The organism is Halomicrobium urmianum (assembly GCF_020217425.1).
Taxonomy (GTDB): Archaea; Halobacteriota; Halobacteria; order Halobacteriales; family Haloarculaceae; genus Halomicrobium; species Halomicrobium urmianum.
Genome location: NZ_CP084090.1, coordinates 668,274 through 721,576 on the forward strand (window position 1 = coordinate 668,274; position 53,303 = coordinate 721,576).

Consider the following 53,303-nt stretch of genomic DNA (forward strand, 5'->3'; position numbering starts at 1 on the left):
ACTGGAGACCCTCGCGGGCAAACTGGAGCGCTTCGCGGAGGCCGACCGCGGGCCCGACCACGGCTCACTGGCCCGCGTCGAGAACGCGCTGGACGAACTGGAGGCGGCGGCCGACGACGACGTCACCGCGGACATCCGCGAGGCCCACGAGTACGTCACGGAGTACCGATCGGGCGTCGAGGGCGTCTAGACGGTCGCTCTTTGACGACTCAGTCCGGAGCCTACCGGAGCCGCCGGAAGACCCGGAGCGCGATCGATACGAGCGTGCCCAGGCCGGGGACCCGACTGGACAGCGCCGCCGCCCCGAGCAAGAGTGCGCCGCTCTTCGGCCGTCCCCGGGCGAAGGCGATCGCCGCGTCGACGAGCGTCGCGAGGGTGCTGAGGTTCCTGGCCGACCCGCCGAGACCGCGCGCTGCGGCTGTATGCGGTGCTGACATCGTTCCCCGTAGGCGCTGTCCGCAGATACGCTGTCCCCTTGCACTCGCCGGGATCGACCCGCGGCGCGACGGACCGTCTGGGCATCAAAGTAATACGTCAGCGGCAACTAATCTGTGGCATGTCGACCGATATCGAGGGCGGAAACGAGGCCGAGGAAGGGGCGGTCGAGGACCGGAGCGAGGCCACTGACGCGGACATGGACCCGGCCGAGCGCCGGTGTGCTATCTCGCTGAACGACCACCCCGACGAGTAGGCCGGCGCGGAGCGGTTTCTCACCTAACAGTCGGACTCGTCGACCAACTGCTCGGCCAGCAGCGGGACGAAGGTGCCGATGTCGGTGACCATCCCGACCGCCTGCGCGGAGCCGCGGTCCAGTAGCTGGGTCACGGTGGCGGGGTTGATGTCGACGCAGACGACCCGCGTCGTGGAGGGGAGGCAGTTCCCCACCGCGACGGAGTGCAGCAGCGTCGAGAGCATCAGCACCATGTCGGCCTCGTGGGCCTGCTCGCGGATGGCGTTCTGGGCCTCGACGGCGTCGGTGATGGTGTCCGGGAGGGGCCCGTCGTCGCGGATCGACCCCGCGAGGACGTACGGGCGGTCGTTGGTGACGCACTCGTACATCACGCCGGACTCCAGCGTGCCGGACTCGACGGCCGCCTCGATGCCGCCCTCGCGGATGATCTCGCTGATGGCGTAGATGTGGTGCTTGTGCCCGTGGCGGGCGTGGTCGAGGCTCTCGGTGTCCATGCCCAGCGAGGTGCCGTACAGGTCCCGCTCGATGTCGTGGACGGCGAAGCCGTTGCCGGCCGAGAGCATGTCGACGTAGCCCTCGCGGACGAGGCGGGCGAGGTCCTCGCGGGCGCCGGAGTGGATCAGCGCGGGACCGCAGACGGCCAGCACCGTGCCGCCCTCCGCTTTCGTCTCGGCGATGGCCTCGGCGATCTCCCGGATCGTCGATTCGGAGGGCCGCTCGGAGGAGATGCCGCCCTGCATGAAGCCGAACGCGCCCTGCTCGCCGCGGGGGCGCTCGGGGGGCTCGACCTTGATGCCGGTCTCTCCGGTGACGATCAGGTCGCCCTCCTCGACGGCGTTGAGGACCTTGGTGTACGCTCGCGGTTCGTCTCGCGGCTCCTCGTCGTCCCCGCTCGACCTGTCCGAGGCGCTACGCGCCTCGTGCTCACCGTCCTCCACGACCACGGCGCAGTCCATCTCGATGTTCTCCACCTCCAGCCACTCGCCCTCGTAGCGGACGTAGGTCGGGTGGTTCGTCGTCGAGTAGAAGCCGTTCGGGACGACCTGGTCGGCGGGGGCGGGATCGAGCGTCGCGTCCTTCGGGTCGATCGGGTTGACGCCGTTCTGGTGCAGTTCGTGGATGATCGACTCCAGGTGGTCGACGTCGTCTGCCTCCACGATCAGGCGGGCGTAGGACTCGTCGTTCTCGTGGCGCCCGACCTCGAACTCTTCGACGGAGAAGGACCCACCCATGTCCATGGTGGTCACCATACAGGTCTGCATCATCCCGGAGTCGATGATGTGCCCCTCCAGTTCCACCTCGCGCGAGACGGTCATGGAGGAGCGAACGAGAGGCGGCGACAAGACGGTTTTGGACCCGCGCGCTACCGTCGCACGGACCGGCCGGCGGCCGCGGTCGCTAGCCGTCGGCCGGGACCGTCAGTCGGCGTCCGTCCGGCACTCGACGGTCCACTCGTAGCCGCTGCGCTCGGCGAGTCGCTCGTAAAACCGCCGGAGGCCGTCGGATTCGGTGGCGGGCAGCACGTGCAGGCGGACGGCGCCGTCGCGGACCGAGACGCGGAACACGTCGCCGCAACCGTCGTCCCGAACCAGCCACAGCGCCATCGGCAGTTCGAGGAAGTCGCCGGCGCGGTACGGGCCCGCCGCCAGTACCGACTCGACGAGGCGCTCCAGCCCGTCGTCGTCACGGTCGACCGCGGGTTCGAGGTGGAACACGGTCGACCCGTCGTACTCGAGGCCGCCGCCGGCGGGGTAGCGGCGGTCGGGCCGGGCCGGGATGGTGAACGACGGCTCGGTCATCCACTCGCGAGTACGTCGCGATCCGATTTAAGTCCGCGGGCGTTCACGCCGTCGCGGACCCTCGACGTGGGTACGTGCGGCCGCTACGGCCTGTTCGCCCCGTCCGGGGAGAGCGGTGTCGTCGAGTCGTTCGCCGTCGTGACCACCGAGCCCAGCGGCGACGTCGCCGACCTCCACCACCGGATGGCCGTGACCCTCGAACCGGGAGAAGATGAGACCTGGCTGCGTGGCGATCCGGCGGCGCGTCGGGAACTGCTCCGTCCCTCTCCGGGTGACCTCTCGGTGCGGCCCGTCTCGCGAGCGGTCACCGACCCGGGTAACGACTCGCCGGCAGTGCTCGCGACGCCGGAGTGAGAGCTCTGCGGGGCAGGGAAGCGCTACTCGGAGGGGTTCCGGACCCGCTCGAACTGGTGGACCATCTCCCACATCGCGTCCTCGGTGTCGCGTCCGTTGGTCGCGTCCTCGAGTTTGCGGTACAGGCTTTCCGACACCGTTATTTCTGGCATCAGTGACACGTATGCGGTGGTCCATCATAAAATCTCGCGGACTCGGAAGCGAGTTAATCGTATACAGCGGGCCCCTACTGCCGGTTCCACGGCGTCGCGAGAGTCGACGCGCTTTACTGGCGGCTGGCCGACGTGGGCGACGTGATCGAGATCGACGGCTCGGACGGCGGCGGGCAGCTCCTGCGGTCGGCGGTCGCGATGGCGGCCGTGACCGGACGGAGCGTCCGCGTCGAGGACGTCCGCGGGGACCGGCCCGATCCCGGGATCAAACACCAGCACCGCGCAGCCGTCGCGGCCGTGGCGGCCTGCTGCGACGCCGACGTCGAGGGATACGAGCTGGACAGCGAGGTCCTCTCGTTCGACCCGGGCCCGGTCACGGGCGGCGACGTCGCGGTCGAGATCCCGACCGCGGGCAGCGTGACGCTGGTCTTCGACGCCGTCCTGCCGCTGGCGGTCGCGCTGGACGAGCCGCTGCGGGTGACGGCGACCGGCGGCACCGACGTCAGGTGGTCGCCGGCCAGCCCGTTCTACCGCCGGGTCAAACTCCCGCTGCTCGCCCGGCACGGAGTCGTGGTCCGGGCCGACCTGTCTCGGTACGGCTTCTACCCCGAGGGCGGCGGCGAAGCGACGCTCTCGCTCGCCCCTGCCACACCGGCGCGACTGGACCTGGCCGACCGCGGCGAACGACGCGGCGTACACGTCGTCTCCGTCTGTACACACGATCTGGCCGAGAGTGACGTCGCCCGGCGGCAGGCGACGGCGGCCGTCGAGCGACTGCGAGCAGGCAGTTGCGAGATCCTGTCCGAAACTGTGCGCCGCGTCGACGCCCCGTCACCCGGTTCCGTCGCGCTCGTCCGGGCGGAGTTCGAGGGGTCACTGGCCGGGTTCAGCGCCCTGGGTGAACCGGGACGGCCGGCGGAGGACGTCGGCGAGACGGCCGCGGACGACGCGCTCGCCTTCCTCGACGGCCCCGGCGCGGTCGACCGGCACCTCGCCGATCAGCTCCTCCCCTTCCTCGCGCTGGCCGGCGGCGCCGTCCGGATCCCCCGCGTCACCGACCACGTCGAGAGCCACCTGTCGCTCCTGCGGGCGTTCGGCTTCGAGATCGAGTGCGAGGAGCGGGCCGAGGGCGCGGTCGTTCGTGCACCGGGGAAGTGACGCCGGCTACTCGTCGAGGTACGACCGGATCCGCTCGACGGTGTAGTCGGCCTCGTCGTCGGTCAGGCACATCGGATTCACCGTGACGCGGCCGGCGTCGATGCCGTCCGCGCCCACGAACAGGCGGGGTCGCTCCTGCCGCAGTTCCCGGGCCAGTTCGGTCGCGGTGATGCCCGCGTCGTCGGGGTCGACGGCGACGACCACCTCTGGCGCGACCGAGACGGCGTCGTCGCTGGTGATCTCCGTGGCGACACCGGGCGCGTCGCCGAGCCCGTCGGCCACGCGCATCGCGCGGGCGGTCCACTCCTCCTGCTTCGCTTCCTGGTCCTCCTCGATGAACAGCTGGAGGGCCCGGATGATGCCGACCAGTTCCTCCTTGCCGACTTTGAGGCCGCGGCCGATGCCCTGGCGCGGGACGCCGCCGAGGTCGTCGACGTCGACGAGGTCCTCGGGCGGGACGTAGGCGTCTTCGTGGGCGTGCATGTCGAGGTGCTGGGCGGCGGCCGAGCGGACGTACTCCTCGCGGCCGGCGAGGATGCCGGTCGACTGCGGGCCGCGGATGGCCTTGCCGCCGCTGAAGGCGACCATGTCCGCGCCGTCGTCGATAAAGCGCTCCAGGTTCGAGGCGGGCGGGAGCTCGGCGGCGGCGTCTACGACGACCGGGACGTCGTGGTCGTGAGCGATCTCGGCGACCGCCTCCAGCGGGGGCCCGGTGTACTCCTTCTGGACGTAGCCGACGGCGGCCGTGTCCTCGTCGATCGCGTCGGCGATCTCCCAGGGCTCGACGTTGCGCGACCCCGTCCCGAGGTGGCGGTCGTTGGCGCCGACGTCGACCACGGTCGCGCCGGCGGCGCGCAGCGCGTGATCGTAGCCGGTGCGGTGGGTCCGGGGCATCACGATCTCGTCGGCCAGGCCCTCGGTGTCGGGGAGGCGAGCCATCGCGCCGAGGTCGTCGCCCGCGATGGCCGCTGCGGCGGCCAGCGTCATCGTCGCGGCGGCCCCGCTGGCGACGTAGCCGGCCTCCGCGCCGGTCGCGTCGCTGATCAGGTCGCTCGCACGGGACTGCAGGTCGGAGATGCGGGCGAAGGAGTTCGCCGCCTCGCGCATGGCGTCGGCCGCCTCGGGGCGGATGAGGCTGCCGCCGATGCGGGTCTTCGTCCCGGTGGCGTTGACGACCGTCGGCACGTCGAGTTCGTCGTAGATCGCGGCGTGGTCGGGCATGCGGATGCAGTTCAGCGGCGAGGCATTAAGCGTTGCCACGGGAGTTCGACTTCTGTCAGTTCACTGGGTAGCGGCGGCGTAAGGTCGCCTTACGCCCGTTAATTCCTTCGTACTACAACTAGGAATATAACCGCGTGTCGACAACGGGGCGACGATGGATACGGAGGAGCGCGCGTCGACGGTGGAGCTCACGTTCGAGGTGCGCGACGACCGATCGTTCTTCGTCGCCGCGTCGGAAGCCCTGTCCTGCCGGGTCGTCGGCGAGGAGGCGATCCATCGCCGGGACGGCGACTACCTGGAGTACCTCACCGTCGAGGCGCCGGCCGACGAGACGCTCACGTTCGCCCGGTCGTGGTCGGGCGCCGAACACGCCCGCGTCGTCCGGGCGGACGACGGAGAGTGCATACTCGAACTCGTCCTCGACGGGGCGGGCTGCGTGGTCGGGACGCTCGCGAACACGCACGCGCTGGTGTCGGAGGCCTACGCCGAGGACGGGGTCGGCATCGTCGTCGCCGAGGCCCCCGAACATGCCGACGCGCGGGCCATCGTCGAGGAGTTGCGGGACCACCACGAGGCGACGTCGCTGCTCTCGAAGCGCCACCGCGACGAGGCGGGACTGAGTCCGGTCACCAGCCGCAGCGGCGCGGAGCGGTACCTCTCGAAGCTGACGACGAAGCAGCGCGACGCGGTGCGGGCCGCCGTCCGCTGCGGCTACCTCGCCTGGCCCCGTCGCAGCACGGCCAGCGAGTGCGCGGAAGCGCTGGGCGTCTCCCAGCCCACGTTCAGCCAGCACCTGTATCGCGGCCTGGAGATCCTGCTCACCGCGCTGTTCGAGGAGGTCGCCGACGAGACGGATCAGGTGCCCGCCGAGCCGTAGTGCATCGACGTTCCCGCGGGACCAATCGCGATAGGCAGCACGTTCAGGGTGACCTCCGTCGTTGTCGGTAGTAGTTACTGGCCGGGTCGACGGCCGACAGCACTACCATGATCGACACAGCGACAGGGGCGCCAGAGGCGTCCACAGAGGCAGAATCGGTACCGAGCGAGGACATCGTCCAGGCAGTCGCCGTCCGCGAGGGCGCCGACCCCGTGACGCTGGACCCGCTGTATGAGGCGATCGATCCCGACGCCCTCGACGCGGTGGTCGACAGCGGGGCCGTGGTCTCCTTCGAGTACGAGGGCTACGAGATCACGGTTGACGAGGGGACGATCACGATCGAGTAGCGTTCGCGTCGCCGTTCTCTACCGCCGACCGTCGTCTCGAAGCGGGACGGTCAGTTCGTCGTCGTGATCTCGACGACGTCGCGGTGTTCCAGCACCGTGTCAGCGCCGATCTGACGCCCGGAGCGGACGTCGTGGGCGTGCAGGAAGCCGTCGCCGATGTCAGTGTGCAGGAAGTACGCGAAGTCCTCGGCAGTCGCGCCCCCCTTGAGGACGAAGCAGTCCTGCAGGAAGCGTTCCTCGTCCTCGGGCTGACGCGCGCCGGGGAAGACGGCGATGGCGCCCAGTTCCTCGAACAGGGACGTCTCCAGCGCTCGCTGGACGCCCGTCCCGCCGTACTCGGTGACGAACTCGCGGATCTGCTCGATGCCCGCCGCCTTCGCCTCGGGCAGGTCGCCGGTGACCTCGAAGTCGGCGTCGCCGGGGGTGTACTCGAGGACGCCCTGCTCGTCGCCGTTCTTGAGCGCCTTCTCGGCGTGGGCGCTCGTCGGGACGAACGTGAGGTGGTCGTAGTCGGGGTCGTCGACGATCTCGGCGTAGTTCGCCTGAGCGGCCCGCGTGTCCATCTTGTTCGCCGCGATCACCATCGGCTTGGTCCGCTTGCGGATCTCGCGAGCGAGTTCCTCCCTATCGACCTCGTCCCACGCGTCCGGATCGAGTTCCAGGTCCAGCGAGAGGATGGTCTGCTTGATCTCGTGCTCGCTCGTGCGGAAGGCGCTCATCTGCTCGGCCAGGTCTTCCTCGACGTCGGCCTCCTCGCCGTGGTAGCCCGAGCGGTAGCGCTCGATGCCCTTCTCGAGGACGTCGAGGTACCACATGTCGAGTTCGTCCTCGAGGAAGTCGATGTCCTCGCGGGGGTCGTGGTCCTCCGTGGGTTCGCCCTCGATGTCCGTCTCGCCGGAGAAGTCGACGACGTGGATCAGCACGTCCGCCTCGTTGAGGTCGCTCAGGAACTGGTTACCCAGGCCGCGGCCCTCGTGCGCGCCGGGCACGAGGCCCGCCACGTCGACGAGGCGGACCGGGACGAACCGCGTCCCGTCGTCGCAGTAGCCCTGGTTCGGCGTGCAGGAATGGTCGAACTCCGGACCGGCGCAGTCGACGCGGACGTACGCCTCGCCGACGCTGGGATCGATGGTCGTGAACGGGTAGGCCCCCTCGGGCACGTCGTTCATCGTCGCCGCGTTGAAGAAAGTGGACTTACCGACGGAGGGTTTGCCGACGAGTCCGACGTCGAAGCTCATTGTCACTCCGAAAGCGGATGAGCGGCTTAAGGGCTGTCAAAGGAGGTGACGGCGGTTGTGAGTGGCACACACGGTAGCGGGCGCGGGTAGTCGCGCCAGCACCGCGCCGCCTCCTACAGCGACTTCTCGTAGACGTTCACGGCCTTCTCCTCGCCACCGAAGTCCACCGTTCGCTGCCCCGCCTCCTCGAAGTGCTCGCGGTAGAACGCGTTGCCGACGCCGTTCTCGACCAGCACCTCGTCGCGGATGGTCATGGTCCCGACGTCGCGGAGGTGCTGCTCGCCCCGTTCGAGCAGGGCGGTGCCGATTCCCTCGCCCCAGTGGTCGGGGTGGACGTAGATGTCCAGGTCGCCGATGCTCGCGGGTTCGGTCATGCCGCAACTGGCGTAGCCGACGACGTCGCCGTCGCGCGTCGCGACGAAGAAGCCGACCTCGTCGAGGTCGATCATCCGCTCCAGGACGTCCTCGTCGTACGCCTCGTCGACCATCGCCGCGACCGCCGCATCGCCGAAGATCCCGTCGTACACCTCGTGCCACGCGGCTCGCGCAACCCGCCGGATCCCGGGAACGTCGTCCCACTCCGCCGGACGGACGGACGCCTTCGAGGTCATAGCCGGCGATACGCGGGCCTCGACCATAGTAGTATGGCAGTGAATACCACAATGCTCGCCACCCCGCCGTCGTCCCGCAGTTTTCGCGGCTGATAGCCGGTCGGTAGCGATAAATAGGGGGCCACGCGAGAGGAACGCAACTCACGATGCAATCGAGACGCGGCTCCCCGTCGACGTCGTCCGAGTCCCCTACCGAACGGACGGTGACGACGGCGTGAACGTCGCTCGAACGCTCGCCGTCGTCGTGGTCGGCGCGCTCCTGACGACGACGACCGTCGCCGCCGTGGCGACGGCCGGCGCACACGGGACGGTTCTGGACCCCGACTTCGTCACCGAGACGGTCGCCGAGGAGGAGGGCTACGCGGTCGTCCGGAACGCGACGCTGTCGGCCGTCGAGGACAGCGTCCCGGAGTCGGCGGGGGCCGCCGGGATCGACACCGGTGCCGTCGTCGCCGAGGCGGTGGACCGCCGGTACGTGCGAAACCAGACCGACGCGAACGTCGACCGGCTGTACGCCTACCTCCACGGGCAGCGGGCGGAGCCCGACCTGACCGTCGACACGCGCCCGGTGAAAGCGGAGGCGTCGGCGGCCGTCGCGAGCGAGGTGGCCGACGCCAGTCTCACCACGCTGGTCGCGGAGAGCGACGTCGAACTCCGCGACCCCGTCAACGCGACGCTTCTGGAGCGGATGACCAGCGGCCCCGCCGGGTACCAGTCCGCCCGGGCGACCGTCCGCGACGAGGCCCGGGAGCGCGTCCTCGACGCGGCCGTCGACCGGGCGTACGGCGAGGCCAGCGACGACCGGCTCCTGTCGCTCGTGATCGACGACTACGACCCCGACGACTACTCCGAGGCCGAGAAGGAGCGGCTGATCGATGAGCACGAGGGCGAGATCCGGACCGCGCTGCGCCGGTACATCAGCGAGGAGCGCGGCGACGAGATAGACAGCCGCGTCGACGAGGAACTGGACGCCGTCCGCGAGCAGTACGCCGGCCGGACCGCCGACGACACCGACGAGCAAAGCTCGTCGAGTCCTCGTTCGTCTTCGACTCACGAGGACCCGGTCGAGAACGCCACCCTCGCCGTCCAGGCCACCGTCGCGACCGGTCTCACCACCGACGTGGACTACGGGACCTTCCGCGACCGCCTCGACGCCGACAGGGAACGGCTGGGCGAGGCGGCCGGCGACCGCGCCCGACAGCGCCTCGACCGGGAGCTGCCCGACCGGCTCGACCTGACCCAGGAGCTGGGCGACGGGACGACCCAGCGGCTCGAAGGCGCGCGGACGGTCGTCCAGTGGTTCGACCGCCTGCCGTTCGTCCTGCCCGCCGTCGGCGCCCTGCTGATCGGACTGCTGTACTACGCCACCCGATCGCTCCCGACGGTCCTCGGGACGACCGGGGCCGCACTGGTCGCCGGGAGCCTGCCGCCGTACCTCGCACTGGGGGTCCTCCGGGACCGGGCCGCCGCGGCGCTGGGCGGCGGCGACGCGATCAGCGGGTTCGCGGTCGGGTTCGTCGAGCGGACGCTCGCGCACGTCGGCGCCGTCTCGCTCGCCGTCGCGACCGTCGGCGTCCTGCTGGTGGCCGCGTGGCTGGCGCTGCGCTACGACCTGCTCGAGAAGCTCCGCGGCGGCGGGTCGAACGAGCCGCGGATCGCCTGAATCGTGCTGCCGGAGCTCCCGACCGCTACTCGACGCGCTCGCGCGCCGCAGCGACGACGAGCGGGAACGTGATGGTGGCGTCGGCGTAGACGGAGACGTTGCGCGCGTCCGTCTCCAGTTTCCCCCACGAGCGGGCCTCCTCCAGCGTCGCGCCCGAGAGCCCGCCGGTCTGGGGCGGGTCCATCGTCAGCTGGACGGCGTAGTCGTAGGCGTCCGGCGAGACCAGCATCGTCTGGAGGACGTAGTTCTTCGGGACGCCGCCGCCGACGACGAGCGCGCCGGCCTCGTCGGCCTCGTAGGCGATGTCCGTGATCTGGGTCATGTCCGCCAGCGCGTCCAGCGTGAAGTCGCTGGTCTGGGAGTACATCCACGACTGGAGACCGAGCACCGAGTCCTGGACGGCGGGGCAGTAGATCGGGACGTCGTTCTCGTAGGCCGCGGCGGCGACGCCGGGGTCCTCCGCGACGTCCTCGCGCTCGTTGACCTCGCTGTTGGCCCGGCCCAGTTCCTCGGTGAGCCGCTGGATGGAGACGCCGCCGTCGTCCGACTCCTCGGCGAGGACGGGGAACACCTCGTCGCGGAGGTGGGACTCGAACAGCGCGAAGTGCTCCTGTGGCAGGTAGACGTTGTAGATGCGGTCGACGCCCTCGTCGCGCAGCTGCTCGTCGTGCTCGCGCTCGGTCATACCCTCGGCGTGGGTCTCGCCGTGATGGTGCTTCCCGCCGATGGCCTCGATGGAGTCGTGGGTGAGGTTCGCGCCGGTCGTGACGAGCGCGTCGACGTGGCCGTCCCGGATCAGGTCGCTGACGATGCGGCGCATGCCCGTCGGGACCATCGCCCCGGCCAGCCCGAGGAAGGTGGTCACGTCGTCCCGCAGCATCTCGGCGGTGACGTCGACCGCCTCGTGGACGGTGGCCGCGCCGACGCCGGCGTCGCCGTACTCGTCGGCCAGTTCGCCGACCGTCATCCCCGCCCGGGCCTCGCTGTGGCCGACGGGGTCGTGGTCGAACGCCTCTCGGTCGTCGCTCATACCCCTCCTCGCGGCGGCGCGGGCTTCAAGGCCGCGCTTCGCGGTCGCGGCAAGCGGGCAGCGCGGCATTGCTCCCCGATAGGAGAAATTGAAACTATTCACACATCGAGGGGCACCCCGGGTGCCCATCGAGTGTGTCAGTGCGTTCAATTTCTCCTATAGTCGTCGGCCGCCGTCCCGTCGGCGGCGTCGGCCTCGACTGCGGCCACGTCGTCGGTAGCCCCGTCGCCCTCGCCGTGCGATTCTCGCTCGATCGGCGCCTCGCAGCAGTTCGATCGGTACTGCTCGTACTCTCGGACGAGTTTGCACTCGCGGTACCGGTGTGCGGTCACCCCGCCGCAGTCGGTACACCGGAAGGTCCACTTCGGGTCGGCGAAGGTGCGGCAGTGGACCTCGGTGTCGAGCGCCTCGGCGCGCTCGCGGAAGGCCGCGCCGTGACCGGTGGTCCCGTAGCGCTGGAACTGCTCGACGTGGATCAGCTCGTGCCGGAGCGTCGACTGCCACTCCGCGCGGTCGAACGCCTCGAAGGCCGTCCAGGTGAGCGACACGGTGCACTCCGGAGGCCGGCCGTCGGGGCCCGGGTTCGCCTCCCAGTCCATCGGCTCGCCCACCGTCGCGCCGTCGATCACCGGCCGCTTGACCGCCGCGGCGCGGCGCTTGGCGCGCGTCGAGACCTCCCATTCGACGAGGTCGAAGCGCGTGTCGAGCCCCCACTCCCGCCTCGCGTCCCGCGCGTACGAACGGGACCACGCGATCAGCTCCTCGTGATCGGAGATCGTCTCGAACGGCGGCGCCTCGTCCATTGCGTTCCCCTGTGTGACGGACGGGTTTAGGCGTCCCGGCCGCGGATCGGGGACGCGCCCGCCGATGTCCGTCAGATACCCTCTCTTGCCCTAGATGTCATTCCCAAAACCTGTGTGATGGTAGTCAGTAAGCGCGATCACTAGTCCAGTAACTCCGATCAAATACTCGGAGAGCGCTCAGTAGCGTCTGTATGGGACTCTGAACGGTTCTTCTGTACTAAGGTACTTCTCGCCCTCGTCGGATATTGCAGCGGAGCTGACTCCTCATGACAAGCGACAGCACAAAGACCCGCCTCGCCGCCGTCGCCCTCGCCCTCGCAGTGATCACTGTCGGGGGCGTCGCGACGATGGGCGTCACGGCACAGGACACCGACAACGAGACGACAGACAACGAGACCGAGGTCGGTCTCACAGACAACGAGACGACGGACAACGAGACGGACGTCGGTCTCACAGACAACGAGACGACGGACAACGAGACGGACGTCGGCCTCACCGACAACGAGACGATGGAGATGCCGACGGCGACCCTGACCGTCGAAGACCAGATGAGTAACGGCAGTGCGATCAACGTCTCGTCCGTGAATCTCTCCGAGGGCGGGTTCCTCGTGGCGTACAACGCCACCCTGGCGGAACCGCTCGGGTCCGTGAACGCCACGGACGCCGGTCAGAACGAGACGATGGCCGTCGGCGACAACGCGACCGATAACGCCACGGACAACGCCACCGACAACGAGACGCTGAGCGTCACCGACAACGAGACGATGGCCGACGGCCAGAACGTCACTCTGACGCTCGACGAGACGCTCGACGAGAACCAGACCATCGTGGTCGTCGCGTTCCAGGACACGAACGACAACGGCGAGTTCGACCTCGGTACCGACGAGGTCTACATGAACGAGAACGGGTCGATCGCGTCCGACTCCGCGATGGTGAACGTCACTGACACCGCGGACGACGAGACGGAGATGGACGAGACCGACGAGGAGGACGACGAGGCTGACGTCGGCCTCACCGACGACGAAACCACCGACAACGAGACCGCCGACAACGGAGCCGAGGACACCCCTGAAGGAGACGAGGACGGCGACGGGCTAGTCGAGCCCGGGTTCCTCGACGACGACGACAACGAGACTGACGACAACATGACCGACGGCAACGAGTCCTAGATCGGTAACCGCAACCCGTCGACTGATTTCTGACGGGGCCGCCGTCGCCGCGGCCCTCGTCGCCCTTTCACTCCCGATCGAGCAGTCCGAGGTCCTCCGCGGCGCGGTCGAGCAGGTGTTCCGCGACCTCCGGATCCAGACGCGCGACCTCCTCGCCGTCGTGAAGCTGGTCGTTGTGTCGATCGATGGCCGCCTCCAGGTTGTCGAAGGGGACCTCCGTGCGCGTGTCGCACTCCGGACAGACCACCGGGACGTCCGGCAGTTCGCTCTCACCCGACATACCCGAAAGGCGCGCGCATCGCAGCAAAAGCGTTCGGGTAGCCGCCGGGGAAGCACTCGAAACCTACTCTGTCGACGAGCCGACGCGGCGGAGACGGTCCCTGGCGGGAGCCCAGCGGCGTCAGAGCCCGGTCGGGAAGTCGAGGAACGTCGTCTCGACGCCCCAGCCGTCGAGCAGGTCAGCCAGCGACCGCACGCCGAAGGTCTCCGTCGCGTAGTGGCCGGCCAGCACCACGGTCAGGCCGGCCTCGCGGGCCTCGTGGTAGGCCTGCTGCTTCCCCTCGCCGGTGATCAGCGCGTCCGCCCCCGCCGCGGCGGCCTCGTCGATCCAATCGACGCCGCTACCGGTGACAACGGCCACGTCCTCGATCCGCTCCGGGCCGAAGTCGAGCACCTGGACGGGCCGGGCGCCGGTGTCGAGCGACTCCTCGAGCGTCGAGCGCAGCTCGTCGGCGGTGTACCCCTCGGGCGCTCGCCCGCGCTGGCCGATGTACTCCGGCCCCACCTCGCCGAACGGCTCGCGGTCGGTCAGGTCGAGCAGGTCCGCCACGCCCGCGGCGTTGCCCAGTTCCTGGTGACCGTCCAGCGGGAGGTGCGAGACGTACAGCGCCACGTCGTTCTCGATCAGCGGGGCGGCGCGCCGGTAGTACGTCCCGGTCAGCCGCTCCATGCCGCCGAAGACGACGCCGTGGTGGGTCACCAGCAGGTCGGCGCCCGCCTCGACGGCGGCCTCGGCGGTCGCCTCCGCGGCGTCGACCGCGACCGCCGCCGTCTCGATTTCGGCGCTCTCGGGCCCGACCTGGAGCCCGTTCGGGCTCGGATCCACGTCGGCGTAGGCCGCGGTGTCCAGCCGGTCGTCGAGCCGCTCCGTAATCTCCTGCAGGTCCATGTCCGGTCCGTCGGTCGGCCCCGCCGTATGCCTTCGGACTCCGGCGTGAGCTCACCGGGCGATCAGGCCGGTGCCGACGTCGGATCGTCCGGGAGCGTCAGAAGCAGTCGCCGCGTCAGTCGGCCTGCACCAGCTGGCCGTTCCGCTCGTCGATCAGGTCGTGCTCGACGGCGGCGTCGATGATGCGCTCGAACTCGTCGTCGCTGATCTTGTAGGCGTTGGTGGCCACGGCCCTGATCTCCGCCCGGTCGACGGGGAACTCGCGGTTCTGGAGCAGGCGCATGACCTTGTTGTACTCCAGTCGGGTGAGCGAGGGCTCCCCGTCCGTCGGTCCGCCGGTGCCCTCGTCGGCGTCCTCGTGAGGCGAAGCCGAGCGAGGGCTCGACGAGCTTTGCTCGTCGGCGTCCTCCGGAGTATCAGCGACGGAGGGCTCGCTAGAGCTTGCTCCAGCGGCGTCCTCGTGAGGCGAAGCCGAGCGATGGCTCGACGAGCTTTGCTCGTCGGCGTCCTGACGAGCCTGCGATCCGGGGCTCGTGGAACCCTGTTCCACGGCGTCGCCCGCCTCCGAGCGATCGTTCGCGACGTCGGCGGCGCTCCGGCCGTCGGCGTAGTTGCCCCCGTCCCCGGTCGACCCGGAGCGACCGCCGTTGGGCCGGCCCGTCGGCGCATCCGAGTTGCCGTCGCCGGCGCCGGCCGACCCGTTCCGCCGCCGTCGTGGCGTCGCCGACCCGTCGTCACCGCTCGCACCGCCGAGGAGCCCCTCGTCGCCCGCTGCGTCTCCGCGAGGCGAAGCCGAGCGGGAGCTCGTGGAACCCTGTTCCACGGCGTCCTCTGCTGACATCCAACCGACGTCCCCGCCGTCGGCGTCGCCCTCGACGGCCCCGTCTGCGTCGACCTGTCGCCGCTCGGAATCGCCGTCCGTGCCGGACCGACCGTCCATCGCGCCGACGACCGTCTCGACCACCTGGCCGAGTTTCCGCCGGCAGGTCGGGCACAGCACGACCGTCTGCTGCTGGTCGTCGTCGGGGTGCAGTTCGGCGGGCACGATCGGATACTCCGAGAGGGAGGCGTCCAGCGCCGCCCCGCAGAAGTAACACGAGGAGAGTCGATCCATGCGGCCACGTGTGTCGGCCGCTGTCTTAAATTATCCGCCGCCGTGACGGGGCGAAGGGGTCGTGCCGCTGACGGCGATGCAGCCGTCCGTGTGCAAAGTCGCTGACGGCAATTCAGCCGTCGGCGTGCAAAGCCGCTGACGGCAATTCAGCCGTCAGCGTGGGCGTAGACGAACGCGCGCAGGAGCTTCGCGGCGAGAACGGCGGCCTGGCCCTCGTCCCGGTCGTTGACCTCGACGACGTCGAAGCCGACGGCACGGGGCGCGACGGCGCGGACCGCCTCGTGCATCGTCGACGGGTCGAGGCCGAACGGCTCCATAGTCCCGGTGCCGGGGGCGTAGCCGGGGTCGGCGGCGTCGATGTCGACCGAGAGGTAGGCGTCGCCGTCGAGGTCCGGTTCCCAGTCGGCGACCGCCTGTGGCGGGACGACGGTGACGTCGTCGGCCCCGGCGCGCTCCCACTCGGCCTCGCTGCCGGTGCGCGCCCCGAGGATCACCGCGCGGTCGGCGACGTCGAGGGCGTGGTTGGCGACGGTCGCGTGGCTCAGCGGGTTGCCGGCGTACGATTCGCGGAGGTCGAGGTGGGCGTCGAGACAGACGAAGACGTCGGGGTCGAGGGCGCGGACGCCCGCGACGGTGACGGTGTGCTCGCCGCCGACCAGCAGCGGCAATCGGCCCTCCTCGGCGTGGTCGGCGAGCGTCCCGCGGAGGAAGGTCAGGTACTCGTCGACGTCGTCGGTCGGGCCGACGTCGCCGTGGTCCGCGACGGCGAGGTCCGTGAAGCGCTGCTCCGTGTACTGGTCGTAGTCGTCGAACGACTCGGCGAAATGGCGGACGCGGCGCGGACCGAACCGAGCGCCTGGCTGAAACGTCGTCGAGGCGTCGAGCGGTGCGCCGACGACGACGTACTCTGCCGACGCGGGGTCGGCCGACGCGCCGGGGAACATCCTAGACGATCTTGCGCTGGTCCTCGTACTCGAGGTACTCGATCTCGTCGTCAGGGTTGAGGTCCTCGCCCTCGGGGATGCGCATCGTGAACGTGTCGTAGGTCTCCAGGTCCATCACCTGGGCGTCGTCGCCCGTGACGGAGACGACCTGACCCTGCTTGCGGTCGATGATCGGGACCCAGACCTTGGCGTCGACGGGCTGGGAGAGCGAGCGCTTCTTCCCGTCGAAGACGCCCTCGGCCTCGACGCGGGCTTTGGCGCTGCCGTGCTTGCCCGGCTTGGCCGTGCTGTAGGAGTTGATTTCGCAGGGCGTGTCGTCGATCATCACGTAGCTTCCCTCGTCGAGGTCTCGAACCTCGTTCTGCTGTCGCGGCATACCGCGGGATTGTCGATGTGCCTGTATAAACGGTTTGGATTGCGAGAGCGCCTGTTCGGAACGAGTCTCGGCGGGAGGCCGATGAGCCGTTGCCCGCCCCATCACTCCAGTTCGTCGGGCCCGTAGGCCCGCGCGTAGCCGCTGCTCTCCTCATCCTCCTGGCCCTCCCGGAGGTTCTGGCGCGTGAACTGCGGCTCGGCCCTGATGCCGCCGGAGCGCCGGAAGGAGTACAGCAGCAGCACCGCCATCAGGGCCGTCCCGACGCCGGCGACGACCGTCGCCACGTCCGTCGCGTTGGCGTAGAGGTAGGCGGTGCTGAAGGTCCCGCTGGCGACGATCATCCCAAGGACCAGCCGCCGGGTCATCTGGCGGACGACGCCGTCCGAGTCCTCGATGTCGGCCCGCACGTGGAAGTCCTCGCGGTCGACCCGGTCCAGCGCCGACTCCAGTTTCGGGGGCACGCGGACGCTGGACTCGACGGCGTCGCGGGCCTCACGCGCCCGGTCCTCGACGAACTCGCGGGCGCCGGCGGCGATGTACCCCTCCTCGCGGAGGTAGCTCGTGGCGACCTCGATGAAGTCGAAGTCCGGGTCCAGCGTCACGCAGACGCCCTCGACGACAGTCGCGACGCGGAGCACGAGCGCGAGGTCCGGCGGCAGGCGCAGCGGGAACTCGTACATGGTGTCCTCGACCTGCTGGACGATCTGCTGGACGCGGTACTGCTCGATGTCCTCGCCGCGGGCGTCCGCGATGGCCAGTTCCATCACGTCGCCCATCAACTGCCGGTCGGCGTCGGGACTCAGGGTCCCCATCTCGACGAGCGCGTCGAGGATGGCGTCGATGTCCTGATCGGCCACCGCCGCGTAGAAGTCGACGATCTTGTCCTGCAGGAACGGGTCGACGCGGCCGGACATCCCGAAGTCGTAGAAGACGAGCGTGCCGTCGTCCTGAACGGCCAGGTTGCCGGGGTGGGGATCGGCGTGGAACACGCCGTCGTCGATGATCATCTGGAGGTAGCTCCGCTGGAGCGTCTCCGCGAGCGCCGTGCGGTCGACGCCCAGCTCGTCCAGCTCGTTGACGTCGTTGATCTTCGTCCCCGGGACGTACTCCATCGTGAGCACGCGCGGCGTCGAGTGGCTCTCGATCACGCTGGGGATCCGGACGCGCTCCTCGTCGGCGAAGTTGTCCCTGATCTCGGTGAGCATCCGCGCCTCGCGCTCGTAGCTCATCTCCTGGCGGATCGTGCGGCTGAACTCGTCGGCCAGCGTCTCCAGCGAGAACGAGCGGGTCTCGTCGGTGAAGTACAGCAGGACCGGCAGCGTCCACCGGATGGCGCGCAGGTCCGCCTCGACGAGGTCCTCGACGCCGGGCCGTCGGACCTTGATGGCGACGGGCTCGTCGTCGACGCTGGCCCGGTACACCTGCCCGAGGCTCGCGCCGCTGATGGCCTCGCGCTCGAAGTCGTCGAACGCCTCGTCGACCGGCCCCAGTTCCTCCTCGAGGACGACCCTGGCCTCCTCCCAGGGCGCCGGCGGCACCCGGTCCTGGAGCTTCGAGAACTCGTCGATGTACTGCGGCGGGAGGACGTCCGGCCGCGTCGACAGCAACTGGCCGAGTTTGATGAACGTCGGACCGAGGGTCAAAAGCGACTCCAGCAGCGTGGCGGCCCGCTCGCGGCGCTGCTCGCTCGTGACCCGCCGCGAGCGCCCGAACAGGATGAACCGGTGCCTGTCGCGGGCGTAGGCGAGCGCGAGCGGCAGGAACTGCCGGACGACGACCAGAAACCGCCAGTAGGCGCGAAGGTTCACCAGCCAGCCACCCCGTCCTCAGGCGTCCTCGACGGGAATCGTCGTGCCCCGACCACTCGTCGCCTTCGGAATGCGAAGCTCGAGGACCCCACCCTCGATCGTCCCCTCCGCGTCGGTCCCCGTGGCGTCCGGCGGCAGCGGGAGCTCGACGTCGAGGAACAGCGAGCGCTCCTCGCTGACGAACCGGAACTCCCCGGGGACGTCCTTCTCGCGCTGTGCCTCGATCGTGAGTCGGCCGCCCGTCACGCGCACGTCCAGCGTGTCGGCGGTCACTCCCGGCAGGTCGAGCACGAGCAGGTACTCCTCGTCGGACTCGTGTGCGTCGGCGAACACCGCGTCCGGCAGGTCCCGCATGGCGTCACGGAGCGCTGACATGGGCGGCAATTGGGGGCGCGCACTCCTAAAGCCCGCGGTCGGTTCACACGGCAGCGCTGGCCGCCAGTGCGAGCGCGGCGAGGCCGACGGCCACCCCCAGTAGCGGCCGCTTGGCCATCCGCCAGGCCGTGGCCCGTTCGGGGGCGTCGGAGACGACGAACGCCGGCGCTCGATCGCCGTTCCTGATCACGGCGTTGACCACGCCGGAGCCCCACTCCCGCGACGCCTCCTCGAACGCCTGCCCGTAGACGTAGGCCGTCTCGTCGACGTCGAGGCGGCGCTCGACGAACCGCTGCTCGTTGCCGAGGTTCAACTCGACGACCCGCAGGTCGAGCGTCCGGTCCTGGGGGTCGACCTCGTCGCTCTCGGCGAGGTACTCCGCGATGCGCCCGGGCGGCTTTTCGCCGGGGTCGACCCGGACGACGTGTGACTCGAGGTGCAGTTCGGCCCCGGCCGGCTCGACCCGAGCCTTCCCGGACCCGTCGTCGACCAGGAACGGGACGGCGGCCCCGCCCGAGTCAAGCGTCTCCCAGTGGCTGTGCTTGCCCGACGACCGGAGCTCCTCGGCCTCGTACTCGTAGGCCAGACACTCCCGGCCGGAGAAGGGCGCGGTGACGGTGGCTCCGTCGAGTCGCGCCTCGCCCTCGACCTCCACCGGGCCCGAGTGGTTCGGCAGGCGGTAGACGTCGACGGGGTCGTTCCGGAGGGCGTGGACGACCGATCGCAGCCGATGGAGGCTGTACGAGAGGACGGCAAGGCCGGCGGCCGCGAACGCGAGGGTGAGTGGACCGGAGACCATGCCCGTGCGAGCACGCTCAGCGCGTATAAATTTCGGGGGTCACGAGCGGCGGACGCGACGCTCAGTGCAGCTCGTCCAGCCGCTGTATCCGATGATCCCCGAGCACGCAGTGGCCGCGCTCGTCGGGGTCGTGGCGCTCGACGTGGACGGCGTCGAGGCCGGCGTTCCAGGCGGCGCCGACGTCGTCGGGGTCGTCGCCCACGAGGGCGCCGACGTGGCCGTTGTAGCCGACGCCCAGATCGGTCATCGCCAGTTCGACCGGGCCGGCGTCGGGCTTCCAGCCGACCTCGTCGTCGCAGCAGACCACCGCGTCGAACCAGTCGCCGATGTCGAGGTGGTCGAGCACGGGGTCGGTGAGGTACTGCTGGCAGTGCGTGACGAGGCCCACCGGCCCGTCGACGGACCCGAGGAACGCCTCGGCGTCGTCGTAGAGGTAGGTCGCCTCGGCGCGGGCGATGGGATCCTCGACCTCGTGGAAGGTCTCCCAGAACCGCTCCGGGTCGACGCCCCGGCGGTCGAGGACCCGGTCGCGGACGCCGCCCATGCCGTACCACAGGTGCTCCGCGTCCCGGTCGGTGAACCCGACGCCGAGGCGGTCACCGACGTCACCGATCACGTCGCGGGGATACTCGGGGTCGACGTCCACGAGCGTCCCGTCGAGGTCGCACAACCAGAAGTCGTACTCGTCAACCATGCGGGATCGTTAGTGTAGGGCGTGCAACAGTAAGTAGCTTCTGCCGTTGCGCGATACCGTGACACGGTGCTGCTGCCGGGATCACCGGTGCGTCACTCTACCCGGATCGAACTACCGAGGTACTTCGAGAGCGCCTCGGAGACGTCGTCGGCGTTGAACTCCTCGAGATTCGTCGCCATCTCCTCTTTCAGCGCCGCCAGGTACGCCTCGTCGGTCCGCAGTTCCCGGAAGGAGACGTCCGCGACGGGCGCGGACAGCGCCTCCTCGGTCAGCCGCCGGAAGTGTCCCTCGTCGGCGAGTTCGCCACGCCAGAGGTTGTCCCGGAAGAACAGCCAGCCGTCCTCGCCGGGCGGGTCGGCCGCTCGCTCCATCACCGTCTCGAACGTCGCCGGGTCGACGCTGACTTCCGGTGGTCCCGGATCGAGGCGAACGGCGACGCGGAAGACGTAGGCCGCCTCGCCCGGGACGGGGTCGCCGTCCACGTCGTCGCGCTCGCCGCCCGTCACTCGTAGAGGTCGTCGAACCGCGCGGCGAGCTCGGTGTCGTTCTCCGTGATCCCGCCCGCGTCGTGGGTGGTCAGCCGCACCTCCACTTCCCGCCAGCCGATGGTGATCTCCGGGTGGTGGAACGCCTCCTGGGCCAGCCCGCCGACGGCCGACGCGAACCCGACGCCGTCGAGGTACGCGTCGAACTCGTAGGTGCGGGCGATCTCGTCGTCCTCGCGCTCCCAGTCCTCGGGTAGCTGTTCCGCTATCTCGTCGTCGGAGAGTAGCTCGGCCATGTGCGAGGCGTCGAACGGAGTCGGGAAAACTGTTGGCCCGCTGTCGATCAGTCGTCGCCGAGCTGTTCCAGCACGGCGGCAGGGATCTCCTCGTGCACACCCTCGGGGACCTCGTCGGCGGAGTCGGCCTGCGCGACGGCTGGTGAGGCGTCGCCGTCCTCACCGTCGGGCCCGAAGTCCGGATCGAACAGCTGGAGCGCCGTGTTGATGGTCGACCAGTCGTCCTCCTCGGCGGCGTCCCGCAGGCTTCGGGTCGGGGCGGCCAGCAGCTGGGAGACGATGGCGTCGGCCATCGACTCGACGACCTCCTGCTGGTCCTCGTCGAGGTCCATCTTCGAGAGGGCCGTCCGCAGTTCGCTGGCCTTGACCTGCTCGGCGCTCTCGTACATGGCCGAGATGACCCGGTCGGCCCGCTTGCGCTTGTACTGGGTCAGCAGGTGGTCGAACTCCTCGTCGATCATGGCCGCGACGCGCTCGGCGGCGCGGCGACGCCGGTCGCGCGTCTCCTCGGTGATCGTCTCGAGGTCGTCCAGATCGCAGACGGTCACCTCCGAGAGGCCGTCCGCGGCCGGCGGGACGTCCCGGGGCTGGGCGATGTCGACGACGAACGTCTCGCCGCCGGCCGCCAGCTCAGCGGCGTCGAACACGTAGTCCGGGCTGCCCGTCGCGGAGACGACGACTGCGGCCTCCTCGGCCGCCGCCTCGACGGCGTCGAGCGCGACCGCGCTGGCCTCGACCTCCGCCGTGGTAGCCACGTGCTCGGCGTGCGGGACGGTCCGGTTGGCCACGAGCAGACGGTCGACCCGCTCGGCGAGGGCCGTGGCCGCCTGCGTGCCCATCTCGCCGGCGCCCACGACGAGGCCGGTCTCGCCGTCGAGGTCGACCTCGTCGGCCGCCAGTCGGACCGCCGCGGAGGCCAGCGAGACGACGCCCTCGTTGATGGCCGTCTCGGTACGGGCGCGCTCGCCCACGTGGACGGCCTTCATGACGCCGTCCTCGAGGACGTCCCCGATGCCGCCGACCGAACGGGCGTCCTCGTAGGCGTCGCGCACCTGACCGAGGATCTGGTCCTCACCGAGGACGATCGACTCCAGCCCGGCGGCCACCCGCATGAGGTGGCGCAGGCTCTCCTCGTGGTCCATCTCGACGGCGGCCTCGGCGGCCACGGGCTCGACGTACCGCTCAAGCGCGTCCGTCGGCCCGCTCCGGGTGACGACGTAGGCTTCGACGCGGTTGCACGTCTGGAGGACCAGCGCCTCCTCGACCCCGGGCGCCGCGAGCAGCGACTCGACTTCGGCCCGCTGGCTGTCCACTGCGATCGCCTCCAGGTCGTCGACGCTGGCGTTGCTGTGGGAGACGCTTACGCCGGAGATTTCACCCATCCCTTGTCTCACGTTGGATCACCGGTGACGTCGGCGACGACGTCGGCTGCTTTCTGCCGTGCATTGGACGCCCCACTATCTAAAGCCTTCCAAACCGCGTCAGATCTCGCGACGGCCCGCACCGCGGCGCGCCGGTCCTCTGGTGAGGCTCCGTCCGCTTTCAGCTCCCGCCGCAGGTCGGCTGTCAGCTCGGCCATCGCGCCCGCGCCGTCGATCTCGTCCTCGATGCGCTCCCGGAGGTGCTTCGAGAGCGCCGGGCTCCGCCCGCCGGTCGCCACCGCGACGGTGACCGGATCGTCCCGCACCGTCGCCGGGACGACGACGCTCCCCGGGTCCCGCTCGCCCTGGACGTCCGTGCGGTTGACCAGCACCCCGCGCTCGGTGGCGGCCGTCTCGACGGCGGCGTTCAGGTCGTCGTCGTCAGTCGCGGCCACGACCAGCGCCGGATCGGCGCGATCGAGCCAACCGGCGATCCCGTCGGCGTCGACGGCCTCGCGGACCCGCTCCGCGCCGCCGAAGTCGGCGTCCGCGAAGTCCGGGCTCACGACGACGACCTCGGCCTCGCGGGCGAACCGCCGGGCCTTCCGCGCGCCGACGCTCCCGCCGCCGAAGACGAGGACCGTCTCGCCGGAGAAGTCGTGCAGTAAGGGGATCACGTGTCGGGGGTCTCCGCGTCGACGACGTTCGCCTCGGCCCGCTCCTCGATGCGGATGCCCGTCTTCTTGAGGATCTCCGTCGAGAACAGCGTGTCCCAGTCGTCGTCGCCGACGTCCCAGTGCTCGCTCATCCGGTCGCGGACCTGCTCGATGCGCCGCTGGCTCTCGGCCTCGTCGCGGCCGTGGGTCATCGCGAAGACGTTGTACGGCCACACGCCCTCGTGGCGCGGGCGCTCGTAGCAGTGGGTGACGAAGTCGAAGGCGGCCACGTCCCGGCCCACCTCTTCGACCACCTCGCCGGGCACGTCCCAGACGGTCATCCCGTTCTCGGAGTAGCCCAGCGCGTAGTGGTTCGGCACCGCGCCGACCCGCCGGACCTTGCCTTCCTCGTTAAATCGTTTGATCGTCTCGACGACCCACTCGGTGTCCGCGCCGACGGTCTCGGCCACGTCGGCGTAGGGCGTCGCCGATATCGGCAGGCCGTCCTGGATCTCGACGACGAGGTCGAGTTCGTCGGGCGTCAGCCCCTCGCGGTCGGTGGGTTCGACGTCCGGGCCCAGATCAGACAGGTCGATGCCCTCCTCGGAGAGGGGGCCGTCGACCGGGAACTTCGCCTCGACGCGGAACTCCCGCTGCTTGGGCAGGTTGTACGTCTCCTGGCCCGTCTCGGACTCGATCTCCGCGAGGACCTCCTCGACGCGGTCCTCGTCGGCGACGGACACGACGAACCACATGTTGAGGTGCGGGTGCTCGCGGGCGTAGTTGTGGGCCACCTCGGGGAAGCCGTTGACCGTCTCGGCCACCTCGTCGAAGCGCTCCTCCGGCGCGTGCATCGCCACGAGCGTCGCCGTCCCGCCGATTGCCTCAGCGTCGATCAGCGCGCCGAAGCGGGTCAGCGTGCCCGCCTCGTCCATCGCCCGGACTCGCTCGACCAGTTCCGACTCGGTCACGTCGATCCCTCGTTCCCGGAGCGCCTCCGCGGCCGGCCCGAAGGGCCGCTCCGTTACCGGGAAGCCGCCCTGGAAGGCGTTGAGGACCGCGCGGTCGACGCGGTCCAGGTCCCCTGTCATGTACGAATCTGCGTACCGGGCGGGCTTAAGCCCCGCGACGGGCACGTTACTACTAAACACACGGGATCGAGACGTCCGAGAATCGTGCGCGCGGTCGGATTTAATTACTCATATAGGGTCTGCAAAACTATTGGGGGTCGCAGGTACATCCCGTCGTATGGGTGGGCGAGTACTCCTCGACGTGTTCCTGGGGGATCCAGTACACTGGCGGAGACGATACTCCATCGCCGTCGCAGGTATCACGCTCATAGTCCGGGATGTCGGGAGCGTCGGTGGCCTCGGATCGTGGCTCGCCTCACACGTCTGGTACGCGGCGCTCGTCGGGAGTGCGATCGGCGTCCTCGCCGGGTGGGACGACCAGGGACTCGTCAGCGGGTACGTCGGGACGCTGGTGTACGTCGTCGTCCTGCTGGTGAGTTTCACCCGTTTCGAGTCGACGATCGCCTGGTCGGTTCCCCCCATGGTACAGCGAGCAGTGGTGACGGTCGGTATAGCGACGGCGATGACGTGTCTACCGGGTTATCTCCTCGGCGTTTGCACCCGATTCGTAGCCACCCGATGGGCCGTGGATGCGAGCCGCAGTTGAGACCGAACAGCGCTCTCCTTGCCGAGCCCGGCCGAGGCGCTTCCCGAACGAGAGCCGGGGGAAAGCGAAGCAGAAGCACAGAACGCCACCAACGGTTTTGCCGCGGGAACCGTACCCGCGGTATGGTATCCCGGGTCGAACTCGCGATCCGGATCGGCGTCTTCCTCCTGGTGCTGGTAGGGGCACCGCTGTTCTTCGTCCTGCTCTTCCGGGCGCTCGACTACATGGCGATGGACGACCTCGTCGAGGAGTACCGCGAGGGGTCGCGAGCCACGGACGTCGGGCAGTTGAACGCCCGCTACGCGGAGGCCGAGGACGGCGTGCTCTGTCCGCGCTGCGGCGCGGCCAACGGCGAGGACTTCCGGTACTGCCACACCTGCCAGGCGGACCTCGACGCGGTGGAGTATAGTAGAAATTGAACGCACTGACACACTCGAGGGGCACCCCGGGTACCCCTCGATGTGTGAATAGTTTCAATGGCTACTATAGTCGCCACGGGGATTTATCGCCGACCTGGTCGTCCGCTCCGGCGATGGACTGGTTCAACGAGCCGACGGAGTGGTCGGAGGCGGACGGCGTCCTCTCATTCGAGGTCGAACCCGACACCGACTGCTGGCGGATCACGGACCACGGCTTCGTAAAGGACGACGCCCACGCGTCCCTGCGGACGGTCGAGGGTGACTTCACCGCCACCGCGGCCGTGCGGGGCGACTACGGCGACCAGTACGACCAGGCTGGGCTGCTGGTCAGGGAGTCGCCGGCGACGTGGCTGAAGTGCGGCGTCGAACTGGTCGACGGCGAGCAGTACGCCAGCGCCGTGGTCACGCGCGGGGAGTCCGACTGGTCGGTCGTTCCCCTCGACGGCGACCCGCCGGTCCTGTGGATCCGCGTCGAGCGGCGGGACGCGACCGTCGAGGTGTCATACTCGCTGGACGGCGAGTCGTTCACGATGATCCGGAAGGCGACGCTGAGCGACGCGGGCGAACTGCGCGTGGGTCCGATGGGTGCCGCGCCGGAGGGCGACGGGTTCACCGTGACAGTGGAGTCGTTCTCCGTCGAGTAGCGCTCCTGACGCCCGACCGGGGCGTTGGAGCGGCCTGCCGGGGCCGCGACCCGCTAGCTCCGGATCGCTTCCACGGGCCGCTCGTTGGCGGCCTTCCAGGCGGGGTAGATCCCGCTGAGGAGGCTGGCGACGGCACCGAACGCGAAGCCGACGAAGACGTATCGGAGCGCTGCCCACCGGAGGACGAGCGTCGGGTCCTCGTACAGCCTGTCGTAGAGGAGTGCGCCGATCCCCAGCGAGAGGGCGGCACCGACTGCTCCGCCGAGGACGCCCAGCAGCGTCGCCTCGGTGAGGATCATCCGCAACACCTCGGTCCGGCGGACGCCGACCGCCCGGAGGACGCCGATCTCGCTGCGGCGTTCGATGGTGCTCATGAGCATCACGTTGAGGATGCTCACGCCGGCCACCAGCAGCGAGATGGAGCCGATCCCCAGCAGGATCAGGTTGACTGTGCTGAAGAAGTCCCCGACGCGGTTGTTCAGGCCCGCCCGCGTGTCGACGCGGACGACCTCCTCGTCGGGGGCGTTCATGCGGTCCCGCGTCGCGTTGGCGAGGTCCTGCGCCATGTCCCCGTCCTCGGCGACGATGGTGACTGCCAGGTACCCCCGGTCGGCGATGGCCGGCGGCGAGACGACGACCTCGGCGCGGCGGTAGCCGATGCCGCCCTCGCTGATGATCGCGCGCACCCTGTGGGAGTCGTCGCCGACGATCACCCGGTCGCCGATGGTGGCGTTGAGGCGGGCGGCCGTCTCGTTGTTCAGCAGGACCCCGGTCCGGAACGGCTCGGGAATCTTGCCCCGCTGGGCGGTGTACAGCTCCTTCGGGTGGGTCACCTCCTCGACGGAGGCGTGTACCTCCTGCCGGTAGGAGGCAACCCGGACCCCCTTGGACTTGATCGGGATCACCGTCGCGTTCGCGTCGCCGACGGCCTCGCGGATCGTCAGCACCTGCGACTCCGTGAGGTGGCGCCGATCGGCGTCCTCGCCGGGCTGAACGGTCGCCTGGTTCGTCAGGTCCTGGAACTGCTGGGTCGTCCCGTAGCGCAGCGCCGACCCGGTGATCCCGAGACCGGCGATGGCGACCACGCCGATGACGATGCCCAGCGCGGCCAGGATCGTCCGGAGCCTGTTGCGCCACAGGTTCCGCCAGGCCATCAGGACGCTGGGCAGCCAGCCCCGGAGTCGGCTCACTGTATCACCCCGTCGATCAGTTCCACCGAGCGGTCGGCGTACTCGGTCAGTTGCGTGTCGTGCGTGACGGCGGCGATGGCGACGTCCTCCTCGTCCTTGATGCGCGAGAGCTCGTCGAGGATCGTCGCGCCGGTGTCCTGATCGAGGTTCCCCGTCGGCTCGTCGGCGAGCACGATGTGTGGTTCGTTGACCAGCGCCCGCGCGATGGCGACCCGCTGCTTCTGGCCGCCCGAGAGCTGGTGTGGCGTGTGGTCGAGGCGGTCGCCGAGGCCGACCCGCTTCAGGAGGTCCCGGGCGCGGTCCCGGCGGTCGACCGACCGGTCCCACATCGACGGGACCGCGACGTTCTCGACGGCGGACAGGATCGGCAGCAGGTGATAGCTCTGGAAGATGAAGCCGATGCTGTTGCGGCGGTGGTTCGTCCGCTCGTCCGCTCCCAGATCAGTCACCTCCTGGCCGTCGAGGACGATCCGGCCCTCGGTCGGCGTGTCCAGCAGCCCGATCATGTTCAGCAGCGTCGACTTGCCGGACCCGGAGGGACCGATGATCGCCACCATCTCGCCCCGGTCGAGCGAGAAGTCGACTTCCTTCAGCGCCTCGATCTCCTCACCGCCGTTGTCGTAGCGCTTCACCACGTCATCGAGTTCGATGACGCTCATCGTCGCTTCCAGAGGACGTACCCGCCCCCGAGCAGGCCGGCGACGAGGGCGAGCGGAACGGCCAGCGAGCCGATCCCCCCCAGCAGCCCGGTCGAGCGGTCCCGCGAGGGCGTCTGCATTCGCTCCTCTTCGAACCCGCCCGTGCGCTCGGGCTCGCGGCCGACGTCCGACGCCGCCCCGCCGTCGGAGTCGACGGGGATCTGCTGGGTCTTCGTCTTCCGCTCGCCGTCGACGAGGTACTCTATCTCGACGGGGATCGTACTCGCGTTGCCCTCGACTTCGGCGATCAGCTCGAACGTGTCGAAGTCGCTGGCGTTGAGTCCGCCGACGAAGTGCTCGCCGGAGGCGCTCATCGGCGTGACAGACTCGGTCTCCCGGACGCGCAGCAGCACGGACTCGACCCTGCTCCCGCCGACGTTGGCCGCCTCGCCCTGGACCGTGACGACGCCGCTGCCCCGGGTCTCGACGCCGACGAGCCCGACCTCGCCCGCGACCTCGTCCTCGCCGTCGGTCGACTCGTTGACCACGTCGACGGTCGAGGACTCGCTGACCGTCCGGGTGACGCCCTGAGCGGTCGTGTAGGTCACCGTCGCCGACAGCTCGTGGGTCCCCGTCTCGGGGAACGTCACGTTGTAGCCGAACCCTCGGTCGCTGGCGGCCCCGATCGATCCAGTGACGCGCTCGGGGCTGTCGACGGTTCCATCGCCCTCGAGCGAGACCGACACGCCCGAGATCGCGCCCGGGGCCCCATTCGCGACGGTGACGTTGACCGGCGTCTCCTCGCCGACGGTCGCCTCCGAGGCAGGCACCGATACCAGAACGTCGTCCGGTTCGGCGACGGTCACGTACAGCGGGTACTCGAGGCTCCTGTACTCGCCGCCCGGCGTCTGCACCGTGGCGTGGACTCGCAGGTTCTTCGTCCCCGTCTCCTCGAACGAGAGCGTGAACGGGACGGACAGCGACCCGCCCGCGGGGATCGATCCCGGGTTCTCGACGCGGGTGTACTCCTCGAGGTCGTCGTTTGCACGCACGTAGATGTCCGTGACCCTCGCGCTCCCGTCGCTGCTGGCGAGGTTCGAGACGTTCACCGTCACGTCGAACTCCTCGCCCGGCGCCGGCTCCTCCGGGGTGACGCTCACGCCGGAGATGGCGACGTCCGCGTCCTGCGCCGCGGCGACGCCCGCCACTGCAGCCATCGACTGGACGGCGACGACGGCGGCCAGCGCGACGGCCAGTAGTCGGTCCCGTCTCATCGGCGTCCCGCTCCGCCTGACGTTCCGCCTGTGGTCGTCGGTCGGTTCGAAGCGAAACGCGACCGGACGACCCGGCCGCGTCTGGAGGGCTGTGATGCTATCATGTCGATCGACAGACCAGAGGTCCCCCTATCGAGATATATTTCTTCTGCTTACCGACAGTAACCATACCAGTTCAAGCTAGCGGGCAGGTCACAGCCAAAAGTTGCCTACGAACGTTCCACTAGCTGCCGGAGTATCAGTTCCCCTGCGTCAGGACTGGAACGACGCCGCAGGGACGCCGCGAAGCGTGCCGTCAGAGCCGGATCGACGGTCCGGGGCGTAGCGGTTCGCCATCAGATGTGGGGTCGAACGGCCTGGACTACCCTTCGACGCCGGTGACCTCGTAGCCGGCCTCGCGCAGGTCGTCGAGGATGGCCTCGTGGTCGGCGCTGGCCTCGTAGTAGAAGACGACGTCGAAGGCGCCGTCGCGCAGTAGCTGCTGGCACTCCCAGACGAACTCCTCGTCGTCGATGGTGAGTCCCTGGTGCTGGTTCGAGGAGAACTCGGGGTCGTCGTTGCCCGAATACACGTATGTGTCGGCGGGGTCGTGGCCGGCGTGCTCGGCGATCACGTCGCCGGCCTCGACGCTGGCCTCCATCATCTCGATGTCCTGCTGCCCGGCGAACTCGGTGTGGAGGATGACCCCGTTCAGTTCGATGTCGCCGGGCTCCAGCAGCGCCTTGGTCCGGCGGTACAGCTCGCGGTCGAGGGCGTCGCGCTCGCCGGCGTCGACGTCGTCCTCGTCCGCGGCGTTCCCGGTGCGTCCCTCGGCGTCAGCGTCGGCGTCCATAGTGGTCACTCCCGGGCCGCGCCTAATACGCCTCACGATTCGCGTGGCGGCGGCTATCAGTGCAGCGCTCGAAGAATTGAACGGGATCGTCCCGTAGTTACAGACGCGTCAGGTTCTCGGCGCGCGGACCCTTGTCCGCTTCGACGATGTCGAACTCGACCTCCTGACCTTCCTCCAGGTCGGGGCCGCCGACGTCCTCCATGTGGAAGAACACGTCCTCGTCAGCGTCGTCTGTCTCGATGAAACCGTAGCCGCCGGTGTCGTTGAAGAAGTCGACAGTGCCTTGCGCCATCGTTAGAGACGCTCCAGGTTTTCCGCCCGCGGACCCTTGTCCGCTTGCACGATGTCGAACTCGACCTCCTGACCTTCCTCCAGGTCGGGGCCGCCGACGTCCTCCATGTGGAAGAACACGTCCTCCTCGGAGTCCTCGGTCTCGATGAATCCGTAACCGCCAGTGTCGTTGAAGAAGTCAACCGTACCGGTCGCCATTGCAACTCTTCAGAGGGGACTGCGGTATTAAAACCCTGCGGTTAGGCAGGGGGTACCACCCGCCGCGTCCGCGTTCGGAACACAAAACTCATATCGGCTGCCTGAAATACGAGAAACGATGCTACGGTGGGTTCGGTCACTCGCCCGGGACGCCTACGAGCAGTTGCTACGCCGGGAGTTGTCGGGCGTGCCCGATCACGTGGCCGTCATTCAGGACGGGAACCGTCGGTACGCACGCGAACAGGGAGAGGAGCCGAGCGAGGGCCACCGCGAGGGTGCCCAGACCACGGAAGCGCTCCTGCGATGGTGCGAGGAACTCGGCGTCGAGGAGGTGACGCTGTACACGTTCTCGACGGAGAACTTCGACCGTCCGGAGGACCAGCGCGAGCACCTCTTCGACCTGATCGAGCGCAAGCTCCGGGAGTTCGCCGACGCAGACCGCGTCCACGAGAACGGGGTCCACATCCGCGCCATCGGCGAGACCGACATGCTCCCCGATCGCGTGCGCGACGCCATCGAGTACGCCGAGTCGCGGACGGCGAGCTACGACCGGCTGAACCTGAACGTCGCACTGGCCTACGGCGGCCGGGCCGAGATGCTCGGCGCCGCGCGCGACGTCGCGGAGGAAGTCGCCGGCGGCGACCTCGATCCCGGAGGCGTCGACGTCGAGACCGTCGAGGAGCGGCTCTACGACGGACCGACCCGCGACGTCGATCTCATCGTCCGCACCGGCGGCGACGAGCGAATCTCGAACTTCCTGCCGTGGTACGTCAACGGCAACGAGGCCGCCGCGTACTTCTGTGCGCCCTACTGGCCCGAGTTCCGGAAGATCGACTTCCTCCGGGCGATCCGCACCTACGAGAACCGCACCCAGTCCTGGCGGCGTACCCGCGCGAAGCGCGCGCTCGCACTCGTCCGCGCCGTCGGCGCCGCCGAGGCCCCGAAGGCCCGGCGCGTGCTGGGCCGGTTCGAGGACGCCCTCCCCAGCGGGGAGCGCGAGGCCCTCGAGGAAGAGGTCGACGCCGAACCGGCCGCGGACTGAGCCGGCGCCGTCCGGGCCGTTCGCCCGCTCGTCGACCGACTTCCGAGCGACTCACTCCGTTCGTCTCTCGACGTTCGGACGGTTCCCGTTAGTCACCGTCCGAACCTCCGCTGACGCTCCTGATAATCCCGCAGCGCGCGGAGGTAGTCCCGGTCGCGGAAGTTCTGCCAGTTCACGTCGGTGAAGTACAGTTCGGAGTAGACGGACTGCCAGATCATGAAATCGGAGAGCCGTTCGGCACCGGTCTTGATGACGAGGTCGGGGGCAGTCGGGAAGACGAGTCGGCCCTCGATGGCGTCCTCGTCGACGTCCTCGGGGTCCAGATCGCCGGCGGCCACCTCCTCGGCGATGCCGCGGACGGCGATGGCGAACTCGTGCTTGCCGCCGAGACCGATCGAGATCTGGATCGGCGCGTCGGCGGGTTCGTCGTCCTCGGGGACGCGGACGGCGACGTCTCTGGGTGCCCGGAGGTCCTGGAACTCCGACTCCAGGGTGGGGACGGCGCTCTCGTCGAGGACGCTGACGTAGACCACGACCCGGTCGGCGCCGAAGCGGAAGGCCAGGTCGAGAAAGCGCTCCAGCGTCCCGTACGCGCCGCCGGAGAGCAGGTCGCGTTCGGTGATCACGAGCGCCACCGTCTCGGGGAGGGCGGCGTCGCTCAGTTGCACCCTGCTCGCCAGGTACCGGTCGTAGAGAGCCACGGGAACGGATTGCGTGTCGGTCAGCCTAAATCTCACGGTGGCGCTCCGGAAAGGGTAAGTGCCTCTCCACGGAATCCGGGGCACGTGACATCGACGGTTCGCCGGGCAGCGGCCTTCGCGTTCGTGGGATCGCTGTCATTGGTGGTCCCGGCGCTGTCCGTCGTCCGGTCGCTCCCGGCGGTGGCCCCGGTGTGGACGGCCGCCACGGAGACGGTCGCCGCGACGGCGCCGTTCGTCCTCATCGCCGTCCTCGCGCTGACGGTGATCGACGAGGGGCTACTGTTCGACCTGTTCGAGCGCCCCGGGGACCGCCAGGAGGGGAAGCTCTACGGGCTGGCCGGGTTCGCGCTGGCCGTCGCCGGCCTCGCGCTGCTGTCCGTCCAGTTCGGCCTGCCGGTCTGGGCGTTCGTCGGGAGCGTCTTCGCGCTCTCCTGGGGGAACGTCGGCGAGCGGGCCGTCGACGCGGTGACCGACGAGCGGGTCGTGGCGACCAGCGGGTTCGTCGCGGCCGGGTTCCTGGCGGCGACGCTCGGCAGCGCCGTCGCGGCCACGCTGGTCGGCCGGACGCTGACCGGGGAGTTCGTCGCCCTGCTGGCTTTCCTCGGGGCGAGCGCCGGGCTGCTCGGCGCGCTGCTTCGCTCCGTGCTCTTCGAGCGCGACGACCCGCTCGTGCTGCTGTCGATCGGAATCGTCCTGTGGCTGTTCGCGGACCTGCCCATCGACACGACGGCGACGCGGGTGGCCGTCGCGCTGGGCGTCACGGCGGGGCTCGGCTACGTCTCCTACGCGCTCGACACCGCCTCGCTGCCGGGGATGCTCACCGGGGTCTTCCTCGGCCTGCTGACGATCGTCCTCGGGGACTTCCGGTGGTTCGCCATGCTGATCACCTTCTTCGGCCTGGGCGGACTCTCGACGAAGTTCCACTACGACGAGAAGCTGGACCGGGGCATCGCCGAGGAGAACGAGGGCGCGCGCGGCAGCGGGAACGTGCTGGCCAACTCCCTTGTCGCGCTGGTGGCCGTGCTCGCCGCCGCGGCCAGCCCCAGCCACACCGGCGTCGACCCCGTGCTCCTGCTGTTTGCCTTCTCGGGCTCGGTCTCCGCGGCGATGAGCGACACCTTCTCCAGCGAGTTCGGCGGGCTCTACGACAATCCGCGGCTGATCACGACGCTGGAGCGGGTCGAGCCCGGCACCGACGGCGGCGTCACCTGGCAGGGCGGGGTCGCCGGGGCCGTCGGCGCGGCGCTGATCGCGGGCATCGCCGCCGGCCTGTTCGGTCGGGTGGGCCTCGTCGGCGGTGCGGTGATCATGGCCGCCGGCGTCGCCGGCATGCTCGTCGACAGCCTGTTCGGCGCGACCATCGAGGGCCAGTGGGTCGGCAACCAGGGCGTCAACTTCCTGGCGACGCTGGCGGCCGCCGTCGTCGCGGCCGCGCTGGCCATCGCCGTCGTCCCCCTATGATCCGCGAGGGCCGCCCCGGGGACCTGCCGGCGCTGCGCGCCGTCCAGTCGACGACGCTGGCCGAGCCCTGGCCGGACCTGCTGGAGACGGCCATCGACGGCCCGCCGCTCGTGCTCGTCTGCGACCGGGACGGGCCCGTCGGATACGCGCTGGCCGTCGTGGACGCGCCGGTCACCTACGTCGCCGAAGTGGCCGTCGCGCCCGACCGCCAGGGCGAGGGCGTCGGTACGGAACTCGTGATGGCGCTGTTCGACCGCCTTCGCGAGCGCGGCGTCGAGCGCGTCCGGCTCACCGCCCGTACGGTGGACGAGGGCGTCCACGACTTCTACGAGCGGCTGGGTTTCGAGGTCGTCGACCGGGTCCACGACCACTACGAGAGCGGCGACGGGCTCGTGTTCGAGCGGTCGCTGTAGGCCGTCGTCGTCGAAAAAGCGGCAGCGCGTCACTCCAGCACGTCGTCGGCGGTCAGCACCCGGACGGCCGTCGGCCGCTTGACGAACTTGCCCTCCTCGGCGCCGACGACTCGCTCGACGCCGCGCTGGGCGGCCAGGTCGAGCAGACGCTGGGTAACCGGGCCGTCCACGACCACTGTCGCCGGCACCGATTCGGCGTCTTCCAGGCGGTCGAAGGCGTCGCCGGCCGGCCCGGCCTCGAGCACCGCGGCGTCGGCGTCCAGCAGTCGGACGCCGTCGCCGTCGCCGCCGACCACCTCGCGGACGTGGGCGGCCACCGTCGCCGGCCCCCGGTCGGACGCCGCCGCGTCGCTATCGTCGGCCGCGTCCGCGCCGCTTTCGTCGGCCGCCTCGCTCGCGGTACCTCGCTCGACCGCCTCGCCGTCGCCGATCGTCGCCGTACCGGCCGCTTCGACCGCTCCCGGGGCGTTCGTCCCGCCGGCGGCCTCGACGTCGTCGGCGGCCTCGGTCTCGCCCGCCGCGTCGGCTCTGACGCCGGGCTCCCCGACCTCCGCCTCGGGTCCCGCCCCCGCCGACGGAGCGGCGTCCGTCGGATCGGTCGACTCAGGGACGGTGGTCTGGCCGCCGTCGGTCGGCGTCGCCGCGTCCTCGCCGCCGGCCAGCGCCGCGACCCGGCCCTCCTCGACCGCCTCGAAGGGAACCTTGTCCCGGAGCGCCTCCATGACCTGCCGGCGCGAGAGGTCCTCGACGGACTCGCCGGACGGCGCGAAGGCGACGTAGTCGATGTTGCCGACCTGCGCGAGCTCCTTCAGGACGAGTTCGCCGCCGCGGTCGCCGTCGAGGAAGGCCGTCGTCGTCCGGCCCCGCGTGAGGTCGGCGACGGCCTCGGGGACGTCGGTCCCCTCGACGGCGACGGCGTTCTTGATGCCGTACTGCAGCAACTGGAGGACGTCGGCCCGGCCCTCGACGACCACCACGGCGTCGCTGTCGGGCACTCGCGGCCCCGCCGGGTACCCCTCGTAGTCGGTGACGGTCTCCACGCGGACGCGCTTGCGGACCTCCTCGACGATGTCGCTCGAGCTCATCGCGTCGGCCTCGAACTCGGCGAGCAGTTCGGTCGCCCGCTCGACGACCTCGCGGCGCTTCGCGCTGCGAACGTCCTCGAGTTCGGTGACCGTCACGGACGACCGGCAGGGGCCGACGCGCTCGATGGTCTCCAGCGACGCCGCCAGGATCGCCGTCTCGACGCGGTCCAACCGACTGGCGATGGTGATCTCGCCGAACGACTGCCCGCCCTCGGACTCGACGTCGACCTCCACGCGGCCCACCTGCGACCCCTCCTGTAGCTCCCGGAGGTCCAGGTCGTCGCCGAGCAGGCCCTCCGTCTGCCCGAAGACGGCGCCGACGACGTCGCTGCGCTCGACGACGCCGTTGGCCGTGAAGTCCGCGTGGATGAGGTACTTGGCGGAGTCCTGCATTGTGTCCTCGCTCGCGACGGGTCAGTGGTACTCCGTCACAAGCTAATCAGTCGTGACTTTGGCTGCGCGGCTGAAATACCTGCCGACTGCGAGGCGACGGACGCCGCCGCTGGCTGCGAGGCGATAGCCGTGCCACTCGGCGGTCGCGGGGATCAGGCGTGCTCGTCGAGCACGTCGGCGCCGCGCTGCAGCGACGTCGCAGGGTCGTCGGGCTCGTCGTTCTCGAAGACGGCCCACTCGGCGTCGACGTCGCGGGCCGCCTCGGCCGCGGCGGCGACGTCGAGTTCGCCCTCTCCGATGGCCGGCTCGCCGTCCTCGTCGGGCGCGACGTCCTTGAAATGGACGTGGGTGATCCGGTCGCCGTACCGCCGGATCAGTTCGCCCGGGTCGGCGCCGCCGGCCAGCGCCCAGCCCGCGTCGACCTCGAGAAAGAGGTCGTCGTCGGTCCGGTCGGCGAGCACGTGGTAGGCGACGCCCTCGTCGGTCTCGACGAACTCCTGGTCGTGGTTGTGGTAGTGCAGCCGCAGCCCCTCGTCGGCGAGCTTCTCCGCCAGCCCGTTCAGGCGGTCGGCGGTCTCCTCCACGGCCTCGACCGTCTCGAAGTGCTCGGGGTCGAGCCACGGGACGACCACGTCGTCGTACCCGAGCGTCTCGGCCGTCTCGACGACCCCCTCGAAGTCGTCCTCGATGGCGTCGATGCCGACGTGGGCCGACGAGGCGACGAGGCCGTTCTCGTCCAGGCGGTCGCGGACGTCCGCAGCGGGGGCCTCGTCGACGCGATAGGCGAACTCCACGCCGTCGAAAGTGGTCTCCCCGACCGCGTCGAGAATCTCCAGAATCGAGCCGTCGTAGTTCCGCAGCGTGTATAGCTGGATGGCCGTCTGCATAGCACCGCGTTCGACTGGGGGCGGGAAATAACTGCCCCCGCCTGTCAATCGCCCGTGACGTGCGGCCGGATGCCCGTCGCCGCGCTACGACTCGTCGCTCTCGGAGCCGTCGTCTGACCCGTCGCTCCCCTCGCCGCTCTGGGTCTCCTCGTGGCCCTCCACGTCGGTCTCGTCCTGCCGGTCGCCCCAGCCCTGCTGATCTTCCTCTCGTTCCACGTCGGTCTCGTCTTGCCGATCGGTATGGCCCTGCTGGCCCTCCCGCGCCGGCGTCCACGACTCGGGCGGGCGCTCCTGCCCGCGTGGCTGCCTGTGCCGCCCGGAGGCGTGAGCAGCGCCGCTCGCGCCGCCGGCGTCCCGGGTGCCGACCTGCGAGGGGTGCCGGCGCTGTCCGACGGGCACGTTGCCCCGAGACTGGCCGCCGCGGGACTGGCCGCCCTGTCGCCGGGACTGCGGCTGTCGGGGCTGCTCGCCCTGCTGTTGGCCCTGTCGCTGCTGGCTCTGCTGACGCCGACTCTGTCCACGTTGCCCGTGCTGGCTCTGCTGGCCGCGGTGACGTCCTGACTGCTGGCCCTGCCGCTGCTGCCCGCGCTGGATCGGCTGTCCGTGCTGACCCGGCTGCTGCCCCTGACGGGGCTGGTGACCTCGCCGGCCGCGCTGCTGGCCGCTGCCCTGCTGGTGTTGCTGCTGCTCGGGCTGGTGCGACAGGTTCTGCCGTCCCTGCGCCCCGCCGCCCTGCTGGTGGCGTCCCTGCTGCTGTCCGCGTGGCTGCCGGCCCTGTCGATGGCTCTGCTGGTGGCCTTGCTGCTGCTGGTGACCCTGTGGTCCCTGCTGACGGTGACCGCCGCCCTGCTGGCCGGTGCTGGTCCCCTGGCCCGACGCCCGGCGGTGGTGCTGGTACTCGGCGCTCGGTTCGTATCCCTGTCCGGGCACCTGTGAGGGACGCGGTCCTCCCTGTTCCGTCCCCTGGCCCTGATGACCACTCTGACCCTGCTGGCTACCCTGACGCTGGTGGCCGCCGTGGTGTTGCGGCCCGCCCTGTCCGGGGGACTGCTGGCCGCCCTGGTCTGTCACGTGGCTCTGACGGCGATCACCGCCCTGCCGGGTGCCGCCTCGCTGGTTCCGTCGGTTCTCCTGTCGCTCGTCGTCGCGTCGTCGTCCCATGGTGAAAGTCACGCCCGGTGTCGGGCACGGATGGCCTCTCCCCGTGCGTGATTAGTTACACGCGACGGTTCACCGACCAACGCCGCGTTACCGGCCGTCGAGGGGCGGTAGGACCCGGTTATCGATAGACAGGAGCGACGCCGGTGACGGCGACGGGGACACGAGGGGAAGGTTTTCAACGGTGGCCGACAAGAGGGGTAACGACCGCATAATGGCGTACGACGACGTCCAGTCGCGAGGAAGTCCGGGTGGGTCGCGCGGCCAGGGGGACCACCGGTACGAGTATCACGAACACGAGAGCGCCGCCGAGCTAACGACCACTCTCGTCCACGCCCTCGCGGACGTGATGGGGCGGGACGTCTCCGACGTCGAGTGGCGACTCTCCGACAGCGTCGACCCGGACGCGCTCGACCGGCTCTTCTCGACGGGGGACGGGACCGCCGGCGGCGACTGTCACGTCGCCTTCGCCGTCGAGGGGTACCGCGTCACCGTCTACGGGAACGGCGAAATCGTCATCACGCCGCCGGAGCGTCCGCCGCGCTAGGCCCCGGGCACGCCGGCGGCCTCGAAGCCGGTGATCCCCAGGGCCGAGAGGATGTAGAGGATGACCAGCACCGCGACCCAGGCGATGACCGCGATGAGGATCGCGTCGCCCCAGCCGCCGGGGTACCGGAAGTTGATCACGGCCACGTAGGCCGCCAGCGCCAGGAGCGGCCCGAGCAGCGGGATCCACCCGACGAGGAACGACACGACCGCCCAGATGATCGCGCCGATCAGCGCCGTCACGATCGCGTAGGTGTAGTCGTCCGCGTCGGTGATCACCCGCGCGCCGATGTAGATGCCCACTGCGCCGATCAGCAGGCTCACGACGAACACGATCAGGCTGTCTATTACTGCCATGCCCGAGAAGAGGTGCCCTACGAGGTTTGTTATAGATAGGTTACAGGTCCGCCGCCGGGGACCGGGTCCCGGACGGCGGCGCAGCGGCTGTCGGCGACTGCGTGCCGCTGCGTCGCGTGCTGCTCCCGCTGTCGCCCCCGTCGACCGCACCGACTCGGCGGTCGTCTCGGAGGGGACGGCGGTAGCCCGCGTCAGTTCCGGCGCCGGACGAGCCGTCCGACCACGGCGAGAACGGCGACGCCCGCGGTGGTAGCGAGGAGGCGGCGGCCGATCCTCCGGCCCCCGTCGTCCGTCGTCTGATCGTCCTCGGCGTCGGGGATGTCCACGTCGTCGTCAGTCCCGTCGGCGTTCGGCTGCGTCGCCTCCGGATTCACCTCGATGGCGCCCTCGTTGACGCCGGGCTCGGCGTCGTCGCTCTCGCCGCTCGACCGGCGCCGTCGGACGAGCCCGACGGCCGCCAGCGCGGCCACGGCGATTCCGGCGCGGCGCCGCCAGTTCGTTCCGCCGGACGCCCCAGCGCCGGCGTCGCCTGTTGCGTCAGTGCTGTCGTTCGTGGTGAGTGGATTCAGGTTCATCGCTGAGTACCCCGGGTGCCCCCGGAAGGTTCCATCCGTGTGGACGGGTCTCTACCCCGTAGTAATACGGCTCGATACCGGAGAGTAAACGGCGACTACGGTCGGTCGAGCGTGCTTTGCCGGAACGCACCGGGACCGTGGCCGGCCGCCCCGACACGCGCCGGGCCGGCCCGAACGCCCACGTGGAACCGGGACGAGCGACCGGCATGGGCATCGAAGCGAACGACATCGCGCCCGAACGGTTTCTGGAGGACGTCGAGATGCGCACCGGCGAGGTCGTCGACGTCGAGGACTTCCCCGAGGCACGCAAGGACGTCTACAAACTGTCGGTGGACTTCGGCGACGAGACTCGGCAGTCGGCCGCCGGCCTGACCGACAACTACGACCGCGAGGACCAGCTGGGAAGCCAGGTGATCGCGGTGGTTAACCTCGGGACCGTCTCTATCGCGGGATTCGAGAGCCAGTGCCTGGTCACCGGGGTCGACGACGCCGACGGCGACGTCGTCCACCTCTGTCCGGAGCACGAAGTGCCCAACGGGACCCGAGTGTACTGATCGCCGGCAGACTCGCTTCGCTCGACTGGACGCCGATCGATCGCCTGCGCCCTATCGAAGACTGGATTTCTTCAAAACTATGGCTCGGACACCTCCGACACTACTATACGGTCGAGAGCACGTATTCACTCCACAATATGAGGGACCGAACGGAGACGATCGGCTGGAGCGTCGTCGCGCTGGTGTTGATCGCGCTCGCCGTCCCCTGGTTCATGTGGGGGTCCGACGCCGTCGTCGCCGGGCTCCCCGTGTGGATCTGGTGGCACGTCGGCTGGATGGCGCTCGCCTCGCTCGCCTTCGCCGCGTTCGCCCGGTACGGCTGGGGTGCCGGCGTCGTGCCGCGCGAGGACCGCTCGGCCGCCGCGAACGACGGGGACTCGACCGCACAGGAGGTGACCGCGGATGGCTGACACCGCGCTCCAGCTGGCGATCGTCGGTGGGTACATGCTCGTCGCCGCAGCCGTCGGCGTCGTCGCCTACCGCCTGACCGACCGCACCGCCGAGGACTACTACCTCGCGAGCCGGACGTTCGGCACGGTCGTCCTCCTCTTTACCACGTTCGCGACGCTGCTGTCGGCGTTCACCTTCTTCGGCGGTCCGAATCTGGCCTTCACTGCGGGCCCCGAGTGGATCCTCGTGATGGGGCTGATGGACGGGATCCTCTTCGCCGTCCTGTGGTACGTGCTGGGCTACAAGCAGTGGCTAGTCGGACAGAAGCACGGCTACGTCACGCTGGGCGAGATGCTCGGTCACCGCTTCGGCTCCCGCGGGCTGCGGGCGCTGGTCGCCGGGATCAGCCTCTTCTGGCTGTTCCCCTACGTGATGCTCCAGCAGAAGGGGGCGGGGCAGGCCGTCGTCGGCCTCACGAACGGCGCCGTCCCGTTCTGGGTCGGCGCGGGCGCGATCACCCTGTTCATGATCGTCTACGTCGCCGTCTCGGGGATGCGCGGCGTCGCCTGGACCGACACCCTCCAAGGACTGGTCATGCTCGGCCTGATCTGGGTGGCGGTCGCGTGGGTGCTCTCGGCGGTCGGCGGCCTCGGCGAGGCGACCCGGCAGATGGGCGAGTCGAATCCGGAGTTCCTCGCTCTGGGCGGCGGGCTCTACACGCCGGAGTACGTCCTCTCGACGGCGATCAGCATCGCCTTCGGCGTGGTGATGTTCCCGCAGATCAACCAGCGCTTCTTCGTCGCGCGCTCCCGGACGGTCCTCAAGCGGACGCTGGCGCTGTGGCCCGTCCTCGTCATCCTGCTGTTCGTCCCCGCGTTCATGCTGGGCGCGTGGGCCGCCGGACTCGGCGTCGCCGTCCCGGAGAACGGGAACGTGATCCCCGCGATCCTCAACGAGTACACCGCCGGCTGGTTCACCGCGGCCGTCGTCGCCGCGGCCATGGCCGCGATGATGTCCTCCAGCGACTCGATGCTGCTGTCCGGGGCCTCCTATCTGACACGGGACCTCTACCGACCGCTGGTGTCGAGCGATCCGGACCGCGAGGCGCTCGTCGCCCGCGTCGGCGTGGTCGCGTTCGCGACGCTCTCGTTCGTCGCCAGCCTGTACTCGACGAGGACGCTCGTTCAGATCGGCGACACCGCCTTCGGCGGCTTCGCCCAGCTCGCGCTGCCCGTCGTCGTCGCGCTGTACTGGGACCGGACGACCCGCTGGGGAATGTACGCCGGGATCGTCGTCTCGCAGGGGTTCTACCTCGCCAGCGTCTTCCTGACACAGGTCCCCGGGAGCTACCTCGGCGGCTGGTCGGCCTCCGTGGTCGGGATGGTCATCGGCCTGCTCCTGACCGTCGGCGTCTCGCTGCTCACGTCCGCCGCCGTCGGCGAGGACGCCAGCGTCTACGCGGTCGGTGAACCCGGCGCGGACTATAGTCGAAATTGAAACTATTTACACATCGAGGGGCACCCCGTATGCCCCTCGAATGTGTCATCGCGTTCAATTTCTACTATCGGGACTGTCCCCGTCAGCGACGTCGGCCACCGTCCGCGAGTCCGTCGCGATGCCGTTCTCGTTGATCGCCTCGGCGACAATCTCGTACGTCTGGCCGGTCGTCCCGCCCTGGGTGCCCCCGCCCTCGGGGTACTGGACCGTTCCCGTCGGCGCGGCGTCACTCGCGACCGTCGCGTCGGACCAGTCGTTCTCGGCGTTGTCGAAGGTCACCCGGACCTCGCGGAACCGGTCGACGTTGCTCACTTCGTAGTCGACGGCGAAGCGGGTCTGGTCGGTCCCCGGGTCGGAGTCGTCCGTCACCGCGAGCGACTCGACGGCGAGGTCGTCCGGTCCGCCGAGGTCGTCGTTGTCCGCCGGGTCCGCTCCGTCGGCCACGTCCCGCAGCGTCCGCCGGATCGCGACGTCGCCCGTGGCGTCGTAGACGGTCAGCTCGAACTCGTACTCGTCGCCGGCGGCGCCGCCGTCGGTCCCCGACCCGGGAATCCGGATCACGTCCTCGGAGGCGGACCGGGTGTACGTTCGCTCTGGAAGGTCGTCCCGGTTCGGCCCCAGGTTCCGGACGGCCACCTCGAATCGCTCGCTCCCGTCCGACGCGACGTTCTCGAACCCGTCCAGACGGTACGCGAGCGAGAACAGGGCGTTCCCGTTGCGGGTCCTGTCGTCGAGTGACCGTCTGAGAGAGCGAACGTCGACGCACCTCGTTGCCCTCACGTCGACCGACCGGCCGTCAGTGGCCCGTACCTCGAACGCGAGCGCGTTCTTGCCCCCGGGTGCGTCAGCGGCCACGTCGACGGAGACGGCCACTGACGCGCCCGGAGCGATCGTCGATTCGGCCGGGGACACCGATCCCCTCGACGGGTCGGCCAGTGACACCGACGCGGTCAGTTCCACGCCGGCGTTGTTCTCGACCGTCACGAGGCGCTGGGACTCGCCCGCGTCCACTGCCGATGCCACGTCCAGCCCGACGAGCGCCGCCTCGTCGCTGGCCGTCCCGACGCGCAGCGATCGATCCGCCCGCACCTGCGTGAACGCCCCGGACCCGGCGGCGAGCAGCCCGCCGACCCCGGTCAGGAGTCCGCCGGCGAGGAACGACCGGCGGGAGACGCCGCTCTCAGGGCTCCGCGACCGCGAGCGCCGCCGGCGCTTCCCACCCATACCCGGCTCGTTCGGACGTTCGGCGATAACCGGACAAAAAGCTATTCACAGTATCGGTAACCGAGATCCCGGGGACAGGAGAGTTCGTAAACCGTTCTCCCGGCCGAGGCGAACAGGCGTGGGTGTCCGACCGAAGCCTACGCCTCGTTGGGCTCGTCGTCGGAATCGGCCGGCGGGTCGCCCCGCTCGAAGGCCATCTGCATGAGCTTCTCCTCCGCCGCGCGGAGGTGCTGGGTGAACGTCGGCGTGGCGATGTCGAGGTCCTCGGCGAGCTCCTCCTGGGTGACCTCTCGGGGCCACTCGTAGTACCCCCGCCGGGTGGCCATCTCCAGTACTTCCTGCTGGCGGTCGGTGAGCCCCTCCTCGATGGCGCGGTCGAACTGCCGGTGGCTAAAGAGCGGCGTGAAGTAGGACCTGTCCCGCTTCGCGACGAGGTCGGCGTCGGGGTAGCTGTCGAGAAAGCCCGCCGTGACCTCGGTGTCGTCGTACGGCGGCGGCACCTCCGCCACGATTCGACAGACGCCGCCGGCGGCGTCGACGGACCGCGGGAGCGCGCCGCCCTCCGCCAGCCGCATGACCGGACAGGCTTCCGTGACGGTCAGCTCCAGCAACCCCGCGTCCTCGGCGCGGCTGAGGAACTGCGCCTCGCTGGCCTCCCGAGACGCGGCGTGTTCCAGCAGGGCGTCCGGTTCGAGGTCCGTGACGCTGTAGTACTCGGCGTACCCTTCCTCCCGCGGAATGACCTCCTCCAGTTCGAATACTCCCCCAAGCTCCGTAGTGGCTGCCACGCAGGGCACCGACGGATCCGTGACCGCGAACTCCAGTTCCGTCACGGTGTCCGGGACGGGGACCGGGTCGTCTGTTCGCATTCCTCTCCAGAGACATGCCTGCCGATTGCCTTACCCGGTGTGCCTATAGCTTTAGGTTGGACGACCGGTGAAGGGAAGTCAGATCGCGGGCACGGGCAGCGACGATACGGCCTCGCGGCGCTCACCGGCCGCCACAGCTATCGGGCAGTCTGTCCCTTTTTATATAGCCGCGCCGGTGTACCAGGTATGCAGACCCACATCGTGCCGGTCGGCTTCGACTACGACCGACTGATAGCGCCGCTCGTGCGCGAGCAGCTGGACGTCGACCGGGTGATCCTGCTGGAGGGAGCGGTCGGCAGCGAGGCCAACGTGGAGTACTCCCAGAACCTCGCGGAGAAGCTCGAGACCGACTACCGGAACCTGCTGGGCGCCGAGACCGAGCGCGTCGTCGTCGAGGACGTCTACGACTACGACACGGCCTTCGAGCAGGCCTTCGAGCTGATCAACACCGAACTGGACCGCGCCGACGACGCCGAGGTGTGGGTCAACATCTCGGCGATGCCCCGCACCGTCTCCTTCGCCTACGCGACGGCCGCCCACTCGATCATGGTCGAGCGCGAGGAGGACCGCCAGCGAATCCACACCTACTACACGGTCCCCGAGAAGTACCTGGAGACCGAACTCGCCGAGGAACTCCGCAAGGGGCTCGACCTGCTGGCGGACCTGAAGGACGAGGTCGACGGCGACCTCGACGAGCGCGTCGAGGAGCGCCTGGACACCGCCGAGGACCTCCTCTCGGAGTTCGACGAGCGCGGCACGACCATCGGAGCCAAGGAGATCGACGGCAGCCACGTGGTCGAGCTCCCCGTCGCCTCCTTCTCCAACGTCAAGCCCTTCGAGGAGGTCATCCTGTTCACGCTGGGCGAGCACGGCGAGTTCGAGTCCGTCTCGGAACTCGCCCAGGAACTGGCCCGCGAACTCGGCGAGGAGTACACCGACTCCTTCCGATCGAAGGTCATCTACAACGTCGACCGCCTCGGCCCCGGCGGCAAGGGTTACATCGAGCAGGAGGAACACGGGAAATCGTATCGGACTCGGCTGTCCCGCATCGGCGAGCTGTGGGTGCGCGCCCACGGCGACGGCGAGCGGCCCGAAGTCTAGCTACGAGGTCCCTCCGGAGGCAGCGCCTCGGCGGTAGTACGCTCGTGATCACCGAAAGCCAGAACCGCTGGACAACCGATTCTGTCGAAGCTCTTCTGTTCCACCGTCGGGCCGAAGCGATCGGTCAGTAGACGTGCGTATCGGTCGCTTTCAGAAGACGCGGCCGCACAATAATAGTGTGTGTATCCGACAATAATATACAAGACTAGAAAGTACCGAAACACATGATGTCCCTCCAAATGCTCGGGATCAACCCACTCGGTAGTTTACTGCTGGCACTCGTAGTCTCGTTCGTAATCATCCTATTCGGGACATACTTAGGGGTCCTCGGGGCGCTGCAGACGTTCTTCGGTGAGTCCTCATGGCAGGACGTCTCGACTGTCGAAGAGGAGTGAGGCTTTCGCCCGCCAACCAACGGCCCCATGACGACCATCAGTCATCCCCCGAGAACGGGCGGGAGGTGTAGCTTCTGTACTGACCGAAGCAACTAATCGCATCGAGGATATTCTCCCTGTCCGATTCGGAGTGGAACAGCCGCTCAGTAGGTGTGTGGACTGAGCGTAGCATCCGCGCGAACGCAGTGAGCGCGGTTCACTGAACGCGAGCGAAGCGAGCGTTCAGCCTTTTTCGCCCACGTTTTTCGAGGAGTGGTGGCCGAGCGGAGCGAGGCCACCCGACGATGAAAAAGGTGGCTGTACTGACCACCACGAGACGGGCAGATTCCGCCTGCCGTAGCTCTCAATACAACGCTAGCTGGCGACGCGAACCCGAAACAGTAAACCACCGCGAGCGTCCACGGAGGCATATGAGACGGCGCGCTCTCCGGCCCGACCGCACCGCGTCCGCCCGGGAGCGTGACGTATCCGTACGTGTAGGGGCGTCCTAGCCCCACACACAACCATTCCTCCGACGCACCGCCCGGCCGACCAGCGACGAGGTTAGCACCTGACGCAGTACGCGACACCGAGACCAGCACACGACACATGAGCCAGAAACAGGACGAGCGACTCCCGGCATCGTACGACCCCAGCGAGGTCGAACCGAAGTGGCAGGACCAGTGGGTCGAGGACGACACCTACGCCTACCCCGACGAGCGCGTCGACCCCGACACCGTCTTCAGCATCGACACGCCGCCGCCGACGGTCTCCGGCGACCTCCACATGGGTCACCTCTACCAGTTCACGCTGCAGGACTTCGTGGCCCGCTTCCGGCGGATGTACGAGGACGCCGTCTTCTTCCCGTTCGGCTACGACGACAACGGCATCGCCAGCGAGCGCCTGACCGAGCGCGAACTGGGCATCCGCCACCAGGACTTCGAGCGCCGCGAGTTCCAGCAGAAGTGCCGCGAGGTCTGCCAGGACTACGAGGACGCCTTCACCGACGACGTCCAGTCGCTGGCCATCTCCATCGACTGGGCGAATACGTACAAGACCATCGCGCCGAACGTCCAGCGGGCCTCCCAGCTGTCCTTCATCGACCTCTACGAGAAGGGCCGCGAGTACCGCCAGCGCGCGCCGACCATCTGGTGTCCGGACTGCGAGACGGCCATCTCGCAGGTCGAGCAGGAGGACCTGGACAAGCACACCAAGTTCAACGACATCGAGTTCCCGCTGGTCGAGGCCGGCGCGGAGGACAGCGACCGTGACGGGTTCACCATCTCGACGACGCGGCCGGAGCTGCTGCCGGCCTGCGTCGCCGTCTTCGTCCACCCCGACGACGAGGACAACCAGGATCTGGTCGGCGGCACCGCGGAGGTCCCGCTGTTCGGCCAGGAGGTCCCGATCATCGAGGACGAGCGGGTCGACATGGAGACCGGCAGCGGCGTCGTCATGTCCTGTACCTTCGGCGACCAGACCGACATCGAGTGGTACCAGGCTCACGACCTGCCGCTGCGCATCGCCATCGACGAGTCGGGCACGATGACCGACCTCGCCGGCGACTACGAGGGCATGACCACCGAGGACGCCCGCGAGGCCATCATCGAGGACCTCGACGACGCGGGCTCCCTCGTCGAGAGCCGCGACCACGACCACACCGTCCAGGTCCACGAGCGCTGCGAGACGGAGGTCGAGTACCTCGTCACCGAGCAGTGGTATGTCGAGCTGCTGGACAAAAAGGACGAGTACCTCGACGCGGGCCGGGAGATGGACTGGTTCCCGGAGAAGATGTACACCCGCTACCAGCACTGGATCGAGGGGCTGGAGTGGGACTGGTGCATCTCCCGCCAGCGCGACTCCGGCATCCCGTTCCCGGTCTGGTACTGCGGCGACTGCGGCGAGACGATCCTCGCCGACAAGGAAGACCTGCCGGTCGAGCCCATCGCGGACGACCCGCCGGTCGACAGCTGTCCGGAGTGCGGGGGCACCGACTTCGAGCCCGAGGAGGACGTCTTCGACACGTGGGCGACCTCGTCGCTGACCCCCCTCGTCAACGCCGGCTGGGACTGGGACGCGGACAGCGAGGAGTTCACCATGGAACGGCCGGAGCTCTACCAGTTCGACCTGCGCCCGCAGGGCCACGACATCATCTCGTTCTGGCTGTTCCACACCGTCGTCAAGTGCTACGAGCACACCGGCGAGGTGCCCTTCGACAGCGTCATGGTCAACGGCATGGTCCTCGACGAGAACCGCGAGGCCATGTCCAAGTCCAAGGGCAACGTCGTCCGCCCGGAGGAAGTGCTGGAGGAGTTCCCCGTCGACGCCGCCCGCTTCTGGGCCGCCGGCACCTCCATCGGCGACGACTTCCCCTACAAGGAGGGCGACCTGGAGGCCGGCGAGCGCCTGCTCCAGAAGCTCTGGAACGCCTCCCGTCTCGTGGATCAGCTCGCCCCGAGCGAGGTCGACGAGCCCGACGAGTTCGCGGAGGTCGACCGCTGGCTGCTGGCGGAGCTGGACGACCTGATCGAGAGCACGACCGAGCGGTTCCTCGACTACGAGTTCTCGAAGGCCCGCGACGAGCTGCGGTCGTTCTTCTGGAACACGTTCTGCGACGACTACCTGGAGGTCGCCAAGCAGCGCCTCGACGACGAGGACGCGCCCTCCACCCAGTACGCGCTGACCACTGCCCACCGGACGTTCCTGAAGCTGTTCGCGCCCTTCCTGCCCCACGTCACGGAGGAGCTGTGGCAGCTCCGGTACGACGGCGGCTCGATCCACACGAGCGACTGGCCCGAGGCCCGCGGCTTCGAGGCCGACCTCGCCGCCGGCGAGACGGCGATGGACGTCATCTCCGCGCTGCGCGGCTACAAGTCCGACAACGGGCTGGCGCTCAACGCCGAGCTCGACGAGGTCGACGTCTACGGGACCATCGACGGCTTCGAGGCGGCCATCGCGCAGGTCATGCACGTCGGGGACCTGACCGCCCACGACGAGACGCTGGAGATCACGACCGAGGTCGTCGACGTCGACCTCGACTACTCGCTGGTCGGCCCCGAGTACGGCAGCCAGGTCGGCGACATCGAGGGCGCCATCGCCTCGGGCGACTACGAGATCGACGGCGATCGGCTCCGCGCGGCCGGCGTCGAACTCGACAACGAGATGTTCGAGGTCGTCGAGGAGCGCACCTTCGAGGGCGAGGGCGAGATGATCGAGATCGAGGACGCGGTCGTCGTCGTCCGGTAGACGCGGCCGTCACCGCCGCCACGCGCGTCGTCTGATTCGCCGCTGGCCGCTCGCCCGCCGCTGGGCGAACCTATCATTGTTGGCGAACGAACTATCCGCCGGAGTCGCGTCTACGGGGACATGAGCGAAATCGAGAAGGGGCCGACGAAGGACTTCGAACTGCCGGCGACCATCGGGCTGCTGACGCTGGCGGCGGCCGCCCTCTCGGCCGCCAACTACTTCGTGGTCGGCGAGTGGGCGCCCGGCTACGGCGGGCTCGTCACGGGCGTCTTCGCGCTCGTGGGCTTCGCAATGCTCGTCGTGGCACTGCTGCAGTGACTCACGCTCACGGTCCGCGCCGCGCCTTCTCGACCCGCGTCGCGAGCGCGAGGAACGTGGCGGCGATCGTCAGCAGCACCGCCCAGGCGGCCGCGAGGTCGTGGGCGAGGACGGCGTGGTCGAAGGCGACGCCGGCCGCGTCCGCCGCCAGCGGCTCCGCGCGCAGCCAGGTGTGGTGTGGCCCCTCCAGCACTGGCACGAAGTAGTCGACGACGTCGTTGAACGCGTACCAGGCGACGGCCACGGCCACGGCAGGGACGGTGAACCGGGCGTAGCGATGGATCAGGAACGCCTCCAGCACCATCGCCAAGTGGCTGAGCACCAGGAACCAGTAGAGCCACGACGCGATGCCGCCAGGTCCGTTGAGCACCAGCTGGACGAACGGCGTCCACAGGCCGAGCTTGATGCAGCCGAAGAAGGCCAGCGCGTGCAGGGACTCCGCCTGCCAGTCCAGCCGCCAGGCGACCAGCGAGAGCCCGATGAACATAGTGGCGACCGGCGAATCCGGAACCAGCGGCCACGCGGCCAGCGGCGCCGCGCCGAGTTGCCCCTCGATCAGCGGCGGCGCGGCGTCCAGCGGCCGACCGGCGTAGTACCAGAAGCCGAACAGGGTGCCGACGAGGTTGACGAGGGCGATCGGCCAGGCGAGCCTGAGCCCCAGGTCTTCCAGCCACTCCGGTAGCGGCGCGACGTACCGCGGGAGCCCCTCGGGGTCGGGCAGGGGCCCGTCGAAGTACCGCGCGACGGCGCGTTCCACCCGGCGACCGACGTGTCCCATGTCTCTGGGCTGCGACCCGCGGGAGATAACGCTTCTGGAGCGAACGTCGCTGGAGCATCGCTCCGGCGAGAGCCCTGAATCGCTTCGCTCGTCTACCGAGCCCGGTCTCACGTCGTTCGACTGGACGGCGGTCTGTGCGGCCCCGGGAACACCCGTGTTGGCGGCGAAATCTGCCCGCACGTAAGGGACGTACGTTAAGTGAGTCGGTACCTAAGCGCCGACAATGACCGAGGAAAGTCTGGAAGACCTCAAGCGGGGCACTGAACTGGTCAAGCGCGGCTTCGCGAAGATGCAGAAGGGCGGGGTGATCATGGACGTCGTGAACCGCGAGCAGGCGCGCATCGCGGAGGACGTTGGCGCGGTCGCCGTCATGTCTCTGGAGGCCGTCCCGGCGGACATCCGCAAGCGCGGCGGGGTGGCCCGGATGGCCGACCCCGGCGACGTCGAGGAGATCATCGACGAGGTGTCCATCCCGGTGATGGGCAAGGCCCGCATCGGCCACACCAAGGAGGCCCAGATCCTCGAGGCCACCGGCGTGGACATGGTCGACGAGTCCGAGGTGCTGACGCCCGCCGACGACCGCTACCACATCGACAAGCGCGACTTCACCGCGCCGTTCGTCTGCGGCGCGCGCAACCTCGGCGAGGCGCTGCGCCGCATCGACGAGGGCGCGGCGATGATCCGCACCAAGGGCGAGGCCGGCACCGGCGACGTCAACCAGGCCGTCCACCACCAGCGGTCGATTAAGGGCGCCATCCGCAAGCTGGAGGGCATGTCCCACGAGGAGCGCGAGAAGTGGGCCCGCGAGAACGAGGCGCCGGCCGACCTCGTCCACGAGACCGCCGAGATGGGCCGCCTGCCCGTCGTCAACTTCGCGGCCGGCGGCATCGCCACGCCCGCCGACGCCGCCCTCATGATGCACCACGGCTGCGACGGCATCTTCGTCGGCTCCGGCATCTTCGGCGCGGAGGACCCCGAGGCCATGGGCGAGGCCATCGTCGAGGCCGTCAACCACTGGGACGACCCCGAGGCGCTCGCCGAGATCTCCACGAACATCGGCAAGGGCATGAAGGGCGACGCCAACGCCGACCTGCCCGAGGAAGAGCAGCTGCAGGGCCGCGGCGTCTAAGCCGGCGACGGGATCGACTCACAGAGGGACGCGGTGAGACACCGGTTCGGCGGGGGATTTCGCGGGGAACGTTTTTGCGACAGCGGGGGATAGTGACAGGCATGGCCGAACGGGAGAGTCATCGCGTCGCCCACGAACTCATGGACGAACCGCACATCGCCGAGCGACGCGTCAGCGTCCGGCAGGTGTACGCACTCGTCGAGGAGCGCGAGGCCGCGTTCGATGCGTTCCGGGGGTCGATCGAACGCCCTGACGGCGTCGAACCGGACACGGCGTAGATGTCGGAGTGGCGCGACCGCGACCCCGCGGCGGTCGTCGACGACGTCGACCGACCGGTTCTCCTGTTCGACGGGGTCTGCAACCTCTGCAACGGCCTCGTGCGCTTCGTCGTCCGGTTCGACGCCGAAGGTCGCTTCCTGTTCGCGCCGCTGCAGTCCGACGTGGGGCGGGAACTCCTCCGTCGCCACGGCCGTCCCACCGACGACTTCGACACGATGCTGCTCGTCGAGGACGGCGAGTACTACGAGAAGTCCACGGCGGCGCTGCGAATCGCCCGTCGCCTCGACGGCCCGCTTCCGCTGCTGTACCCGCTGGTCTACCTGCCCGCGGGGCTCCGTGACCGCGTCTACGACCTCGTCGCCGAGAACCGCTATCGGGTCTTCGGCAAGACGGATGAGTGTCCCGTGCCGGAGCCAGAGATCCGGGAGCGGTTCGCGAACCGGACGCTGGAGTGACGAGGCCTCACCCGGCCGCCAGCACGTCGTCGATCCGTTCCTCGAGGTCGTCGATCTCGTCGCGCAGTTCGTCGGCCTCGTCCTCGTCCAGTTCGGCTAGGCGGTTACGCAGCCCCTGGAGGTGCGAGCGCTTGGCCTCCCCCTCGACGCCGGTCTTCTGGACGTAGTATCGGCCGTCCACGTCGTAGACGTCGTCCTCCTCGAGGTCCGTGGTGGCGATGACCACGTCGAGCTTCTCCTCGTCGACGCCCAGCACCCACTCGCGCGGGACGCCGGCGTCGTCGAGCGCGTCCAGCACCTCGTCCTCGTCCCGAAGCTGGCGGTACTCGCGGCGGGCCCGCGCGACGGTGCCGTAGGTGCCGTGCAGGTCGCCGCCGGGGCCGACGTGGTCGAGCAGGTCGTCGCCCACGTCGCGCCGCAGGTCGTCTGCGCCCCACTGGAGGTCCGACAGCAGGACGTAGAGGTCGACCAGCTCCTCGGCCGAGAGGGCCTCGCGGTCGGTGACGTCGGTGCGCTCTAGAACGTCGGCCACGAGGAGCGCGTCGTCGTGGACCTCCTCGGGCGGGCGTCGGACCGCCCACTGCGAGCGGAGGAACGGGCTGGTGGTCGGTTCGGCGTCCGCCTCGACCCGGCGGAGGCGTTCGGTCTCGTCGACGACGTACTGCGGTGCGAGACTCAAGACGGTCGCGTAGGGACCCACCCCGGGCGGCAGGTCGTCGAGGGCCAGCGGTTCGTCGCCGACGCGCTCGGCCAGCGACGCGAACTGGTCGCGGTCGAGGCGTCGCTCGCCGCCCTCGCGGAACCGGACGACGACGTGGTCGGGCGCGGTCCGCTCGACGGCGAAGACGCGCTCGTCGCCGGGCGTCACGAGGACGTCGTCGGGGTCCAGACCGTCGCACCGGTCGCGGAGCGACTGCCAGGCGGAGTCGGTCGACATGTCAGTCAGTTCGAGCGTCGCGGTGAAAAGCGTCGCGCCGGCGCTCGGGGTAACGTGGCAGGCGCGTGAGCGAAGGCAACATCCAAGGCTACCGAGACGAGTGGTCGGGATATGCAGAGCACGGGGACCGAGACGGCGACGCCGGTGTCCTCGGGGGTCGCCGACCTGTTCCGGAACGCCGAGGCGCTCCTGGAGCAGTTGACGACGGCGCGCGGACGGATGACGGTGACCGGCGTCGTCGTCCTCCTGGCGGTGGTCGGCCTCGGTGTCGTCCTCCCGTGGCTCGTCCGCCGGTGGCGAGAGGTGTTCGCCTCGCGGTACGTCACGGGGCCCGGTGCGGACGCCATCGAGGTCGTCGGGGAGTACGTCCCGACGACGCTGTCCGGCATCGCGCTCAGGGCCGTCCAGTTGGCGGGCATCGTCGGGACGGCTCTGGCCCTGCTGATCGTCTGGGGGCTCGTCGACGTGGCGCGGTCGGTCGGAGAGTTGCTCCTGTCCGCCCTGCCGGGGATCGTCAACGTGAGCCTCACCGCGGTCCTCGTCGTCGCCGGCTACATCGCCTCGGACCAGCTCCGCGGGGCCATCCAGCGGTTCAGCGACAACGCCGACCAGGTGACCGACCACCAGGAGGAGATCCTCCTGCGCGTCAGTCAGCTAGCCCTGTTCGTCACCGTCGGCGCCGCCGTCATGACGCTATGGGGCGTGGACCTCTCGGGGCTACTGGTCGGGGCCGGGTTCCTCGGCATCGTGGTCGGCCTCGCCGCCCGGCAGACGCTGGGGTCGCTGATCGCGGGCTTCGTGCTGATGTTCTCCCGGCCGTTCACTATCGGCGACTGGGTCCAGATCGGCGACCAGGAGGGCATCGTCACGGACATCACCATCTTCAACACGCGACTGGAGAACTTCGACGGCGAGTTCGTCGTCATCCCGAACGACAGCGTCAGCGACAGCGCGGTGACGAACCGCTCGGGCAAGGGGCGCCTGCGGCTGCGGACCGACGTGGGCATCGACTACGACGACGACCCCGACCGCGCGATGTCGGTGGCCATGGACGCGATGGACCGCGTGGACGAGGTCGCCGACACCCCCTCGCCGCAGGTCGTCCCCAAGGAGTTCGGCGACTCGGCGGTCGTGCTGGAACTGCGCTACTGGATCGACAAGCCGACGCCGCCGCGGAAGTGG

At 69.4% G+C, this 53,303-nt stretch carries 65 protein-coding genes (2 of these 65 cut by a window edge); 26 read left to right on the top strand and 39 right to left on the bottom strand.

Features of this window, described 5'->3' with window-relative positions; all coding sequences use genetic code 11:
• Positions 1-190, top strand: partial view of a DUF7553 family protein gene (locus LCY71_RS03330; protein ID WP_225334948.1) — the 3' portion only. The gene continues 80 nt to the left of window position 1, outside the view; only the last 190 of its 270 coding nucleotides appear in the window; the start codon falls outside the window, past its left edge; the stop codon is at positions 188-190.
• A 31-nt stretch (positions 191-221) separates the two neighbouring features.
• Here the strand turns inward: LCY71_RS03330 and LCY71_RS03335 are convergent, their stop codons facing one another.
• Positions 222-437 carry a hypothetical protein gene (locus tag LCY71_RS03335; RefSeq protein ID WP_225334949.1) on the bottom strand — a complete coding sequence of 72 codons (216 nt, stop codon included), beginning with the start codon at positions 435-437 and terminating at the stop codon, positions 222-224.
• 119 nt (positions 438-556) lie between these two features.
• On the opposite strand from LCY71_RS03335, the gene LCY71_RS21375 reads away from it, so the two are divergent.
• Entirely contained in the window at positions 557-691 is a 135-nt protein-coding gene (locus LCY71_RS21375; RefSeq protein WP_263654220.1) for a hypothetical protein, read from the top strand.
• Between the two features lie 23 nt (positions 692-714).
• Here LCY71_RS21375 and LCY71_RS03340 read toward each other — a convergent pair whose 3' ends face one another.
• On the bottom strand, positions 715-2,007 hold the full coding sequence (locus LCY71_RS03340) for an ornithine cyclodeaminase family domain (RefSeq protein ID WP_225334950.1): 1,293 nt from the start codon (positions 2,005-2,007) through the stop codon (positions 715-717).
• Between the two features lie 102 nt (positions 2,008-2,109).
• Positions 2,110-2,490 carry a hypothetical protein gene (locus LCY71_RS03345; protein WP_225334951.1) on the bottom strand — a complete coding sequence of 127 codons (381 nt, stop codon included), beginning with the start codon at positions 2,488-2,490 and terminating at the stop codon, positions 2,110-2,112.
• 66 nt (positions 2,491-2,556) lie between these two features.
• Here LCY71_RS03345 and LCY71_RS03350 point away from each other — a divergent pair, with 66 nt between their 5' ends.
• Positions 2,557-2,844: an SOS response-associated peptidase family protein gene (locus tag LCY71_RS03350; protein WP_225334952.1), complete on the top strand. Its 288-nt coding sequence runs from the start codon at positions 2,557-2,559 to the stop codon at positions 2,842-2,844.
• A gap of 23 nt (positions 2,845-2,867) precedes the next feature.
• Here LCY71_RS03350 and LCY71_RS03355 read toward each other — a convergent pair whose 3' ends face one another.
• Positions 2,868-2,996: a DUF8556 family small protein gene (locus LCY71_RS03355; RefSeq protein ID WP_225334953.1), complete on the bottom strand. Its 129-nt coding sequence runs from the start codon at positions 2,994-2,996 to the stop codon at positions 2,868-2,870.
• 141 nt (positions 2,997-3,137) lie between these two features.
• On the opposite strand from LCY71_RS03355, the gene rtcA reads away from it, so the two are divergent.
• Positions 3,138-4,154 carry an RNA 3'-terminal phosphate cyclase gene (gene rtcA / locus LCY71_RS03360; protein WP_225334954.1) on the top strand — a complete coding sequence of 339 codons (1,017 nt, stop codon included), beginning with the start codon at positions 3,138-3,140 and terminating at the stop codon, positions 4,152-4,154.
• A 6-nt stretch (positions 4,155-4,160) separates the two neighbouring features.
• Here rtcA and LCY71_RS03365 read toward each other — a convergent pair whose 3' ends face one another.
• Positions 4,161-5,375 carry an aminotransferase class V-fold PLP-dependent enzyme gene (locus tag LCY71_RS03365; protein WP_225334955.1) on the bottom strand — a complete coding sequence of 405 codons (1,215 nt, stop codon included), beginning with the start codon at positions 5,373-5,375 and terminating at the stop codon, positions 4,161-4,163.
• Between the two features lie 154 nt (positions 5,376-5,529).
• Here LCY71_RS03365 and LCY71_RS03370 point away from each other — a divergent pair, with 154 nt between their 5' ends.
• Positions 5,530-6,252, top strand: coding sequence for a helix-turn-helix domain-containing protein (locus tag LCY71_RS03370; protein ID WP_225334956.1), 723 nt, complete (start codon positions 5,530-5,532; stop codon positions 6,250-6,252).
• 107 nt (positions 6,253-6,359) lie between these two features.
• A complete protein-coding gene (locus LCY71_RS03375; RefSeq protein ID WP_225334957.1) occupies positions 6,360-6,599 on the top strand; it encodes a HalOD1 output domain-containing protein in 240 nt (79 codons plus the stop codon).
• A gap of 50 nt (positions 6,600-6,649) precedes the next feature.
• Here LCY71_RS03375 and LCY71_RS03380 read toward each other — a convergent pair whose 3' ends face one another.
• Positions 6,650-7,837, bottom strand: a complete 1,188-nt coding sequence (locus LCY71_RS03380) for a redox-regulated ATPase YchF (RefSeq protein WP_225334958.1) — start codon at positions 7,835-7,837, stop codon at positions 6,650-6,652.
• Between the two features lie 113 nt (positions 7,838-7,950).
• Complete coding sequence (locus tag LCY71_RS03385) at positions 7,951-8,448, bottom strand: GNAT family N-acetyltransferase (protein WP_225334959.1); 498 nt, start codon at positions 8,446-8,448, stop codon at positions 7,951-7,953.
• A gap of 214 nt (positions 8,449-8,662) precedes the next feature.
• On the opposite strand from LCY71_RS03385, the gene LCY71_RS03390 reads away from it, so the two are divergent.
• The gene (locus LCY71_RS03390; protein ID WP_225334960.1) at positions 8,663-10,111 is read left to right on the top strand and encodes a hypothetical protein; all 1,449 of its coding nucleotides are present in this window, start codon (positions 8,663-8,665) and stop codon (positions 10,109-10,111) included.
• Positions 10,112-10,136: 25 nt separating this feature from the next.
• Here LCY71_RS03390 and LCY71_RS03395 read toward each other — a convergent pair whose 3' ends face one another.
• Positions 10,137-11,141: a deoxyhypusine synthase gene (locus LCY71_RS03395; protein ID WP_225334961.1), complete on the bottom strand. Its 1,005-nt coding sequence runs from the start codon at positions 11,139-11,141 to the stop codon at positions 10,137-10,139.
• Between the two features lie 146 nt (positions 11,142-11,287).
• On the bottom strand, positions 11,288-11,944 hold the full coding sequence (locus LCY71_RS03400) for a SprT-like domain-containing protein (RefSeq protein ID WP_308444690.1): 657 nt from the start codon (positions 11,942-11,944) through the stop codon (positions 11,288-11,290).
• Between the two features lie 266 nt (positions 11,945-12,210).
• Here LCY71_RS03400 and LCY71_RS03405 point away from each other — a divergent pair, with 266 nt between their 5' ends.
• Complete coding sequence (locus tag LCY71_RS03405) at positions 12,211-13,113, top strand: DUF7282 domain-containing protein (protein ID WP_225334962.1); 903 nt, start codon at positions 12,211-12,213, stop codon at positions 13,111-13,113.
• 67 nt (positions 13,114-13,180) lie between these two features.
• Here LCY71_RS03405 and LCY71_RS03410 read toward each other — a convergent pair whose 3' ends face one another.
• The 14 genes from LCY71_RS03410 to ahbB all read right to left on the bottom strand — a co-directional run bounded on the left by LCY71_RS03410 (position 13,181) and on the right by ahbB (position 24,280).
• On the bottom strand, positions 13,181-13,393 hold the full coding sequence (locus LCY71_RS03410; RefSeq protein WP_225334963.1) for a DUF8149 family protein: 213 nt from the start codon (positions 13,391-13,393) through the stop codon (positions 13,181-13,183).
• A gap of 120 nt (positions 13,394-13,513) precedes the next feature.
• A complete protein-coding gene (locus tag LCY71_RS03415; protein WP_225334964.1) occupies positions 13,514-14,281 on the bottom strand; it encodes a Nif3-like dinuclear metal center hexameric protein in 768 nt (255 codons plus the stop codon).
• 115 nt (positions 14,282-14,396) lie between these two features.
• Positions 14,397-15,395, bottom strand: coding sequence for a DUF8528 domain-containing protein (locus LCY71_RS03420; protein ID WP_225334965.1), 999 nt, complete (start codon positions 15,393-15,395; stop codon positions 14,397-14,399).
• 146 nt (positions 15,396-15,541) lie between these two features.
• Positions 15,542-16,339 (bottom strand): arginase family protein, encoded by a 798-nt coding sequence (locus tag LCY71_RS03425; RefSeq protein ID WP_225334966.1) that lies wholly within the window; start codon positions 16,337-16,339, stop codon positions 15,542-15,544.
• 1 nt (position 16,340) lies between these two features.
• Positions 16,341-16,715, bottom strand: a complete 375-nt coding sequence (locus LCY71_RS03430) for a translation initiation factor IF-5A (protein WP_225334967.1) — start codon at positions 16,713-16,715, stop codon at positions 16,341-16,343.
• 101 nt (positions 16,716-16,816) lie between these two features.
• On the bottom strand, positions 16,817-18,523 hold the full coding sequence (locus tag LCY71_RS03435; protein WP_225334968.1) for an AarF/UbiB family protein: 1,707 nt from the start codon (positions 18,521-18,523) through the stop codon (positions 16,817-16,819).
• An 18-nt stretch (positions 18,524-18,541) separates the two neighbouring features.
• The gene (locus LCY71_RS03440) at positions 18,542-18,898 is read right to left on the bottom strand and encodes an Hsp20/alpha crystallin family protein (RefSeq protein ID WP_225334969.1); all 357 of its coding nucleotides are present in this window, start codon (positions 18,896-18,898) and stop codon (positions 18,542-18,544) included.
• A gap of 43 nt (positions 18,899-18,941) precedes the next feature.
• On the bottom strand, positions 18,942-19,697 hold the full coding sequence (locus tag LCY71_RS03445) for a GIDE domain-containing protein (RefSeq protein WP_225334970.1): 756 nt from the start codon (positions 19,695-19,697) through the stop codon (positions 18,942-18,944).
• A 61-nt stretch (positions 19,698-19,758) separates the two neighbouring features.
• Positions 19,759-20,391, bottom strand: coding sequence for an HAD family hydrolase (locus tag LCY71_RS03450; RefSeq protein ID WP_225334971.1), 633 nt, complete (start codon positions 20,389-20,391; stop codon positions 19,759-19,761).
• 92 nt (positions 20,392-20,483) lie between these two features.
• On the bottom strand, positions 20,484-20,897 hold the full coding sequence (gene lwrS / locus LCY71_RS03455) for an LWR-salt protein (RefSeq protein WP_225334972.1): 414 nt from the start codon (positions 20,895-20,897) through the stop codon (positions 20,484-20,486).
• A complete protein-coding gene (locus LCY71_RS03460) occupies positions 20,894-21,172 on the bottom strand; it encodes a 4a-hydroxytetrahydrobiopterin dehydratase (RefSeq protein WP_225334973.1) in 279 nt (92 codons plus the stop codon). Before LCY71_RS03460 ends, lwrS begins: the two co-directional genes overlap by 4 nt.
• Before the next feature lie 47 nt (positions 21,173-21,219).
• On the bottom strand, positions 21,220-22,566 hold the full coding sequence (gene hemA, locus LCY71_RS03465) for a glutamyl-tRNA reductase (RefSeq protein ID WP_225334974.1): 1,347 nt from the start codon (positions 22,564-22,566) through the stop codon (positions 21,220-21,222).
• On the bottom strand, positions 22,563-23,210 hold the full coding sequence (locus LCY71_RS03470; RefSeq protein WP_225334975.1) for a precorrin-2 dehydrogenase/sirohydrochlorin ferrochelatase family protein: 648 nt from the start codon (positions 23,208-23,210) through the stop codon (positions 22,563-22,565). The genes hemA and LCY71_RS03470 overlap by 4 nt, the downstream gene beginning before the upstream one ends.
• Complete coding sequence (gene ahbB / locus LCY71_RS03475; protein ID WP_225334976.1) at positions 23,207-24,280, bottom strand: siroheme decarboxylase subunit beta; 1,074 nt, start codon at positions 24,278-24,280, stop codon at positions 23,207-23,209. The genes LCY71_RS03470 and ahbB overlap by 4 nt, the downstream gene beginning before the upstream one ends.
• Before the next feature lie 157 nt (positions 24,281-24,437).
• Here ahbB and LCY71_RS03480 point away from each other — a divergent pair, with 157 nt between their 5' ends.
• From LCY71_RS03480 to LCY71_RS03490, 3 genes are all read left to right on the top strand, one after another.
• Positions 24,438-24,866: a hypothetical protein gene (locus tag LCY71_RS03480; protein WP_225334977.1), complete on the top strand. Its 429-nt coding sequence runs from the start codon at positions 24,438-24,440 to the stop codon at positions 24,864-24,866.
• A 122-nt stretch (positions 24,867-24,988) separates the two neighbouring features.
• Entirely contained in the window at positions 24,989-25,285 is a 297-nt protein-coding gene (locus LCY71_RS03485; RefSeq protein ID WP_225334978.1) for a zinc ribbon domain-containing protein, read from the top strand.
• Positions 25,286-25,398: 113 nt separating this feature from the next.
• Entirely contained in the window at positions 25,399-25,929 is a 531-nt protein-coding gene (locus tag LCY71_RS03490; RefSeq protein ID WP_225334979.1) for a DUF1349 domain-containing protein, read from the top strand.
• Between the two features lie 53 nt (positions 25,930-25,982).
• Here the strand turns inward: LCY71_RS03490 and LCY71_RS03495 are convergent, their stop codons facing one another.
• The 6 genes from LCY71_RS03495 to LCY71_RS03520 all read right to left on the bottom strand — a co-directional run bounded on the left by LCY71_RS03495 (position 25,983) and on the right by LCY71_RS03520 (position 30,352).
• Complete coding sequence (locus LCY71_RS03495) at positions 25,983-27,119, bottom strand: ABC transporter permease (RefSeq protein WP_225334980.1); 1,137 nt, start codon at positions 27,117-27,119, stop codon at positions 25,983-25,985.
• Positions 27,116-27,778, bottom strand: coding sequence for an ABC transporter ATP-binding protein (locus tag LCY71_RS03500; RefSeq protein WP_225334981.1), 663 nt, complete (start codon positions 27,776-27,778; stop codon positions 27,116-27,118). The genes LCY71_RS03495 and LCY71_RS03500 overlap by 4 nt, the downstream gene beginning before the upstream one ends.
• Complete coding sequence (locus LCY71_RS03505) at positions 27,775-29,031, bottom strand: COG1361 family protein (protein ID WP_225334982.1); 1,257 nt, start codon at positions 29,029-29,031, stop codon at positions 27,775-27,777. The genes LCY71_RS03500 and LCY71_RS03505 overlap by 4 nt, the downstream gene beginning before the upstream one ends.
• Before the next feature lie 361 nt (positions 29,032-29,392).
• Positions 29,393-29,863, bottom strand: coding sequence for a DUF5778 family protein (locus LCY71_RS03510; protein ID WP_225334983.1), 471 nt, complete (start codon positions 29,861-29,863; stop codon positions 29,393-29,395).
• Positions 29,864-29,960: 97 nt separating this feature from the next.
• Positions 29,961-30,155 carry a cold-shock protein gene (locus LCY71_RS03515; RefSeq protein WP_225334984.1) on the bottom strand — a complete coding sequence of 65 codons (195 nt, stop codon included), beginning with the start codon at positions 30,153-30,155 and terminating at the stop codon, positions 29,961-29,963.
• Between the two features lie 2 nt (positions 30,156-30,157).
• Positions 30,158-30,352, bottom strand: coding sequence for a cold-shock protein (locus LCY71_RS03520; RefSeq protein WP_225334985.1), 195 nt, complete (start codon positions 30,350-30,352; stop codon positions 30,158-30,160).
• A 118-nt stretch (positions 30,353-30,470) separates the two neighbouring features.
• On the opposite strand from LCY71_RS03520, the gene uppS reads away from it, so the two are divergent.
• Complete coding sequence (gene uppS, locus LCY71_RS03525; protein ID WP_225334986.1) at positions 30,471-31,394, top strand: polyprenyl diphosphate synthase; 924 nt, start codon at positions 30,471-30,473, stop codon at positions 31,392-31,394.
• 92 nt (positions 31,395-31,486) lie between these two features.
• On the opposite strand, the gene LCY71_RS03530 is transcribed toward uppS, so the two are convergent.
• Entirely contained in the window at positions 31,487-32,095 is a 609-nt protein-coding gene (locus tag LCY71_RS03530; protein ID WP_225334987.1) for an undecaprenyl diphosphate synthase family protein, read from the bottom strand.
• Between the two features lie 84 nt (positions 32,096-32,179).
• Here LCY71_RS03530 and LCY71_RS03535 point away from each other — a divergent pair, with 84 nt between their 5' ends.
• Both LCY71_RS03535 and LCY71_RS03540 read left to right on the top strand, forming a co-directional pair.
• Positions 32,180-33,556, top strand: coding sequence for a DUF92 domain-containing protein (locus LCY71_RS03535; protein ID WP_225334988.1), 1,377 nt, complete (start codon positions 32,180-32,182; stop codon positions 33,554-33,556).
• Positions 33,553-33,969, top strand: a complete 417-nt coding sequence (locus LCY71_RS03540) for a GNAT family N-acetyltransferase (protein ID WP_225334989.1) — start codon at positions 33,553-33,555, stop codon at positions 33,967-33,969. The genes LCY71_RS03535 and LCY71_RS03540 overlap by 4 nt, the downstream gene beginning before the upstream one ends.
• Before the next feature lie 29 nt (positions 33,970-33,998).
• Here the strand turns inward: LCY71_RS03540 and dnaG are convergent, their stop codons facing one another.
• The 3 genes from dnaG to LCY71_RS03555 form a co-directional block, all read right to left on the bottom strand.
• The gene (dnaG, locus tag LCY71_RS03545) at positions 33,999-35,447 is read right to left on the bottom strand and encodes a DNA primase DnaG (RefSeq protein WP_225334990.1); all 1,449 of its coding nucleotides are present in this window, start codon (positions 35,445-35,447) and stop codon (positions 33,999-34,001) included.
• A 152-nt stretch (positions 35,448-35,599) separates the two neighbouring features.
• Positions 35,600-36,334: a sugar phosphate isomerase/epimerase family protein gene (locus tag LCY71_RS03550; RefSeq protein WP_225334991.1), complete on the bottom strand. Its 735-nt coding sequence runs from the start codon at positions 36,332-36,334 to the stop codon at positions 35,600-35,602.
• An 84-nt stretch (positions 36,335-36,418) separates the two neighbouring features.
• The gene (locus LCY71_RS03555) at positions 36,419-37,495 is read right to left on the bottom strand and encodes a hypothetical protein (protein WP_225334992.1); all 1,077 of its coding nucleotides are present in this window, start codon (positions 37,493-37,495) and stop codon (positions 36,419-36,421) included.
• A 211-nt stretch (positions 37,496-37,706) separates the two neighbouring features.
• Here LCY71_RS03555 and LCY71_RS03560 point away from each other — a divergent pair, with 211 nt between their 5' ends.
• Complete coding sequence (locus tag LCY71_RS03560) at positions 37,707-38,039, top strand: HalOD1 output domain-containing protein (protein WP_225334993.1); 333 nt, start codon at positions 37,707-37,709, stop codon at positions 38,037-38,039.
• On the opposite strand, the gene LCY71_RS03565 is transcribed toward LCY71_RS03560, so the two are convergent.
• Both LCY71_RS03565 and LCY71_RS03570 read right to left on the bottom strand, forming a co-directional pair.
• Positions 38,036-38,395 (bottom strand): hypothetical protein, encoded by a 360-nt coding sequence (locus LCY71_RS03565; RefSeq protein WP_225334994.1) that lies wholly within the window; start codon positions 38,393-38,395, stop codon positions 38,036-38,038. The genes LCY71_RS03560 and LCY71_RS03565 overlap by 4 nt on opposite strands.
• Before the next feature lie 191 nt (positions 38,396-38,586).
• Entirely contained in the window at positions 38,587-38,970 is a 384-nt protein-coding gene (locus LCY71_RS03570; protein ID WP_225334995.1) for a hypothetical protein, read from the bottom strand.
• Positions 38,971-39,176: 206 nt separating this feature from the next.
• Here LCY71_RS03570 and LCY71_RS03575 point away from each other — a divergent pair, with 206 nt between their 5' ends.
• The 3 genes from LCY71_RS03575 (at position 39,177) to LCY71_RS03585 (ending at position 41,411) form a co-directional block, all read left to right on the top strand.
• Positions 39,177-39,524, top strand: a complete 348-nt coding sequence (locus LCY71_RS03575; RefSeq protein ID WP_308444697.1) for a tRNA-binding protein — start codon at positions 39,177-39,179, stop codon at positions 39,522-39,524.
• A gap of 137 nt (positions 39,525-39,661) precedes the next feature.
• Positions 39,662-39,934, top strand: coding sequence for a DUF3311 domain-containing protein (locus LCY71_RS03580; RefSeq protein WP_225334997.1), 273 nt, complete (start codon positions 39,662-39,664; stop codon positions 39,932-39,934).
• Positions 39,927-41,411 carry a sodium:solute symporter family protein gene (locus tag LCY71_RS03585; protein ID WP_225334998.1) on the top strand — a complete coding sequence of 495 codons (1,485 nt, stop codon included), beginning with the start codon at positions 39,927-39,929 and terminating at the stop codon, positions 41,409-41,411. Before LCY71_RS03580 ends, LCY71_RS03585 begins: the two co-directional genes overlap by 8 nt.
• A 54-nt stretch (positions 41,412-41,465) precedes the next feature.
• Here the strand turns inward: LCY71_RS03585 and LCY71_RS03590 are convergent, their stop codons facing one another.
• Positions 41,466-42,635 (bottom strand): hypothetical protein, encoded by a 1,170-nt coding sequence (locus LCY71_RS03590; protein WP_225334999.1) that lies wholly within the window; start codon positions 42,633-42,635, stop codon positions 41,466-41,468.
• A gap of 137 nt (positions 42,636-42,772) precedes the next feature.
• On the bottom strand, positions 42,773-43,504 hold the full coding sequence (locus LCY71_RS03595; protein ID WP_225335000.1) for a helix-turn-helix domain-containing protein: 732 nt from the start codon (positions 43,502-43,504) through the stop codon (positions 42,773-42,775).
• A gap of 186 nt (positions 43,505-43,690) precedes the next feature.
• Here LCY71_RS03595 and LCY71_RS03600 point away from each other — a divergent pair, with 186 nt between their 5' ends.
• The 4 genes from LCY71_RS03600 (at position 43,691) to LCY71_RS03615 (ending at position 48,543) form a co-directional block, all read left to right on the top strand.
• Entirely contained in the window at positions 43,691-44,605 is a 915-nt protein-coding gene (locus LCY71_RS03600; protein ID WP_225335001.1) for an HFX_2341 family transcriptional regulator, read from the top strand.
• A 224-nt stretch (positions 44,606-44,829) separates the two neighbouring features.
• Complete coding sequence (locus LCY71_RS03605) at positions 44,830-45,000, top strand: hypothetical protein (protein ID WP_225335002.1); 171 nt, start codon at positions 44,830-44,832, stop codon at positions 44,998-45,000.
• Between the two features lie 588 nt (positions 45,001-45,588).
• Entirely contained in the window at positions 45,589-48,225 is a 2,637-nt protein-coding gene (locus LCY71_RS03610; protein ID WP_225335003.1) for a valine--tRNA ligase, read from the top strand.
• A 120-nt stretch (positions 48,226-48,345) separates the two neighbouring features.
• Positions 48,346-48,543, top strand: coding sequence for a hypothetical protein (locus LCY71_RS03615; protein ID WP_225335004.1), 198 nt, complete (start codon positions 48,346-48,348; stop codon positions 48,541-48,543).
• 7 nt (positions 48,544-48,550) lie between these two features.
• On the opposite strand, the gene LCY71_RS03620 is transcribed toward LCY71_RS03615, so the two are convergent.
• The gene (locus tag LCY71_RS03620) at positions 48,551-49,321 is read right to left on the bottom strand and encodes a DUF1405 domain-containing protein (protein ID WP_225335005.1); all 771 of its coding nucleotides are present in this window, start codon (positions 49,319-49,321) and stop codon (positions 48,551-48,553) included.
• 223 nt (positions 49,322-49,544) lie between these two features.
• Between LCY71_RS03620 and pdxS the strand changes: the two genes are divergently transcribed.
• From pdxS to LCY71_RS03635, 3 genes are all read left to right on the top strand, one after another.
• Entirely contained in the window at positions 49,545-50,450 is a 906-nt protein-coding gene (gene pdxS, locus LCY71_RS03625; RefSeq protein ID WP_225335006.1) for a pyridoxal 5'-phosphate synthase lyase subunit PdxS, read from the top strand.
• Positions 50,451-50,551: 101 nt separating this feature from the next.
• On the top strand, positions 50,552-50,728 hold the full coding sequence (locus LCY71_RS03630) for a hypothetical protein (RefSeq protein ID WP_225335007.1): 177 nt from the start codon (positions 50,552-50,554) through the stop codon (positions 50,726-50,728).
• Positions 50,729-51,184 carry a thiol-disulfide oxidoreductase DCC family protein gene (locus LCY71_RS03635; RefSeq protein WP_225335008.1) on the top strand — a complete coding sequence of 152 codons (456 nt, stop codon included), beginning with the start codon at positions 50,729-50,731 and terminating at the stop codon, positions 51,182-51,184.
• A 7-nt stretch (positions 51,185-51,191) separates the two neighbouring features.
• Here the strand turns inward: LCY71_RS03635 and LCY71_RS03640 are convergent, their stop codons facing one another.
• The gene (locus LCY71_RS03640; RefSeq protein WP_225335009.1) at positions 51,192-52,121 is read right to left on the bottom strand and encodes a DUF7983 family protein; all 930 of its coding nucleotides are present in this window, start codon (positions 52,119-52,121) and stop codon (positions 51,192-51,194) included.
• A gap of 111 nt (positions 52,122-52,232) precedes the next feature.
• On the opposite strand from LCY71_RS03640, the gene LCY71_RS03645 reads away from it, so the two are divergent.
• Positions 52,233-53,303, top strand: partial view of a mechanosensitive ion channel family protein gene (locus LCY71_RS03645; protein WP_225335010.1) — the 5' portion only. 153 nt of this gene lie beyond the right edge of the window; the window shows 1,071 of its 1,224 coding nt (coding positions 1-1,071); it begins with the start codon at positions 52,233-52,235; its stop codon lies beyond the right edge, outside the window.

Coding starts and splice junctions, on each gene's coding strand:
- LCY71_RS03615 (WP_225335004.1), top strand. CDS start 48,346: ATGAGCGAAATCGAGAAGGGGCCGACGAAGGACTTCGAACTGCCGGCG.
- ahbB (WP_225334976.1), bottom strand. CDS start 24,280: ATGACAGGGGACCTGGACCGCGTCGACCGCGCGGTCCTCAACGCCTTC.
- LCY71_RS03620 (WP_225335005.1), bottom strand. CDS start 49,321: ATGGGACACGTCGGTCGCCGGGTGGAACGCGCCGTCGCGCGGTACTTC.
- LCY71_RS03630 (WP_225335007.1), top strand. CDS start 50,552: ATGGCCGAACGGGAGAGTCATCGCGTCGCCCACGAACTCATGGACGAA.
- LCY71_RS03595 (WP_225335000.1), bottom strand. CDS start 43,504: ATGCGAACAGACGACCCGGTCCCCGTCCCGGACACCGTGACGGAACTG.
- LCY71_RS03370 (WP_225334956.1), top strand. CDS start 5,530: ATGGATACGGAGGAGCGCGCGTCGACGGTGGAGCTCACGTTCGAGGTG.
- LCY71_RS03400 (WP_308444690.1), bottom strand. CDS start 11,944: ATGGACGAGGCGCCGCCGTTCGAGACGATCTCCGATCACGAGGAGCTG.
- LCY71_RS03485 (WP_225334978.1), top strand. CDS start 24,989: ATGGTATCCCGGGTCGAACTCGCGATCCGGATCGGCGTCTTCCTCCTG.
- LCY71_RS03575 (WP_308444697.1), top strand. CDS start 39,177: ATGGGCATCGAAGCGAACGACATCGCGCCCGAACGGTTTCTGGAGGAC.
- LCY71_RS03420 (WP_225334965.1), bottom strand. CDS start 15,395: ATGGATCGACTCTCCTCGTGTTACTTCTGCGGGGCGGCGCTGGACGCC.
- dnaG (WP_225334990.1), bottom strand. CDS start 35,447: ATGCAGGACTCCGCCAAGTACCTCATCCACGCGGACTTCACGGCCAAC.
- LCY71_RS03500 (WP_225334981.1), bottom strand. CDS start 27,778: ATGAGCGTCATCGAACTCGATGACGTGGTGAAGCGCTACGACAACGGC.
- LCY71_RS03490 (WP_225334979.1), top strand. CDS start 25,399: ATGGACTGGTTCAACGAGCCGACGGAGTGGTCGGAGGCGGACGGCGTC.
- LCY71_RS03590 (WP_225334999.1), bottom strand. CDS start 42,635: ATGGGTGGGAAGCGCCGGCGGCGCTCGCGGTCGCGGAGCCCTGAGAGC.
- LCY71_RS03380 (WP_225334958.1), bottom strand. CDS start 7,837: ATGAGCTTCGACGTCGGACTCGTCGGCAAACCCTCCGTCGGTAAGTCC.
- LCY71_RS03345 (WP_225334951.1), bottom strand. CDS start 2,490: ATGACCGAGCCGTCGTTCACCATCCCGGCCCGGCCCGACCGCCGCTAC.
- LCY71_RS03520 (WP_225334985.1), bottom strand. CDS start 30,352: ATGGCGACCGGTACGGTTGACTTCTTCAACGACACTGGCGGTTACGGA.
- LCY71_RS03405 (WP_225334962.1), top strand. CDS start 12,211: ATGACAAGCGACAGCACAAAGACCCGCCTCGCCGCCGTCGCCCTCGCC.
- LCY71_RS03375 (WP_225334957.1), top strand. CDS start 6,360: ATGATCGACACAGCGACAGGGGCGCCAGAGGCGTCCACAGAGGCAGAA.
- LCY71_RS03585 (WP_225334998.1), top strand. CDS start 39,927: ATGGCTGACACCGCGCTCCAGCTGGCGATCGTCGGTGGGTACATGCTC.
- LCY71_RS03335 (WP_225334949.1), bottom strand. CDS start 437: ATGTCAGCACCGCATACAGCCGCAGCGCGCGGTCTCGGCGGGTCGGCC.
- LCY71_RS03410 (WP_225334963.1), bottom strand. CDS start 13,393: ATGTCGGGTGAGAGCGAACTGCCGGACGTCCCGGTGGTCTGTCCGGAG.
- LCY71_RS03610 (WP_225335003.1), top strand. CDS start 45,589: ATGAGCCAGAAACAGGACGAGCGACTCCCGGCATCGTACGACCCCAGC.
- LCY71_RS03415 (WP_225334964.1), bottom strand. CDS start 14,281: ATGGACCTGCAGGAGATTACGGAGCGGCTCGACGACCGGCTGGACACC.
- LCY71_RS03505 (WP_225334982.1), bottom strand. CDS start 29,031: ATGAGACGGGACCGACTACTGGCCGTCGCGCTGGCCGCCGTCGTCGCC.
- LCY71_RS03460 (WP_225334973.1), bottom strand. CDS start 21,172: ATGGCCGAGCTACTCTCCGACGACGAGATAGCGGAACAGCTACCCGAG.
- LCY71_RS03355 (WP_225334953.1), bottom strand. CDS start 2,996: ATGCCAGAAATAACGGTGTCGGAAAGCCTGTACCGCAAACTCGAGGAC.
- LCY71_RS03565 (WP_225334994.1), bottom strand. CDS start 38,395: ATGGCAGTAATAGACAGCCTGATCGTGTTCGTCGTGAGCCTGCTGATC.
- LCY71_RS03425 (WP_225334966.1), bottom strand. CDS start 16,339: ATGTTCCCCGGCGCGTCGGCCGACCCCGCGTCGGCAGAGTACGTCGTC.
- pdxS (WP_225335006.1), top strand. CDS start 49,545: ATGACCGAGGAAAGTCTGGAAGACCTCAAGCGGGGCACTGAACTGGTC.
- LCY71_RS21375 (WP_263654220.1), top strand. CDS start 557: ATGTCGACCGATATCGAGGGCGGAAACGAGGCCGAGGAAGGGGCGGTC.
- LCY71_RS03480 (WP_225334977.1), top strand. CDS start 24,438: ATGGGTGGGCGAGTACTCCTCGACGTGTTCCTGGGGGATCCAGTACAC.
- LCY71_RS03385 (WP_225334959.1), bottom strand. CDS start 8,448: ATGACCTCGAAGGCGTCCGTCCGTCCGGCGGAGTGGGACGACGTTCCC.
- LCY71_RS03550 (WP_225334991.1), bottom strand. CDS start 36,334: ATGCAGACGGCCATCCAGCTATACACGCTGCGGAACTACGACGGCTCG.
- LCY71_RS03510 (WP_225334983.1), bottom strand. CDS start 29,863: ATGGACGCCGACGCTGACGCCGAGGGACGCACCGGGAACGCCGCGGAC.
- LCY71_RS03440 (WP_225334969.1), bottom strand. CDS start 18,898: ATGTCAGCGCTCCGTGACGCCATGCGGGACCTGCCGGACGCGGTGTTC.
- LCY71_RS03555 (WP_225334992.1), bottom strand. CDS start 37,495: ATGGGACGACGACGCGACGACGAGCGACAGGAGAACCGACGGAACCAG.
- LCY71_RS03570 (WP_225334995.1), bottom strand. CDS start 38,970: ATGAACCTGAATCCACTCACCACGAACGACAGCACTGACGCAACAGGC.
- LCY71_RS03395 (WP_225334961.1), bottom strand. CDS start 11,141: ATGAGCGACGACCGAGAGGCGTTCGACCACGACCCCGTCGGCCACAGC.
- LCY71_RS03600 (WP_225335001.1), top strand. CDS start 43,691: ATGCAGACCCACATCGTGCCGGTCGGCTTCGACTACGACCGACTGATA.
- LCY71_RS03515 (WP_225334984.1), bottom strand. CDS start 30,155: ATGGCGCAAGGCACTGTCGACTTCTTCAACGACACCGGCGGCTACGGT.
- LCY71_RS03450 (WP_225334971.1), bottom strand. CDS start 20,391: ATGGTTGACGAGTACGACTTCTGGTTGTGCGACCTCGACGGGACGCTC.
- LCY71_RS03430 (WP_225334967.1), bottom strand. CDS start 16,715: ATGCCGCGACAGCAGAACGAGGTTCGAGACCTCGACGAGGGAAGCTAC.
- LCY71_RS03340 (WP_225334950.1), bottom strand. CDS start 2,007: ATGACCGTCTCGCGCGAGGTGGAACTGGAGGGGCACATCATCGACTCC.
- LCY71_RS03605 (WP_225335002.1), top strand. CDS start 44,830: ATGATGTCCCTCCAAATGCTCGGGATCAACCCACTCGGTAGTTTACTG.
- LCY71_RS03635 (WP_225335008.1), top strand. CDS start 50,729: ATGTCGGAGTGGCGCGACCGCGACCCCGCGGCGGTCGTCGACGACGTC.
- LCY71_RS03640 (WP_225335009.1), bottom strand. CDS start 52,121: ATGTCGACCGACTCCGCCTGGCAGTCGCTCCGCGACCGGTGCGACGGT.
- LCY71_RS03445 (WP_225334970.1), bottom strand. CDS start 19,697: ATGGTCTCCGGTCCACTCACCCTCGCGTTCGCGGCCGCCGGCCTTGCC.
- LCY71_RS03560 (WP_225334993.1), top strand. CDS start 37,707: ATGGCGTACGACGACGTCCAGTCGCGAGGAAGTCCGGGTGGGTCGCGC.
- LCY71_RS03540 (WP_225334989.1), top strand. CDS start 33,553: ATGATCCGCGAGGGCCGCCCCGGGGACCTGCCGGCGCTGCGCGCCGTC.
- LCY71_RS03580 (WP_225334997.1), top strand. CDS start 39,662: ATGAGGGACCGAACGGAGACGATCGGCTGGAGCGTCGTCGCGCTGGTG.
- LCY71_RS03365 (WP_225334955.1), bottom strand. CDS start 5,375: ATGCCCGACCACGCCGCGATCTACGACGAACTCGACGTGCCGACGGTC.
- uppS (WP_225334986.1), top strand. CDS start 30,471: ATGCTACGGTGGGTTCGGTCACTCGCCCGGGACGCCTACGAGCAGTTG.